Here is a 57671-nt window from a genome sequence, read left to right as displayed (position 1 = left end):
TACATCGCCCAGGAGGTGCGCGAGATCCTGGCCGAGCTGGGCTTCCGCAGCATCGAGGAGGCCGTGGGTCAGGTGGGCGTGCTCGACACCCGCGACGCGATCGACCACTGGAAGGCGGAGGGGCTCGACCTGTCCCCGATCTTCCACTCGATCACGCCGCTGCCCCAGTTCCGCGACCAGGGTCTGCACCAGACCCAGGGTCAGGACCACGGGCTGGAGAAGTCGCTGGACGTCACCACCCTGGTGCCGCTGGCCGAGCCCGCCCTCGAGCGCGGCGAGCCGGTGCGTGCCCAGTTGGAGATCCGCAACGTCAACCGCACGGTGGGCACGATCCTGGGCCACGAGGTGACCAAGCGCTACCGCGGCGCTGGCCTGCCCGACGGCACCATCGACCTCACCTTCACCGGGTCGGCCGGGCAGTCCTTCGGCGCCTTCGTGCCGGCGGGCATGACGCTGCGGCTGGAGGGCGACGCCAACGACTACGTCGGCAAGGGCCTCTCCGGTGGCCGGATCGTCGTCCGTCCCAGCCGGGAGGCGCCGTTCCGTGCCGAGGAGCACATCGTGGCCGGCAACACCATCGCCTACGGCGCGACGTCCGGGGAGATCTTCCTCCGTGGCGGCGTCGGCGAGCGCTGCTGCGTCCGCAACTCCGGTGCCACCGTGGTCACCGAGGGTGTGGGCGACCACGGCTGTGAGTACATGACCGGCGGCAAGGTCGTCGTCCTGGGCAAGACCGGCCGCAACTTCGCGGCCGGCATGTCCGGCGGCTACGCGTTCGTGCTCGACCTCAAGGAGCACCGGGTCAACCCCGAGCTCGTCGAGCTCGGCGCCGTCCCGGGCAAGTACGCCGAGGAGCTGCACGACCTCGTCCGTCGCCACCACGAGGAGACCGGTTCGGAGGTCGCGGCTGCGCTGCTGGCCGACTGGCCGGCCGCCCGGGCCCGGTTCACGATGGTGATGCCGAGCGACTACAAGCGTGTCCTGGAAGCCCGTGAGGAGGCCCTCGAGGAAGGGCTCGACGAGGAGCAGGCCGCCCAGCGGATCATGGAGGTGCTCCATGGCTGAGGCGTACGCACACCGGCCGACCCGCGGCGAGATGGGCCGCTCAGCAACGAAGGGGGCTGCACACCATGGCTGACCCGAAGGGTTTCCTGAAGAGCGGCCGCGAGGGTGCCGCACGTCGTCCCGTCGAGGAGCGCGTCCAGGACTGGAACGAGGTGTACCCGGGCAGCGTCGGCCGGGCACTCCTCCCGATCATCAACACCCAGGCCAGCCGCTGCATGGACTGCGGCATCCCGTTCTGCCACCAGGGTTGCCCGCTGGGCAACATCATCCCGGAGTGGAACGACCTGGTCTGGCGCGATGACTGGTCAGGTGCCATCGAGCGGCTGCACGCGACCAACAACTTCCCCGAGTTCACCGGTCGGCTCTGCCCGGCGCCCTGCGAGACCGCCTGCGTGCTGGGCATCAACCAGGACCCGGTCACGATCAAGAACATCGAGGTCGCGATCATCGACAAGGCCTGGGAGTCCGGTCTGGTGACCCCGCAGCCGCCGGAGTGGCTCTCCGGCCGCACGGTGGCCGTGGTCGGTTCCGGTCCGGCCGGTCTGGCCACCGCCCAGCAGCTGACCCGGGCCGGGCACACCGTGGCGGTCTACGAGCGTGCCGACCAGATCGGCGGGCTGATGCGCTACGGCATCCCCGAGTTCAAGATGGAGAAGAAGTACCTCGACCAGCGCCTCGAGCAGATGAAGCGCGAGGGCACGGTCTTCCGTCCGGGTGTCGACGTGGGTGGCCAGATCACCGGCGCCGCCCTGCGCGAGCGGTACGACGCCGTCGTGCTCGCGGTCGGGTCGACCACGCCGCGCGACCTGCCGGTGCCGGGCCGGGAGCTCCAGGGCATCCACCAGGCGATGGACTTCCTGCCGCAGGCCAACCGGGTCGCCCGGGGCGAGACGGTCGAGGACCAGATCACCGCCGAGGGCAAGCACGTGGTGATCATCGGCGGCGGCGACACCGGCGCCGACTGCCTCGGCACCTCCACCCGCCAGGGGGCCCTCTCGGTCACCCAGCTGGAGATCATGCCGCTGCCTCCGGAGGTGCGTCCGGCCGCCCAGCCGTGGCCGACGTACCCGATGACCTTCAAGGTCTCCTCCGCGCACGAGGAGGGTGGCGAGCGGCTCTACAGCGTGTCGACCACCGAGTTCCTCGGCGACGCGGAGGGCCGGGTGCGTGCGCTCAAGCTGGTCGAGGTGCGCTTCGAGGACGGCAAGCTGATCCAGGTCGAGGGCACCGAGCACGAGATCATGGCCGACCTGGTGCTCTTCGCGATGGGCTTCGTCGGACCGGAGAAGCCGGGTCTGGTCGAGCAGCTGGGTGTCGAGCTCGACGCGCGGGGCAACATCGTCCGCGACGCCTCGTTCGCCACCACGGTGCCGGGCGTCTACGTCGCCGGCGATGCCGGCCGCGGCCAGTCGCTGATCGTCTGGGCGATCGCCGAGGGACGGTCGGCGGCCTCCGCGGTCGACCGTTACCTGACCGGTGACTCGGCGCTGCCGTCGCCGATCAAGCCGACCGACCGGCCGCTCACCGTCTGAGCGGTCAGGTCACGCCGTGACGGGCCCGGGGGAATGATCCCTCGGGCCCGTTGCCGTGCCCGGGCTCAGGCGACCGTGCTGCCGCCGTTGATGTGCAGATTCGCGCCGTTGACGTAGGACGCCTCGACCGAGGCGAGATGGACCACGCCGGCGGCGATGTCCTCCGGCCGTCCCAGGCGCTTGACCGGGACCCTGGTGAGGTAGGCCTCGCGGGCCTCGGGGCTCACCTCACCGTGGCGCTCGACCGGCACCCAGCCCGGGCTCACGGTGTTGACCGTGATGCCGACCGGGCCGAGTTCCTTCGCACACATCCGCGCGAACCCCAGTTGGGCCGTCTTGGCGGTGACGTACGCCGCGCTGCCGACCGGTGTCTTGTCCACGACGTCGGACCCGACGTGGATGATCCTGCCGACCCCGCCGGCGGTCATCCCGGGCACCACCGCCGTCGTGAGCAGCACCGGACTCCGGAGGAAGAAGTCGAGCTGGGCGGAGACCACCGGCCAGGTGAGTTGCCGGACCGGATGCTGGGGCTGGGCACCGGTCGCGTTGAGGACCAGCACGCCGATCGGGCCGAGTGCGGTCTCCACGTCGGCGACCAGTCCGGTCACCGACGCCTCGTCGGTGACGTCGGCCGGGAAGGCTCGGGCGGTGCCGCCGGCGGCCGTGATGCGCGCGACCACCCTGTCGGCCGCCTCCCCGGAGGATCGGTAGTTGACCGCGACCGGCATGCCGGTCGCGGCGAGGGCCGTGGCGATGACGGCTCCCAGGCCGCGGGAGGCACCGGTGACCAGTGCACATCCGGCCACCGCCGTCACGGTGCGGCTCCGTCGATCGGTGGCGCGGCTCTCTCCATGACGTGTGACAGTAGCGAGCCGGTCCAGTCCCGGCACCCCAGACTGGATCCCATCCGTCCTGCGCCTGCTGCGCGCCGCCATCCGGGCGCGGGGCCGCGTCGTCGCACCTCGACCGGCGTCGGCCCGCCGTCGGCACATCGCATTGCCGACGCACCCGTCCGGTGGCGCTCGCGACGGCGACGACCGGTGGACCCAGGGTCTCAGCGGTTGTCGTCCAGGGCACCGGCCGCCTTGATCACCAGACGGCGCAGTTGTCCGCGCTCCTTCGTGGTGAGGGCGCCGAGGAGGGAGTCCTCGGCCTCGACCACCCGGCTGCACAGGGCATCGACCTCGGACCGCCCGCGTGCGGTGAGGACCACCAGTCGCTGGCGCCGGTCCTCGGGGTTGGCACGGCGCTCGACCAGGCCGGCCTCGACCAGGTCGTCGATGAGGTAGGTCATCACAGTGCGGTCGACGCCGAGGTGGCGGGCCAGCGACACCTGGGTCGGGTGGGCGCCGTACCCGACCTCGCGGAGGGTCTGGTAGCCGCGGGGTCCGTGCGGGAGGTCGCCGAGGGCGGGGGAGACGTGCTCCTGATAGGCCCGCACCAGCGCGAGCAGACCGCGACCCAGGTCCGGCTCGAGCCCTGGCCCTCCCGGGTCCGCGTGGGTGCCGTCGTCGATCACGGGAACAGTCTAGTCAGATGCATTGTTCAACAGATCGTCTGTGACTCAGACGGATTCTGGGCCAGCTGGATGGAGTGACACACATGAACGAACTCGGCATCGCGATCGACCTGGGGAGCATCCCGCTCGAGCGGGCCGTTTCCCTGGCGAGCCGTGCGGAGGCCGCTGGGCTGGGGCTGGTGGTCCTGGAGGTCGGCGATCGGTCCCAGGTCTCGCCCGACCCGTGGACGGTCGCGGTCTGGGTCGCAGCCCGCACAGAACGCATCGCCCTCGGCGTGGCCCGGGCTTCGGAGGAGGAGGCCGCCACGCTGCCCGCCCCCTCGGCCATGGCCAAGGCGGAGGAGTCCTTCGGCCTCCTGAACGGCACCCGGCTGCTCGGTGACGCCGGGGGAACGCCCGCCTGGATCAGTGCGGACCGGGACGCGGACGCCACCGAGCTCGAACGCCTGGCCCGGGGAGCTGCGCCCGTCGTCGTACCCGTGCAGGACGTGGCGGACGTCGACCGGGTCGCGGTTGTGGCGGCCCAGCTCACGCCGTCCGAGCCCGCCGGGAGGCCGGCGGCGGTGCGCTCCCGGCGCCGCCCCGGCATCGACTACGACGGCGTCCCCGACTCGCTGCGGGAGACGGCGGTCGAGCCGGGCGATCCCGGCTACCGGGCGGTCCGCTCGACGTACCTGCGAGGAGGCGCGCCCGGGCTGGTCCTGCGGCCGCGCACGGTGGCCGAGGTCGCGGACTCGATCGCGTTCGCCCGGCGCCACCCCGACCTGCCGCTCGGCCTGCGCAGCGGTGGGCACGGCATCAGCGGACGCTCGACCAACGACGGAGGCCTGGTCATCGACGTCGGCGCGATGACCTCGATCGAGGTGCTCGACGTCGAGCGCCGGCTGGTGCGGATCGGGCCCGGGGCGACCTGGACCAGGGTCGCGGCCGCGCTGGGGCCCTACGGCTGGGCGCTCGGGTCGGGTGACGCCGGAGGTGTCGGCGTCGGCGGGCTGGCCACCGCCGGCGGCATCGGCTACCTGTCCCGCGAGCAGGGGCTCACCATCGACCGCCTGCGTGCGGTCGACCTGGTCCTCGCCGACGGCACCCGCGTGCGGGCCTCGCGCGAGGAGAACGCCGACCTGTTCTGGGCGGTCCGCGGCGCCGGGGCGAACTTCGGCGCGGCGACCGCCTTCGAGTTCGAGGCCGCCGAGGTGGGCCGGATCGGCTGGGCCCAGCTCGCCGTCGTCACCGCCGACCTCGCGGACGGCCTCCGGCGATTCGGCGAGGCGGCCAGCGCGGCGCCCCGGGACACCACCGTCTTCCTCGTCACCGGTCAGCCACGCCCGGGACAGGCGGTGCTGCAGATGTACGGCATCGTCGACTCCGACGACCCGGACGTGATCGTCGAACGGCTCACGCCCTTCGCCGAGATCGGCATGCTGGCCCAGCAGAACGTCGTCCTGACGACCTATCCGGCGGTCCTCGGCCAGTTCCCGGAGGTGGGTGCGGAGGGACACCACGGCGTCGGCGAGCCGGTCTCCCGTTCGGGGTTCCTGCCCGCGATGACCCCGGGGTTCGCGCGGGACGTGGCCGGGTTGCTGCACAGCGGCGAGGTGTTCTACTTCCAGCTCCGCCCGATGGGCGGTGCGATCGCCGACGTACCGGCGGAGGAGACCGCGTTCGCGTACCGGACCCCGGCCTTCCAGGTCACCGCCATGGGCGCCGACCAGCACCTGACCGACGCGGCGTGGGACGAACTGGCCGATCACTTCGAGGGCACCTACCTGAGCTTCGAGACCGACCGACGGGCGGCGCGGCTCCACGACGCCTTCCCACCCACCGTCCTGGACCGGCTCCGCCGGCTGAAGCGACGCTTCGATCCGGACAACCTGTTCCGCGACAACTTCAACATCGATCCGTTCCCCGATCGTGCCCAGGACGCACTGGTCGGAGCACAGCGAGGAGACAGCGATGACTGATGACCGACCCGACCTGCTGTTCGGGACGTTCGTGACACCCACCGCTCGCGAGCCCCGGCACGCGGTCGACCTGGCGGTCACCGCCGACCGCGCCGGTCTGGACCTGGTGACCTACCAGGACCACCCCTACCAGCCGGCGTTCCTGGACACCTGGACGCTGCTCACCTATGCGGCCGCCCGGACCGAGCGGATCCGGCTCAGCGGCAACGTGCTCAATCTGCCGCTGCGTCCGCCGCTGGTGCTCGCCCGCGCGGCCGCCTCCCTCGACCTGCTCAGCGGAGGCCGGTTCGAGCTCGGTCTCGGTGCGGGCGGCTTCTGGGACGCCATCGTCGCGATGGGCGGCCGGAGGCTGACTCCCGGTCAGGCCGTGGACGCCCTGAGCGAGGCGATCACCCTCATCCGGGACGCGTGGGACACCGACGTCCGTGGAGGGCTCCGCAGCGACGGCCCGTACTACCCCGTCCAGGGGGCCAAGCGCGGCCCCCGGCCGGCGCACGACATCGGGATCTGGCTGGGCGCGCTCAAGCCGCGGATGCTCGCCCTCACCGGGGCGAAGGCCGATGGTTGGATCCCCTCGCTCGGCTACCTGCCCCGGGGCGCCGACTCGCTGCCGGAGATGAACGCTCGGATCGACGAGGGCGCAGTCGGGGCCGGCCGGGATCCGCGCGCCGTACGGCGACTGCTCAACATCCCCGACGGCGCGGCCCAGGGCGGGTCGGTGAAGGGCTGGGTCGACCAGTTGGTCGAGCTCGCCGTGACCCACCGCATCACCGGGTTCATCCTGAGCAGCGACGACCCGCTGAGCACCGAGCGGTACGCCGCCGAGGTCGCGCCCGAGGTACGCCGGATCGTCGCCGCCGAGGCGAGTTCTTAGAACGTTCCAACATCGGTAGGGTGAACCCGTGAGACGAGCGAAGATCGTGTGCACCCTCGGCCCAGCCACCGCCGGCGAGCGCCGCATCAGGGAATTGGTCTACGCCGGCATGGACGTGGCCCGGCTCAACATGAGCCACGGAGCCCACGACGACCACGCCGAGAACTACGAACTCGTCCGTGCCGCAGCCGAGGCGTCGGGGCGTGGCGTGGGGATCTTCGCGGACCTCCAGGGGCCGAAGATCCGGTTGGGACGGTTCAGCAACGGGCCGGTGCAGCTCCAGCGCGGGCAGAGCTGGGTCATCACCACCCGGGACGTCCAGGGTGACGCCACCATCTGCAGCACGACGTACAAGGGTCTGCCGGGCGATGTGAAGGTCGGAGACCCGCTGCTCATCGACGACGGCAAGGTCCGTCTCCGGGTCACCGGAGTGGCCGACACCGACGTCACCACCGAGGTGCTGGTCGCCGGCCCGGTCAGCAACAACAAGGGCATCAACCTGCCCGGCGTCGCGGTCTCGGTGCCGGCCCTGAGCGAGAAGGATGTCCTCGACCTGCGGTTCGCGCTCCGTCTCGGAGTCGACTTCATCGCGCTGAGCTTCGTCCGGGACGCCGCCGATGCCGAGGACGTCCGCGCGATCATGCGGGAGGAGGGCCGGCTGGTGCCGGTGATCGCCAAGATCGAGAAGCCCCAGGCGATCCACAACCTCGACGAGGTGATCGACGCCTTCGACGGCTTCATGGTGGCTCGCGGTGACCTCGGCGTGGAGTGTCCGCTGGAGGAGGTGCCGTTCCTGCAGAAGCAGGTGATCGAGAAGGCCCGCCTCAACGCCAAGCCGGTGATCGTCGCCACCCAGATGCTCGAGTCGATGATCGGCAACCCGCAGCCCACGCGCGCGGAGGCCTCCGACGTCGCCAACGCCGTCCTCGACGGTGCCGACGCGGTCATGCTCTCCGGTGAGACCAGCGTGGGGGAGTACCCCGTGCACACCGTCGAGACGATGGCCAAGATCGTCGCGGCGACCGAGGGACACGCACTGCGGGACCGCAACCTCGCCCCGATCGACTGGGACCCGCACACCCGCTCCGGGGTCATCGCCAAGGCGGCCGAGGAGGTGGCCCAGCGGGTCGAGGCGAAGTACGTCGTCGCCTTCACCACCAGCGGCGACTCCGCGCGCCGGATGTCTCGGCTGCGCGGCCCGGTCCCGCTGCTGGCCTTCACCCCGATCGAGAGCACCCGTAACCAGCTCTCCCTGACCTGGGGCGTCGAGACGGTCCGCACCGCGGAGGTGGAGCACACCGACGAGATGGTGCGTCAGGTCGACGAGCAGTTGCTGCTCAGCGGGCGGGTGGAGGCAGGCGATCTGGTCGTGATCATCGCCGGCAGCCCGCCGGGTATCCCCGGCTCGACCAACGCGCTGCGCATCCACAAGATGGGCGACGCGATCAATGAGGTGGCCCCGGCCTACCGCCGGATGGGGTGACCCGCAGAGCTAGCACTGGCCCGGATCCACGAAGCGTGGGTCCGGGCCAGGTTGTCTTACTGCCGCCTCATGCGGTGCCCCGGGTGGGATTCGAACCCACACTGGATGTGGTTTGAGCACATTGCCTCTGCCGTTGGGCTACCGGGGCAGGTAGCGGGCCCAACCTACCCGACCGCGATCCGGCGCCGTTCGCCGGTCCGGCCAGGGCGTGGGGCGGTGTCCGTGGCGCATCGAGGCGATGCCCTACCCTTGCGTCGTGAGCGATTCGACCCCCGATCCTGCCCCGGCCAGCACCATCCGCCGGGTGGTGATCGCCGAGGACGAGGTCCTCATCCGGATGGACCTCAAGGAGATGCTCACCGAGGAGGGGTACGCCGTCGTGGGCGAGGCGGGCGACGGGCAGCGAGCCGTCGAACTGGCCGAGGAACTGCGTCCCGACCTGGTCATCCTGGACGTCAAGATGCCGGTGCTGGACGGCATCGCGGCGGCCGAGCGGATCGCCTCGGAGCGGATCGCACCGGTGGTCATGCTGACCGCTTTCTCCCAGCGCGAGCTCGTCGAGCGTGCGCGGGACGCCGGGGCGATGGCGTACCTGGTCAAGCCGTTCAGCGCCAGTGACCTGGTGCCCGCGATCGAGGTGGCGATGAGCCGCTTCGGGGAGCTCTCCCAGCTGGAGCAGGAGGTCGCCGGACTCCAGGAACGTCTCGAGACCCGGAAGGCGGTCGAGCGGGCGAAGAGCGTCCTGCAGCAGGCGCTGGAGATCTCGGAGCCGGACGCTTTCCGTTGGATCCAGAAGACCGCGATGGACCTGCGGCTCTCCATGCGACAGGTCGCCGATGGCGTGATCGAGCACGGCCCCGGCCTCGCCCAGCGGTGACCGATTCCGGGTGATCCAGCTCGCGTAGGTCACAACTTGGCAACGCCGGAAATCGTCCGGTATAACCCCGGTTCTTTCGCGCTACTGTGCCCGTCAACGTCGGTGCACCTACCGGCGCCGGCAAGAGAATCGGAGGCTTCATGTACACCCCCAGCAAGAAGATGCGTCTCGGGGTCATCGCCGTGTCCGCCGCGTTCGTCCTCGCCGCCTGCGGTGGCGGGTCCGACGACAGCGACAGCGATGGCGACGCCGCTGCGTCCGAGGGCGGTAGCGCCGCAGGCATGCAGCTCTACTTCGTCGACGGCAACACGACCGACTACTCCAAGGACTTCGACCCGGGCACCCTGGAGGGCGTCAAGGCGACCTATCCGGGCCCCGAGCTGAGCTCGGAGTTCCAGGGCCGACTGGACGAGCAGGATCCCAACCTGGACAGCTACACCTACGGCCCGGAGTCCTACGACGCCACCGTGGTCTCGGCCCTTGCCGCCGAGACCGCCGGCAAGGATTCCGGCAAGGCCATCGCCCAGCAGATCGCGGCGGTCACCACCGAAGGCGAGAAGTGCACGACGTACGCCGACTGCCTGGAGCTGGTCCAGGCCGGCACCGACATCGACTACGACGGCGTCTCCGGGCCGATCGAGCTCGGTGCCACCGGTAGCCCGACCGCGGCCACCATCGGCATCTTCGAGTACCAGAACGACAACACCTTCGAACCCATGGACTACGTCGAGGGCGACATCCCCGACACCGGGGAGGTGGCTCCCGACCAGGAGGTCACCGGCAGCGTCCCGAACGGCGACGGCACCTTCACGGTCGGCATGCTGCTGCCCGCCTCGGGTGACCTCGCCTTCCTCGGCCCGCCGGAGTTCGCGGGTGTGGAGCTGGCCATCAAGGACATCAACCAGGCCGGCGGGGTGCTCGGCAAGCCGGCCAAGTCGACCCGCGCCGACTCCGGTGACGGTACGCCGAACATCGCTCCGCAGGAGACCGACAAGCTCATCCGGGCCAACTCCGATGTGATCATCGGTGCGGCCTCCTCCTCGGTGTCCCTCTCGGTGATCGACAAGATCACCAAGGCGGGAGTGGTGCACTTCAGCCCGGCCAACACCTCGACCGAGTTCGACACCTACGCGGACGGCGGCATGTACTTCCGTACCGCACCCTCCGACGTCCTGCAGGGCCAGGTGATGGCCTCGACCCTGATCTCCGATGGCAAGACCAACATCGCGATCATGGCCCGTCAGGACTCCTACGGTGAGGCGCTGGCCGACAACGTCGAGAAGTTCTTCACCGACCAGGGCGGCACGGTCGTGTCCAAGCAGCTCTACGACCCGAACGCCGCCAACTTCAACGCCGAGATCGACGCGATGAAGGGCGAGGACCCCGACGCGATCGTTCTCATCGCCTTCGACGAGACCAAGAAGATCATCCCCGCGATGGTCTCCGCGGGAGTCGGCCAGGGCCAGTGAGGCACTGACCGCTCCGCGGCACAGCTCGCGAACCGAGCAACGCCCCCCGGCCGATCGGCCGGGGGGCGTTTCTTCGTGTCTCGTGCGAGAGGCGCTCGAGCGGTCCTACTTGTTGTGTCGGCCGGCCAGGGTACCGAGGTAGAGCTCGATGACCTTGGGGTCGTTGGCGAGATCCTGTCCCTTGGCGGTGTAGGCGTTGCGGCCCTGGTCGAGCACATAGCCGCGGTCGCAGATCTGGAGGCAGCGGGCGGCGTTCTGCTCGACCATGATCACCGAGACCCCGGCCTTGTTGATCGCCCTGGTCTGCACGAACACCTCGTCCTGCAGCGCGGGGGAGAGACCGGCGGAGGGCTCATCGAGGAGGAGCACCGACGGCTCCATCATCAGGGCCCGGCCCATCGCGACCATCTGCCGCTCACCGCCGGAGAGTGACCCGGCGCGCTGGCTGCGCCGCTGGGCCAGGGCCGGGAAGATCGAGGCGACGAAGTCGAACCGCTCTGCGTACTTCTGTGGGGCCTGGTAGCAGCCCATCTGCAGGTTCTCGGCGATGGTGAGGCTGGGGAAGACGTTGTTGGTCTGCGGGACGAAACCGAGCCCCTTGGTGACCAGCGCGTCGGCCCGGAGATTGGTGATCTCCTCACCGCGCAGGGTGACCGTGCCGGAGTGGACCTTGACCAGCCCGAACAGCGCCTTGAGGAGGGTGGACTTGCCGGCGCCGTTGGGGCCGATGATCCCCACCAGTTCGCCCTCCCGGCAGTACAGGTCGGCCCGGTTGAGGATGTTGACCCCGGGCAGGTAGCCCGCGATCAGGTCGTCCGCCCGGAGCACGGCGCCCTCGGCCTCCGCCAGGTGGGTGTCGCGGCTGGTGCTCAGCTCGCCGTCCTGAGTGCTCATGCCTGCTCCCGTCCCTCGTCGAGCCGCTCGGCGGCGATCTCGGCCTCCGCCTCGCTGGCGATGGTCTCCTCGTCGAGCTCGGTGATATCGGTGTCGTGGTGGGCGCCCAGGTAGGCGTCGATGACCCGCCGGTCGGCCATGACCGTGTCGGGCGGCCCCTCGGCGATGATCCGACCCTGGGCCATCACGACCACCCAGTCGGAGATGTCACGCACCATGTCCATGTCGTGCTCGACGAACAGGACCGTCCGGCCCTCATCGCGCAACGACCGCACGTGATCCAGCAGCGACTGCTTCAGGGCGGGGTTGACCCCGGCCATCGGCTCGTCGAGCATGACCAGCTCGGGTTCGACCATCAGGCTGCGGGCCATCTCGAGCAGCTTGCGCTGGCCACCGGAGAGCTCGCCGGCGAAATCGGACTCCTTCGCGTCCAGCTTGAACCGGGCGAGGAGCTCGCGGGCCCGCTCGGTGTTCTCCTTCTCCTGGCCGTCCCAGAGGAAGCGGAACGGACCGACCCAGAACCGTTCGCCGGACTGCTTCGGTGCTCCGAGCCGCATGTTCTCCAACACGGTGAGCTTGGAGAGCACCTTGGTGAGCTGGAACGTGCGGACCATGCCCATCCGAGCGACCTTGGCCGCACTGATCCGCTTCAGCGAGCGGCCGTTGAACGTGCGGGTGCCGGAGTCGGCGCGATCGAAGCCGGTCAACAGGTTGAAGAAGGTCGTCTTGCCGGCTCCGTTGGGTCCGATCAGGGCCGTGATCGTTCCCCGCTGGACCTCGAAGTGGTCCACGTCGACGGCGACCAGGCCGCCGAAGGTACGGCTCACCTTGTCGGCGACCAGGATCGGGTCGGGCTTGGCCACTCCGGGCTCGGTCTCCAGGGCAGCCAGGGCCGCCACCGCAGCGGGAACGCCGGGAGAGTCGGCCGGGGACCCGGCGGGGGAATTGTGGACATCAGCGGGCATCGAGCGCCAGCTCCTTCTTGTCACCGAAGATACCTTGCGGCCGGAAGATCATCAGCAGCATCAGGGCGACGCCGACGAGGATCCACCGGATCATCGTGATCTGGTTGGAGGACATCACGTCGTCGAGCAGCACGCCCATGAAGGAGAACAGGCCCCAGAAGAGCATCGCTCCCACGACCGGGGACATCACTCGGGCGGCACCGCCCAGGATCAGCATGGTCAGCGCGACGAAGGTGACGTCGGTGTTGTAGTCGTCGGGGACGACGGAGGCGTTGCCCAGCGCGCCGATGAACCCGCCGAAGGCACCGATGACACCACCGAAGACCAGGGCCTGCATCTTGTAGGAGTAGACGTTCTTGCCGAGCGAGCGGACGGCGTTCTCGTCCTCGCGGATGCCCTTGAGCACCCGGCCCCACGGCGACCGCATCAGCAGCCAGACCAACAGACAGACCAGCGCGACCAGGGCCCAGCCGACGATCATCACCCACAGGTCGTTGCGGTTGTAGGACAGGACCCGGCCTTCGTAGTCCGGCAGCGGGTTGAGATCGCGGAAGCCGCCGACGAAGCCGCGGACACCGTCGCGGGCGTGGAAGTGGGACTTCCACTGCGTGGAGAAGATCAGCCGGCAACTCTCGGCCACCGCGATCGTGACGATGGCCAGGTAGTCGGCTCGCAGCCGCAGGGTCGGGATACCCATCAGCAGGCCCAGCAGCACGGCGGCCAGGACGCCGAGCAGGATCGCCAGGACGAAGGGGATGTCGAAGGAGGCCACCGAGACGGCGAGGGTGTACGCGCCGACTGCGGCGAAGGCCGCCTGGCCGAAGTTGAGCAGGCCGGTGTAGCCGTAGTGGATGTTCAGGCCCATCGCCAAGAAGACGTAGGAGAGCGTGACCGGGCCGAACATGTCGTGGAGGGGTGTGGTGAGAAGATCCATGACTCGATTCCTTCCGGCCTCAGCCGATCCGTTCCTTGCGACCGAGCAGACCCTGCGGACGGATCAGCAGGATCAGCACGAGCAGCAGGAGTGCTCCGGCGTTCTTGACCTCGGCGTCGACGAACAGGGTGGACACGTCGAGCAGGACGCCGATCAGCAGGCTGCCGATGAGGGCGCCCCAGACCGACCCCAGACCACCGGCGACGACGGCGGCGAAGAGCAGCAGCAGGACGAGCTGTCCGATGTCGTAGGTGACGCCCTGGACGAATCCGAGGAAGACGCCTGACAGGGCGGCCAGACCGGCGCCGATGATCCAGACCACCGAGATCACCCGGTCGACGTTGATGCCGGTGGAGGCGGCCAGTGCCGGGTTGTCGGAGACGGCGCGGGTCGCGCGGCCGAGGCGGGTGAAGGAGAGCGCCAGGATCACGCCGACCACGACGAGCACCGAGACGACGATGATCGCGATGTCGCGCGAGGTGTAGGTGAACAGCCCGAAGAAGTCGTGCGGCGGCGGGGTCAGGTAGTCCTGGTAGTTGAGCCGCTGTCCGTCGGTGAGGAACTGGTAGAGGTAGCGCAGTGCCAGCTGCATGCCGATGGTGATGATCATCATCGCGATCAGGCTGGTGCCGCGCCGTCGCAGGGGGCGCCACAGCCCTCGATCCTGCGCCCAGCCCAGCGCCATCGCGATCACCACGACCAGCGGAACCGCGAGCAGGAACGGGATGCCCATCGGCACGCTGAGGAAGTAGGCCAACAGCGCGCCCAGACCGACCAGCTCGCCGTGGGCGAAGTTGGTCAGCCCGGTGGTGCCGAAGATCATCGACAGGCCCAGCGCGGCGAGCGAGAGCACCAGGCCGAAGAGCAGGCCGGAGTAGACCAGGCCCGGAAGGCGGTCCCATTTGGTCTCGACGTCACGCGTGTCGGGGCCCATCGCGAAGAGCACCGGCATCTCCTGATTGGGCAGCAGCACCACCTTGCGGACGTTCTGGCCCTCCTCACGCAGCGTGACGCCCTCCGGCAGGGTGTCCATGTCGAGTTCGATGGTGACCGGGCCACCCTCGCCCGGCACCTCGATCAGGAACTCGCCGGCGGCGTCGGAGGTGTCGGCGTACTCCTGACCGTCCTGGGAGGTCACCGTGATGGTGACGCCCTCGACGGGGGCGTTGTTGTCGGCGGTGTTCTGCAGGACGCCGCGAACGACGTTCCCGTCCGGCGTGTCGCTCGCCTGGGCCGGAGAGGCGAGCGAGACGAGCAGCCCGACCAGCAACGCGGACAGCAGAGCGGCGATCACACCTCGTCGTCTGGGGCCTGAGGGCAGCCCTGGGCGGGGTGGATCATGGGGACCGGTGGACATGCGACTCCTGTCACCTGGGGGTCTCGGGAAACTCGACATCGAACGTCGAGGTGTGCGCCGGATCATAACTGGGTCCTGTGTTGGCTGGGTCACAGTCTTGTTACGACGAGGTCGCGTCGTCGGGCCTCGTCCTTGATCTGTACCCCGGGCCGCGGACGGCGTACTGTCGTCGGCTGGAGGGAAGCGTCCCCGGGGGGCCGGATGCTTTGCCTTCAGACCCGTCCCGGGGCACCAGGCATACCGGACAGATGACGGGGTCCACCTCGGACACACCCAGGGGAGAGACCGATGAGCCGTTCGCCCGTCACGCTGCGAGACGCCGTCGTGGCAGACGCCCCCTTCCTCGTCACGTTGTGGACCGAGCACCTGCGTCGCGCCGAACCGCAGGAGCAGGTCGCCGACATGGAACTCGTGATCAAGACGGCCGAGCGCTCCGCGGAGCAGCGGCTCGTCGTGGCCGAGTACGACGGCGTCCAGGCGGGCGCGGTGCTCCTCCAGGTCGTCACGATGAGCCCGCTCAACCTCGAGGCGGCGGTGATGACGATGGCGCCGCACGTCGAGGCCGGCTTCCGGCGGCGGGGGATCGGCGGCGCGTTGATGGATGCCGCCGTCACCTACGCCGAGGAGCGCGGCATCGGCCACGTCTCCACCGCCGCGATCTCGCACTCGCGGGATGCGAACCGGTTCCTGGCCAGGCTCGGGTTCGGGCCGCAGGCGACCCTGCGTGCCGCGACCACCCCGGCGGTGCGCGGCAAGCTCAACGCGCAACGGCCGCGGGCGGGTCGCGACGCCGGTCGTCACTCGATCGGCCAGGTGCTGGCGGCCCGCCGATCACAGCGACGCTCGGCCGGCCGCCCGAGCTAGACAAGCACGGCCCAGGCTCAGCCGCGCGGCGGAGCAGGCAGCAGGGAGCAGGTGATCCGCGAGGTGCAGATCCGCTTGCCCTCCTCGTTGCTGATGACCACGTCGTAGGTCGCGGAGCTACGTCCCAGATGGGCGGGGGTGGCCACCCCCGTGACGGTGCCGGAGGTCGCCGCGCGGTGATGGGTGGCGTTGATGTCGACCCCGACCGCGATCTTGCCCATGGTGCGCGCGTGGGCCGCCGAACCGGTGGAGCCCAGGGTCTCGGCCAGCACGACGGACGCCCCGCCGTGGAGCAGACCGTAGGGCTGGGTGTTGCCCTTGACCGGCATCGAGCCGACCACCCGGTCGACGGAGGCCTCGAGGATCTCGATCTCCATGCGTTCGAGCAGGGTGTCGGCGTGCTGCGCGGTGAGCGCCAGGTCGGCGGGGGCGGTCGGTGTGTCGTCGGTCATGGGCCCATCATGTCCCACCGCAGGCCTGCTCAGGCGGTGGCCTCGACTGGGGAGACGCGGCCTGACCGGGAGAGCTGTCAGCGGCATGTCCTAGGCTCGAACTCGTGCCTGAGTCGACCCGCCCGCGCCTGCTCCTCCTCGACGGCCACTCGCTGGCCTACCGCGCCTTCTTCGCGCTCCCGGTGGAGAATTTCTCGACGGTCACCGGCCAACACACGAATGCCGTGTACGGCTTCACCTCGATGCTCGTCAACGTGCTGCGCGACGAGCAGCCCACCCATGTGGCCGTCGCCTTCGACCTCTCCCGGCAGACCTTCCGGCTCGAGGAGTACGCCGAGTACAAGGCGAAGCGCAACAAGACCCCCGATGAGTTCCGTAGCCAGCTCCCGCTGATCCAGCGACTGCTGGATCTGTTCGCCATCCCGCACCTCACCGCCGCCGGCTACGAGGCCGACGACATCATCGCCACCCTCACCACCCGAGCGCTCGAGGATGGGATGGAGGTGCTGGTCGTGACCGGCGACCGGGATTCCTTCCAGCTGGTCACCGCCGACTCCACGATCCTCTATCCGATGCGTGGGGTCTCCAACCTCTCCCGGATGACGCCGGCTGCGGTCGAGGAGAGGTACGGCCTGCCCCCGCACCGCTACCCCGAGCTGGCCGCGCTGGTCGGGGAGGATTCGGACAACCTGCCCGGTGTGCCCGGCGTCGGCCCCAAGACGGCGGCCAAATGGATCAACACCTACGACGGCCTCGACAACGTCATCGCCCACGCCGACCAGATCAAGGGGAAGGCCGGTGACAACCTGCGGGCCCACCTCGGTGACGTGATCCGCAACCGCCGGCTCAACGCGCTGGTGCGGGACCTTCCCCTCCAGCTCGCCCCCTCCGACATGGCTCGCCGGGAGTGGGATCGCGCGGGCGCGCTGGAGCTCCTCGACGAGCTGGAGTTCCGCGGTGAGCTGCGCACCCGCATCTTCGACACCCTCGCCCCGCAGGACGAGCCGGAGGTCGACGAGAGCGGGTTCGAGCTCGACGGCCGGCGGCTCGCCGCCGGCGAGGTCGGCGGCTATCTCGCCGAGCTGGGCGCGGTAGCGGTCGGCGTCCACGTCCGCGGCACGTGGGGTTCGGGCACCGGTCGCGTCGACGGCATCGCGCTGGCCGACCCGAGCGGGGTGGCGGCGTACGTCGACGTCGAGGCACTCGACCCTGACGACGAGCGCGCCCTCGCGGCATGGCTGGCCGATGTCGACCGGCCCAAGGACATCCACGATGCCAAGGGGGCGATGCTTGCCCTCGGCGCGCACGGCTGGGAGCTGGCCGGCCTCCACACCGACACCGCGCTGTCGGCCTATCTCGTCGCGCCCGATCAGCGCTCCTACCAACTGGCCGACCTCACCCTGCGCTACCTCAAGCGGGAGCTGCGCCAGGAGGGCGTGGGCGACCAGGGGCTGCTCTTCGAGGAGGTCGACGGTGGCGGCGACGAGGTCGCCGACACCGCGATGCTGCATGCCCGGGCCGTCCTCGACCTGGCCCACGCGCTGTCCGAGCAGGTGGAGGCCTCGGGCGGGGCCCGCCTGCTCGCCGAGGTGGAGCTCCCCCTGCTGCGGCTGCTCGCCCAGTTGGAGGGCGTCGGAGTCGCCGTCGACGCCGACCACCTCGAGCAGTTGGAGCGGCACTTCGCGGGCGAGGTCAAGCAGGCCGCCGAGGAGGCGTACGCGGTCATCGGCAAGGAGATCAATCTGGGCTCGCCCAAGCAGCTCCAGGCCGTGCTCTTCGACGAGCTCGGCATGCCGAAGACCAAGCGCACCAAGACCGGCTACACCACCGACGCCGACGCGCTCCAGGGCCTGTATGTGAAGACCGAGCACCCGTTCCTGCTCCACCTGCTCCGTCACCGGGACGTGGCCAGACTCCGCTCGACCATCGAGGGGCTGCTCAAGACGGTGCAGCCCGACGGGCGGATCCACACGACGTTCAACCAGACCATCGCGGCCACGGGCCGTCTGTCCAGCACCGACCCCAACCTGCAGAACATCCCCGTTCGCACCGAGGAGGGCCGCCGGATCCGGGAGGGCTTCGTGGTGGGCAGCGGGTTCGAGTCGCTGATGACCGCCGACTACAGCCAGATCGAGATGCGGATCATGGCCCACCTCTCCGAGGACGAGTTGCTGATCGAGGCGTTCCGCTCGGGGCAGGACTTCCACTCCATGACGGCCGCCAGGGTCTTCGACGTCGCGGCCGACGCGGTCACCAGCGAGCAGCGCGCCAAGATCAAGGCGATGAACTACGGGCTCGCCTACGGGCTCTCGGCCTTCGGGCTCTCCCAGCAGCTCGGCATCGAGCCGGCCGAGGCACGCGGCCTGATGGAGGAGTACTTCCTGACCTTCGGCGGGGTCCGCGACTACCTCCAGGGCGTGGTCGAGGAGGCCCGCAAGTCCGGGTTCACCGAGACCATCATGGGTCGTCGCCGCTACCTGCCCGAGCTGACCAGCGACAACCGCCAGCGGCGGGAGATGGCCGAGCGGATGGCGCTCAACGCTCCCATCCAGGGGTCGGCGGCCGACCTGATCAAGGTCGCCATGCTGCGCACCGAGGAGGCCATGCGGGCAGAGGGGCTCAGCTCCCGGATGCTGCTGCAGGTGCACGACGAACTCGTGCTCGAGGTCGCCCCCGGCGAGGCCCCCGTCCTCGAGGCGCTGGTGCGTGAGCAGATGGGGGACGCGGCCCGACTCACCGTCCCGCTCGACGTCTCCGTCGGCACCGGGCGCAGTTGGCACGAGGCGGCCCACTGAGCACCCTCCGGCGTCGGCCTCAGCGCTGGGCGGGCACGTCGTCGCGCAGCCGGTAGAGGCTGAGTCCCAGGAGCACGACGAGCAGGGCCAGGTCGATGGCCACCACCCGGTGTACCAGTGTGTCCAGGGTGTCCGCGGTGCTGCCCCAGGCGACCATCGCCACCACCGCGGCCCAGATGAGATACGCCGAGCGTCGGCTCTGCCGGCCCAGCACGGAGTAGACCAGCAGCTGCAGCATCGCCAGCGCGGTGCCGAGGACGGCGAAGACCCACAGCCGGTCCTCGACACCGGCGTACTCGTCGCCGCCGACGAAGATCATCGCCACGGGGGAGAGGAGCCAGGCGCAGACGGTGGAGAGCAGGCCCAGCCCCAGCACCGCGCTCATGCTGGTGAGCAGGGCTCGCCGGCGCTCGCCGGCCGTGGACATCGCCGGGAAGGCCACCACGACGACGAACTGCGGCAGGAACATCACCGCCTTGGTGAGGATGAGACCGGCGGCGTACAGGCCCGCGTTGTGGGCGTCGAGGACGTTGCGGGCGATCACGATGTCGGCGTTGCTGAGCACGAAGAAGGCGAGCAGGGTGACCGAGCCGTGCGCGATCTCGACCAGCACGGAGCGGAACCCGCCTGTGGGGATCGGGCCGGTGGCGCGGTCGCGGCGCAGCGCCCACCAACCCACCAGCACCGGCGCGAACAAAGCCACGGTGACCCCGAGCATGGCGGAGCTCTCGGTGGGCGAGATGACCATGAACAGGGCGCCCAGCACGACCCGCGGCACCCCGACGGAGAGGTAGAGCACGGCCAGGGCCCCCCAGCGTCGCTCACCCTGGAGCACACCCGCCTGACCGCCCATCACGGTGAGGGGAACGGCGGCCACGGCCACCAGGAGGGCGGGCAGGATCGAGTCGAGTCGCAGGACGTGCCAGACCACGGGGGACAGCAGCAGCATCAGGGCGCCGAGCCCCACGGCGGTGCGATAGGTCGCGGCGATCACCAGCCGCTCGATCGGCCCGACCTCGTGGGGTGCGGCCGAGATCCGTCGGGCCGCCGTGGCCTGGAGACCGAGCTGGAAGACGCCGATCACGAGCAGGAGCGACATCAGGCTGGCAACGCCGCCGTACTCCTCCGGGCCGAGCAGGTGGGCCGCGACGATCTGGAACCCGTAGGTCGACACGTTCATGACCAGCACGCAGATCGCCAGCAGGCCGCTGCCCCGCAGCAGGCGCCTCACGCGGCTGGCGTCAGTGCGGTGCTCGTCGGTCGCGCTGCTCACAAGGTCGAGCCTAGGGTGTGAGCGGGCATACAGTGACCCCGCCATGAACCTCAGTCCCCGGTCCGACCTCACCTCGGTCGCCTCCGGTCGACACCTGCGCGAGGCGGTGCCGTGGGCCTGGGCGCTGCTGCTCACCGTGCTGCTGCTGGGCCCGGCCCTGGCTCCGGGCTTCGTGCTGGTGCGCGACCTGGTGTGGGTGCCCGACCTGGCCCTCACCCGGAACGTGGTGGGGCTCGGGTCCGAGTTGCCCCGCGCCGTGCCCTCGGACGCCGTCGTGGCGGTGCTGGACGAGATCCTCCCCGGCAGCGTGCTGGAGAAGGCGGTTCTGGTCGGGGCGCTGCTGCTCGCCGCCGGTGGAGCGATGCGGCTTGCCGGCCCGGGCATGGTGGCCAGGCTGGTCGCGGTCAGCGTGACGGTGTGGAGCCCCTTCGTGGTCGAGCGACTGTGGATCGGCCATTGGCCGGTGCTCCTCGGGTACGCCGCCGTGCCCTGGCTGGTCGTCCTCGGCCGGCGCGCGGTCGAGACGGGGCGGGTGCCGGCCGCCCTCTATCCGGTGCTGCTGATCGGGAGCCTCAGCGCGAACGCCGGGATCGTCTCCGCGACCACCCTGCTGGCAGTGGGGGTACGCCGAAGCGCGGGCCGGTCCGTCGCGGCGCGGCTTTTGCTGGCCTGCGCGGCCGCCAACGCGCCCTGGGTGGTCAGCGGCCTGTTGCACGCCGACAGCGCCAGGGCTGCGAGCGGGTTCGAGGCCTTCTCGATCCGTGGTGACGGGCTGCCGGCTCCGCTGGCGGTGCTGGGCCTCGGCGGCATCTGGAACGCGGACGTGGTGCCGGCCAGCCGTGAGGGGATGCTCGCCTGGGTCGCCCTGGCGATGTTGCTGGCCCTCGCCGCGGCCGGGCTGCGCCCTTGGGCGACCAGCTGTCCGCGCGACCACCGGATCGCGCTGGTCGGGCTGTGGCTGCTGGGCCTGCTCTCCGCGCTGCTCGGCTGGGGGTTCCCGACGGTGTGGGATGGCCTCGCCGGCCAGGTGCCGGGAGTCGCGCTGTTCCGTGACGGCAGTCGCGGGCTCGCCTGGTGCCTGCCGTTGCTCGTGGTCCTCCTCGCCGCCGGAGCGGACCGGTTGGTGGCGGGCTGGCGGACTGCGGCCCCGCGGCTTGCCACGGCCGTGGTGGTGGTGCTGGCGCCGATCGCGGTGCTGCCCGACGCCGCCTGGGGTGGTGGCCAGCTCGCGGCGGTGGACTACCCGGCCGAGTGGGCCCTCGCCCGGGATGCGCTGGCCGCCGACGCGGCCGAGCAGGAGGCCGCCGGCGCAGTCGCAGGCATGGTCGCGGTGCTGCCGTGGTCGGCGTACCGGGCACCGGCGTGGAACGAACACCGCGCCGTCCTCGACCCGCTCCCGAGGTACGTGCGCCAGGACTCGGTGGCCTCCGGTGACCTGGTGGTGGCGGGCCGGATCGTCCCCGGAGAGGACCCGCGGGCGGCCGCGATCGCGGCCGCGCTGGCGCGCCCGACCCCGGAAGAGCGGTCGGCGGCGATGGCGGCGCTCGGCGTGCGCTGGGTGGCGACCGAACTCGACGCCGGTCCGGCGCCCGACGTGGTCGGCACCGTCCTGCACCAGGGGGAGACCCTCCGGATCGTACGGCTGGACGGCGTCGCCGCGCAGCCGCCGCCCGGAGGGCCGGAGGTGGTGGCGATGGCACTGGCCTGGGCGGCCTTCGCCGGCGTCCTCCTGGCTCCGCTGTGGAGCCGGCGAGGCACCCGTGCGAGGCGCACCGGGTAACTGCGTGACGCAGGCCACACCAGAACCGGATTCGGTGATAGTGTCCGCGACGGACAAGGGAGGTCACACAGATGTTGAACCTGATGATCGGCGCCATCGCCAGTGTCGTTGTCGGAGGCGCGTTCGCCGTCGCCACGGTCGTGGGTGTGGTGAACAGCAGCGTCGACAACCAGAGCTCGAGTCCGGCCGACGTCTCGCAGACCACCATCGAGTACGGCCAGCGCTGAGGCCAACCCCGAGACCTGCACCGAGGCCTGTACGGCCACGTCCGACCACGTCCGGTCGCGCCCTCGGGCCCTGAGCCATGGGTCGTCGGGGTGCCGGCCGCTGATGCTCCAGTGAGCACACTCCGCGCAACTCGGATGCTGTGACGCGCCCGTCGAGGGCTGCGCAGCGAACAACGTCACCGATACCGGCCTTGCCGGGTAGCGACCGCCCGGATGCGAAGCCGGGACTGGCCGCGGTCCTCGATCGACCCGATCCTCCGTCGGCACCCTCTGGGCGCTGCCCCGACTCCCGACCCCAGCACGTCTCCCACCTGGAAGCGGTCTGGTTGTGCTCTTGTGAAACCCGTGGTGGGGGAGCACATTGGAGGCAGGGCTCAGGTCCCTGAGCCCGTTGGTTCAGGTCATCGTGAGAGGACAACTGTCATGGCTGCAACACACGCCTGGCACGGCCTGGTCCACGACATGAGGGACGAGATGCACGACCTCGCCACCATCAGCCGTGTCAGCGCCGCACGTCAGGCATACCTGGCCCTGTGGATCACCTTCATCGCCCTGCCGCTCGTCGCCGGGCTGGACAAGCTGATCGGGCTGTTCAGCACCAACTGGGAGATGTACGTCGCCGGCTGGGTCAACGACATCGTGCCGGGCGACGCCGGCATGGCGGTGATGTGGATGGGAGTCATCGAGATCGCCCTCGCCGTCGTCATGCTCGCGGCGCCGCGGGTGGGTGGCGACCTCCTGGCGCTCTGGTTCGCCCTGGTGGCGGTCAACCTGTTCAGCATCGCTGAGATGAACGAGCTCGGGCTCTTCGCCGTGGCTCTGGCCGTCTGCTCGCTGGCCTGCGCCCGCTTCTCCACGATGTTCCATCACAAGGAGGGCATGACGCCGCAGGAGTGACCCCGGCCCCCTGAGAACCGGGGAGCCGATGATCGATCCGGCGCGCTGTGCGCCGCGATGCGGGCCGCCGGTGGCGCCGCACCCGCTCGACAGGTGTTCGGTCCGCCTTCGATCCCGCGGCGTTCCGGAGCACTCGCCTCGCGCCGCTCGCGACGCCGGTATTGATCAGCGTTTCCTCGGGGATCAGTCCTCCGCGCTGACCCGCTCACCGCGGAGAGCAGCGGCGAGGACGGCCGCGAAGTTGAGCTGCGACTGCTCCCAGGAGTGACGTCGCGCGTGCCAGCGCGCGCCCTCGGAGAGTTCCTTGCGACGGACCTCGTCGGTGAGGAGCGTGCCGAGGGCGGCCACGAAGTCATCCCGCGAGTCGACCAGCAGCCCGGAGTTGTCGTGGTCGACCGACTCGGTCGTACCGCCGGCCGAGCGGAACGCGACCGTCGGAGTCCCCAGGACGCCGGCCTCGGTGACGACCAACCCCCAGCCCTCCTTGAGGGAGGGCAGCGCCAGCACCCAGGACTCGGCGTAGATCCGGCGCTTGGTCTCCTCGTCGACGAAGCCGGTGAACTCGACCGCGTCCTCGGCGCCCAGTCCCGCGACGTACGCCGCGAGTTCGTCGTGCCACCACCCGCTGCCGACGACGGTCAGGCGGGCGTCGGGCAGGTGGCGGCGCAGGGCGACGGTGGCCTCGATGGCCAGTTCGACGCGCTTGTGCGGGACCAACCGACCGACCACGCAGATCGACGGGTGCTCGGTCTTGGCGGGCAGTTCGCCGGTGGAGGTGGGCCACGGCTCCACGCCGTTGTGTACGACGGCGATCCGAGCGCGGTCGACGCCCAGGTCGGTGAGTTCGTCGCGGGTCGCCCGGGAGACCGTGACGTACTGGGCGCGGCGGTACAGGCGCGGCGAGAGGCGCGACTCGACCCACCAGCCCACCCTGCCGACCAGGCCGCGGTAGACGACCGGCCACTGCTCCCGGTGAACGTGATGGACCAGGACGATCACCGGACGCCGGGTGACGAGCGGGGTGAAGAACGGCAGTCCGTTCTGGACGTCGACCACCGCGTCGATCCGGCCGAGCCGGCCGGTGAGGAGCAGCAGGCAGCCGATCAGGTAGATCGAGAGCTTGTTGCCGCGGCGGACGAAGCGCACCCCGTCGACCTGTTCGTCGCGGGGTGCTCCGGCGTAGCCCGCGGTGAAGACCGTGACCCGGGCGCCGCGCTCCACCAGCCCGGCGGCGACGCGGCTCAGGTAGTGCTCGGCGCCGCCGGCCTCCGGGTTGCCGGTGTCGCGCCAGCTGAAGATCGCCACGTGGCGTCCTTCGAGCGAGGCGCCTTCCCTGGTTTCCATTGCGCGGATACTAGTGGGTAACTGTGACGAAGGCCACTACTGATTCAGTGGGTTCGCCTCGGCTAAGGTCTGCGCGTGCCGCCTCACCAACCCGCCCCCGGCCCGCAGTCATGGCGGCCCTCACTGCGCCGCTCGGTCCGGCTCTTCGCCGACTTCCGGCACGAGCAGGACGACCCGAGGCGGTTCTACACCGCGCTGGCGGCCGACTCGGTGGGACAGCTCGAGCACTACGCCGGCGGCTCCGGGCGAGGGCTCGACGGCGCGCGGGTGCTGGACGTCGGGGGAGGGCCGGGGTTCTTCCGGGACGCCTTCACCGCGGCGGGGGCCACCTATTTCGCCCTGGACGCCGACGTCGGGGAACTCTCCGGTCAGGGCGGCATCGCGTCCGGCAGCGTGATCGGCGACGGCATGCGGCTGCCGTTCCGCGACGGGGCGGTGGATGTCTGCTACTCCTCGAACGTGCTCGAGCACGTGCCGGACCGGGTGCGGATGGTCGAGGAGATGCTGCGGGTCACCCGCCCGGGCGGGATCGTCTTCGTGTCCTTCACGCTGTGGTGGGGTCCGTGGGGTGGTCATGAGACCTCGCCGTGGCACTACCTCGGCGGCGGCTACGCGCGGCGCCGCTACCGCCGACGGCACGGACACGAGCCGAAGAACAGGTTCGGCGAGTCGATGTACGCCGCCACCGCGACCGAGATGCTGCGCTGGGCCGCCCGGCAGCAGCGCGCCGAGGTCCTCGCAGCCGTGCCCCGCTACCACCCCTGGTGGGCGGCCTGGCTGATGCGGGTCCCGGTGCTGAGGGAGGTGCTCTCGTGGAACCTCCTGCTCGTGCTGCGCAAGCACTGAGCGCTTTCCGGGTCCGCATCGGAGCGGTGGCCCTCCTGCTGGTGGGGTTGGCCTTCATCCAGTCCCCCGGCCTGATCGTCTCGGACACGAAGTTCGACCTGGTCGAGGCGCCGGCCGACTTCCTCGCCCGGGCGCTGCACCTGTGGGACGGGCAGAGCACCTTCGGCCAACTCCAGAACCAGGCCTACGGCTACCTGTGGCCGATGGGGCCCTTCTTCGTGCTCGGGGACGCCCTGGGCCTGCCCGGCTGGGTGGTGCAGCGGCTGTGGGTCGCACTCGTGATGGTGGTCGCGTTCACCGGTGCAGCGCTGGTGGCCCGGGCGCTCGGCGTACGCTCCGACCTCGCCTGCCTGGCGGGCGGGGTGGCCTACGCGATGTCCCCGCGGATGCTCACCGTGCTGGGCCCCCTCTCGATCGAGGCCTGGCCCAGCGCCCTCGCCCCCTGGGTGCTGCTGCCGCTGATCCTGGGGTCGGTCAGGGGCTCGCCCCGCCGCGCGGCCGCACTCTCCGCGCTCGCGATCACCATGGTGGGCGGGGTGAACGCGGCCGCCACCTTCGCGGTGATCCCGATGGCCGCGCTCTGGCTCCTCACCCGTACGCCGGGGCCGCGCCGCCGCGGCATGATGCTCTGGTGGCCGCTGCTCACCCTGCTCGGCACCCTGTGGTGGCTGGTGCCGCTGCTCCTGCTGGGCGCCTACAGTCCGGCCTTCTTGGACTACATCGAGAGCAGCACGGTCACCACCCTGCCCACGACCCCGTTCGACGTGTTGCGCGGCACGTCGGACTGGGTGCCCTACATCGACACCGCCGCCCGGGCGGGGCACGACCTGATCACGACGCCCTACCTGATCCTCGACGGCGCCGTGGTGCTGCTGGTCGGCTTCGTCGGCCTGCTCGCGCCGTGGTCCCCGCACCGCCGGTTCCTGGCGCTGAGTGTGCTGGTGGGGGTGCTGATGGTCGGCGCGGGGCACGTCGGTGCCACCCAGGGCTGGTTCGCCGTGGAGACGCGTGGTGCTCTGGACGGCGTACTCGCCCCGCTCCGGAACGTGCACAAGTTCGACCCGATCCTCCGGCTGCCGCTGGTGATCGGGTTCGCCGTCGTGATCGACCGGCTGCTGCGCCGACGCCGCAGCACCCTGCGTGCGACCAGCGGGGAGGACGGCGCCGAGGCCCGCACCCGTCGTACCCTCGTCACCGCCAACACGGTGCTGCTGGTGGGGGTATCGCTGCTCGTGCTGGCCGGGACCCTCGTCCCCGCGGTGGCGGGCCGGATCACTCCCTCGGGGGCCTTCCCGGACGTGCCCGGCTACTGGCGTGAGACCGCCTCCTGGCTGGAGGACAACGCCGCCGACGGTACGACGCTGCTGGCGCCCGGATCCCCGTTCGGGTCCTATCAGTGGGGCGCCCCGGAGGACGAGCCGATGCAGCCCCTCGCCGGGTCGGCGTGGGCGGTGCGCAACGTCATCCCGCTGACCCCCGAGGGCACGATCCGGATGCTCGACGCGGTCGAGGAGCGATTCGCCCAGGGGGAGGGATCGATCGGGTTCGCCGCCCTGCTGCGGCGAGCGGGCGTCACGCACCTGGTGGTGCGCAACGACCTCGCTCGGGACGGCGACGTGCCGGACCCGGTGGTCATCCACCAGACGCTGGCGGACTCGCCCGGACTGCGGCGGGTGGCATCCTTCGGGCCCGAGGTCGGCGGCGATCCCGTGCTCGAGACCGACCAGGGACGGGTCGTGGTCAACGGCGGCTGGCAGGACCGCTACCCGGCGGTCGAGGTCTACGCCGTGTCCGGCGCCGCGGCGCCGGCGGTCGTGGCCGAGGACGCGACGACGGTCGTCGGCGGACCCGAGGACCTGCTCGACCTGCTCGACCACGGGGAGCTGGACGACGCCCCGAGCGTGCTCGCCTCCGACCTGCCCGCCGGCGACGCCCCGGCGGGGCGGCTGGTGCTCACCGACGGACTGCGTGCTCGGGAGCGTTCGTTCGGGCGGATCCACGACGGGGCCTCGGCGGTGCTCACCGAGGGCGACGTCCGGCGTACCACCAACCGGGCGCGCGACTACCGCATCGCCGCGGACCGCTGGTCCACCACGACCCGACTGGACGGCGCGGCGGCCGTGTCGGCGTCCTCGTCGACCTCCGACGCGGACGCCGCCGGGGGTGCCCGCGTCGCCGAACTTCCCTATGCCGTGATCGACGGCCGGCGGACCACCTCCTGGGTCTCCCAGACCGGCCGGTCGGGGCAGGCCTGGTGGCAGCTCGACCTCACCGGGCCGAGCGAGGTACGCCGGGTGCGGCTGGTCGGCGGATCGGCAGCCCTGGAGGGACAGCTGGTCCGGGTGCGGACCGAGGCGGGCGTCTCGGACGAGGTGCTCCTCGGCCCCGGCGAGGAGGAGCTGGTCAGCCTGCCGGCGGGAGAGACGAGTTGGCTGCGAGTGGAGGACGCGTCCGGGGCGGAGGGACGGGTGCTGAGCCTGGCCCAGGTGCGGATCCCCGGCGTCAGCGTGACCCGCCGGCTGGTCACCCCCGTGCTGCCGGAGGGTTGGGACGTGCCCGATGCGGTCGTGCTGCGGGCCGGGCCGGAGGGCCGCACCGGCTGCCTCACCGTCGACGGCCAGGTGCGCTGTGTGCCGGGCCGCGACCGGCAGGGCGAGGAGAGCGCGGGAATCGGCCGGGTGGTGACGCTGCCCGATCGGGCCGACTGGGCTCCGCGGCTCCTGGTCAGGCCCCGCTCGGGCGCGGCGATGGAGCGGCTGGCCCAGCGTCGCCAGACCCTGGCGGCCAACAGTTCCTCACAGGCGGTGCGGGATCCTCGGGCCTCGGCGCTCGCGGCGATCGACGGCGACCCGCGGACCGCGTGGCAGGCCGACCCCGACGACCTGCGGCCCGAGCTCCGGCTGCGCTGGCTGCGGCCGCGCACGATCAGCCGGGTGCAGGTCCGGCTCGCCCCGGAGGTCGCGGCGCGGGCTCCGGCGGTGCTGACCCTGAGTTGGCCCGGCGGCGAACGAACGATCCGGCTGCACGCCGACGGGAGCGCGGGGTTCCCCGCGATCCGGACCGACCAGCTCCAACTCCGCGTCGAGCGCACCCGCCCCGCTGCCGCGATCGACTTCGACAGCAAGGGGATCCCGCTCGGTGTCGGGATCAGCGAGCTCACGCTGGCCCCGGCGGAACTGCTGCCACACCCGCCGTCCCGGGCTCCGCGCCGGTTCGCGTGCGGCAGCGGCCCTCGACTGGTGGTCAACGGCACGATCTTCCGCTCCCGGATCGTGGCCTCGCCGGCGTCCCTCGCGGCCGGTGGGGCCGTGCCTGCCGCGCTGTGTGACCGGGCGGGCCACGACGTGGCGACCGTCCCTACCAGGGCGGGGGAGAACACCCTCGACGTCCGGGGATCACGCTTCGCCGTGGTCGACACCCTGACCCTGACCGGGGTCGATGGCCGTACGAGCGGCGGCACGGTGGCCGCGGCCAGCGCTACCGAGGGCGGGATGACCCGCCGGTTCGATCCTCCCCGACCAGCGGACGGCGGGTCGCCCGAGCTGATCGTGGTCCGGCACAACCACAACCCGGGTTGGGAGGCCACCCAGGACGGGCGGCGGCTCGAGCCGGTGACCGTCGACGGCTGGCAGCAGGGTTGGCTGATCAGCGGTGACGCGCCGGTGACCGCCCGATTCACCCCCGATCGGATCTACCGGCTGGGACTGTTCGCCGGCCTCGCGACCGCGCTGGGGCTGGCCGGACTGGTGGTGCTGTGGTGGCGTCGCGGTGGCGCGACGCCACCACCACCGCTCCGCACCCGTCGGCTCGGACCGGTGCCGATCGGCGCGATCACGCTGCTCGGTGCCGGGCTGGTGGCCGGCTGGGGCGGCGTCCTGGTCGCGGTGCCCGCAGTCGCCCTGGGCAGCTGGCTGGCGTGGCGCGGCCGGCCGGTGTCGGAAGGGGTGGCCTGGCTGTGGGCGTTGCCCTGCCTGATCGCTGGGACGGCCTACGCCCTGGCGCCGTGGGGTGCCTGGGAGGCATGGGCGGGGGAGTGGGCGTGGGTCGCCTACCTGATGCTGGTGCCGCTCACCGGTGCGCTGGCCTTCTCATCCTCCCGGGCCCGCAGGAAGCGCGGCGGACGGTTCTTCCAGGCCAGTGCCGGACGCTCCACGAACCGGTAGGCGAGCTCGGCAGCGACCACCGAGACGGCCACGGTCAGGAGCCAGATCGCCATCGCCCGGCCGGAGAAGAGCGGCCAGCCGGTCGCCCAGATGACGAAGTGCAGCAGGGGCAGGTGCAGGCAGAAGATGCCGTAGGAGATCCAGCCGAGCCGCCTGGCCAACGGATGCGCGAAGGCCCGCAGGTAGCGGCCCCGCGCCGGGGCGAAGACGGTGGCGAGCACGAGGAGGAACCCGATCGCGGCGTACAGCAGATGCTTGGTCAGGTCGGAGGCTCCGGTGCTGGTGCCGAGGAACGTCGGGCCCGCGATCGGTGTCGAACACACCAGGAGGAGACCGGCCACGGCCGCCCAGCAGGCGCCGGGGAAGCCGCCGAGCGTGACCAGAGCTGTCATCCAGCGCGCGGGGCGCCCCTGCGTGACGCGCACCTGCACCAGGGCGATCAGCAGACCCGCCGCGAACCAGGTGAGGTACGCCGGCAGCCACTGCCCCGACATGACCGAACTGGTCTCCCGCAGTTCGGGAGCGACCCACAGGATCCAGGTCACCGAGGTCGCGGCGAGCAGGCCGAGCCCGACCAGCACCCGGGTGGTGCGCAGCCGTCGCCGGCCGGTCAGGGCGAGCATCAGCACCGGCAGGACGAGATAGAAGCTCACCTCCACCGCCAGGCTCCACATGTGGGAGAGGCCGGCGGGCAGCGCGGGGTCCACGAAGGTGTTGAGCATCAGCAGGGTGATGACCCAGTCGCTGGGGCCGAGCCCGTCGTTGGCGTGGATCAGGCCGAGGGCGAGGACCACGGTGAGCAGGTAGAGCGGTGCGATCCGGAGCAGACGTTTCCAGTAGTAGGGGCGTGCCGAGGGTGAGGGCCGGCCGGCCGCGGCCCGGGTCAGCCAGGGACGACCCAGCAGGAACCCGGAGAGCACGAAGAAGATCGCGACGCCGACGTCCAGCCTTCCGAGCAGGACGCCGAACCAGCCGTGGGTCGTGTAGCTGCCCGCCCAGAATGCGACGTGGGTGGTCAGCACCGCGATCGCCCCGACGGCACGCAGGCTGTCGAGCCCCGGGAAGCCGGCGCCCGTCTCGGGGGGTGGATCGACGAGCGACTCGACGGCGGTCTCGACCCGGTGTGCCGTGCTCACTCACTCTCCTCCGGCTCGATGGGACCGACGTCCATGCGGTCCAGACAGATCGTCAGCCCAGGATCGAGTGCGCGCAAGACCACCTCGGAGAATCCCCCGTCCACCTGGGCGAAGGAGGCAGCCAGACCACGCCGGACCGGCATCTCGAAGGTCTCCTCGCCGGCGGTGACCTGGAGCGTCCCCGAGGCGGAGGCGAGGTAGCGCAGCTCGGCCCACCACCGGCCGGGGATCATCCCCGCGTCCATCGGTACGACGACCTGCTCGGCCCCGACCCGCCAGCCGCAGCCGGGGATCGGGCCGGGCTGCGAGGACGGACCCTCCTCCGCGATCCGCGGATCCGACACCCGACCGTCCTCGTCGAGGATGTGCATCCGGGTGCTGGTCCGGGGGAACCGGGCGTGATCGGTGACCAGCGGGATCAGTCGCGACTGCGCGTTCCGTGTGCCTCCCCAGTCGAGCACCGCGGCCTGCGGCACCGGCACGTCCGCGAGGTCGGTGTCGCCCGCGGAGGTCAGCTCCCGCTGTGCGGTCAGGAAGTAGTCCTCGGTCGGGTTGTCGCGGTGCCAGAGGTGGGCGTAGGCGACGCTGCTCGCGACCGCGGAGATGCTCACTCCGGCGGCGACGGCCCCGACCGTCCGCGGGCCGGGCGACCATCGCCGGACCGGTGAGGGCCGGGCGAGGCTGCCCTGCGAGGAACCGGCCAGCTCGAGCGTGACCAGGCCGAGTACGAGCGCCCAGACGGCGGCCACGTCGGCGAGGTAGCGGTACTCGAGTCCCGGCAGCTCGCCGAGGAGTTGTGCCCTGGTGGTGAGCACCAGCAGGTACGACGCGCCGGCGGCGCCGATCAGCAGCGCCCATGCCCGTCCGGTACGCACGCGCCGGCGGGCGACCGCGAGCGCGAACAGGGCGAGCGCGAGCCAGCTCAGCAGGACCAGGACGGTGGGCGGATCGGCGACGGCGGTCGGTACGGCGAAGGAGCTCCAGCGCCACGGCCCGCCGACGAGCGCGGTGGGCAGAGCCTCGCCGAGCATGGCGCGGGCCAGCGGCAGTGCCTGACGGGTCGCGGGTTCGCCGACCAGTGACGGGGCGACGCTGAGGTAGTAGAGCAGGTAGCCGCCGCCGAGCAGCACCGCGCCGGTCACGGCGACCCATTGCCGGCGCAGCACGACCAGCAACCGGCGACCGAGGTGTCCCTCGGCGTAGTAGGCCAGGGCCAGATAGCCCAGCAGCGGGATGAGCAGCAGGGCCTTGACGTATCCGGACAGGGCGAAGGCCACGGCCGCCACGGTGAGGAGCAGCCAGCCGATTCCTCCGCCGCGGAGGTGGCGAACCCAGGCTGCGACCGCGCAGAACAGCCCGATCTGGAGGGGGAGCGCGTTGAGGGCGACCGCCCACCACATCGTGCTGGGGATGGTCATCGCGGTGAACAGGTAGGCGGCCAATGGCGGCAACACTCCGGGCCTGAGCCCGAACAGCGTGCCCAGCATCCACAGGCAGGCCAGCCCGGCCGCGGCCTGGCCCAGGAGGGTGAGCGTCGCCGCGAGCGGCCAGTCCGCACCGCCGCCCGACTGGACGACCCATGCCAGAGCTCGACCCCACGGCATCAGTTGGCTGTCGTGCGGATCGACCAGGTAGGAGAGGCCCTCCGCCTCGGCGCCGTCGGCGAGCAGCAGCATGTCGTCGTGGAAGAACCAGCTCGGGTAGACCATCCAGGCCCGGAGTGCGAGCTGGATGAGTACCAGCAGGACTCCGGCCCCCAGCACCAGGTGGCGCGGACGGGGGGGACTGGTCGACACGGCGCCGACTATCGCACACCGTGACGCAGCACACGGGCTCCCAGCACAATCCGAATACGCTGCGGTAACAACTTGTGACGCGAGCCACACAAGGCCGGCGGAATGCGCTACCGTGCACCGACCCGACCCGCGGGTAACAGTGTGGCGTCACGAGGGAGAGACGATGCGCAAGGTGTTGTCATTCGTACTGATCGGCCTCGGCGGGTTCGCCGTGGCGGCGGCCCTGGCGGCACTCATCTGGGGAGGCGGCGCGGCCAAGCGGATCCCGCTCAACACCGACGGCGAGGCGCACCTCACCGGCAGCGCCAGCGGCGCCCTGGCCAAGTCGGACACCCCGGTGCCGGTCAAGTACCTCAACCACACCGCCGTCGACGCGGACAACTCCACGCGCGACGTGGTGGCCGTCGTCCAGCAGACCTGCGTCGTCATCGACGTCGACGACCCGCCGGACTGCCCGAACGCCCAGATCGACGAGCGGGTCATCCAGACCAGCGCCCAGGCGTTCGCGGTCGATCGCCGGAGCGGTGCGGCGGTCGAGGACCAGAGCGAGTACGTGCCTGACGTGCAGACCGCCTACGACGGACAGATGCTCAAGCTCCCCTTCGACGCCGAGAAGTCGGACTACGAACTCTGGAACGGCACGCTCGGCTTCGCCGTACCGCTGGAGTACCAGGGCACCAAGACCATCGACGGCCTGGAGACCTACGAGTACCGCGCCAGCGTTCCGGAGAGCCCCGGGGTCACCTTCGCGAAGGCGGCCGAGCCGGGCGGCCAGGACACCGTCGGGGTGTACGAGACCGAGCAGACCATGTGGGTCGACCCCACCACCGGCGCCTTCATCGACCAGCAGGGCAGCCAGCGGATGACCACCGGCGACGGCACCGTCCTGCTCGACATCCAGGTCGAGTACACCGAGGGCACCGTCGCCGACAACGTCGCCTCCGCCAAGAGCGCATCGCGGACCCTCGGCATCCTCACCGTGTGGCTGCCGATCGGTGGCCTGGTGTTCGGGCTGTTGCTGATCGCCGGCGGCATCCTGCTGCACCGCCGGTCCGGACGCCGCGCGGAGGAGACCAGCTGGGATCGCGAACCGGCCCAGGTCTGAGTCCTTGTCGAACCTGGATCCGCGCCGAGGTCCGTCGGGACCGCGGCGCGGATCCGGTTCGTGCGGGGGCCGGCTTGAGCGGTGGAGGCGGGGTTCAGAGCAGATCTGCGACGAAGATCGCGGTGCCGGGAGTGAGCAGTCCGCGGGTGCGCGACCAGCCGCCCCAGATGCGGTGGTTGTCCGGCGGCCACTCCGGCTCGACCAGGTCGGTCAGGCGGAACCCCGCGGTGGCCAGGAGGGACACCCAGTCGCCGAGGGTGCGGTGGTGCTCGACGTACGACGTGACGCCGGTGGCCTCGTCGATCTCGACGTAGGGGGTGCGGTCCCAGTAGCTCTGCGAGGCGACCAGTCCCTCCTCGCCGGGGTCATCCGGGAACATCCACCGGGTCGGATGGGTGATGGAGAAGGCGAACCGACCACCGGTGCGCAGGACGCGGACGGTCTCCTCGACGGTGACGTCGATGTCCTTGACGAACTGGAGCGCCCCGAAGGAGCAGAACACGATGTCGAAGCTGTCGGCCCGGAAGGGGAGGGCGGTCGCGGTCGCCTGCACCGCGGGCACGGCGGTGCCGGTCCGTGCGTCCAGCCGCTGGGCGTGGCGCAGTTGACGGTGCGACAGGTCGAGCCCGATCGCCCGGCCGCCCTGGTCGCAGACCCAGCGGGAGCATTGGCAGGCTCCTGACCCGAGCTCGAGCACGTCCTTGCCGGCGACCGGGCCGAGGATCCCGAGCGCGTGCTCACCGATCCCTTCGGGCCCCCAGATGAAGCCAGCGTCGCCGAGGTAATGGCCGTGGGTCGCTTGGTACTCATCGGCGTAGCGGTCCCAGTCGGGGCCGTTGGCCTGCCGCGACTCCGTCTCGCTCACCTGGCGCCTCAGGGCCCGAGCCTGGAACTGGTCGGAGGCCGAGGAGTGGGCCGGCGTCCTCACCGCCGGGGCGTCGGCCGGGGGGACCGGCCGGGGCATCGGCCGGTCGGTCGGCTGGGGTTGGACCTGGGGTTGGACCTGGGGTGAGGGCCCGGGGTCCGGGGTGCTGCGGAAGGGCGTGACGTGGACGGGAGGTGACGAGGTCTGCTCCACGCCCCGAGCCTACTCCGCGCCCCTTCCGGCGTGACCCGTGCCGGCGCGGGCGAGCACGACCATCCGCTCCTCGATGCTGGCGGGCACCGAGCTGAGCTCCGCCGGCACCCCCGCGCCGTCGAGGATCCGCCGTACCTGTGCGGGGTCGCCGTCGGCGACCCGGATCCGCTGACCGGTCAGGACGACCGGGGCCCCGGCCGCGGTGAGCGCCGTGAAGGCGGCGGCCCAGTCGGAGGCACGCACCTCCAGCGCGGTGGTGTCGCCGACGATGTCGGTCTCGCTGCCCTGGGCGGCCAGCACCCCGTCGGCCATCATCAGCAGCCGGTCGCACTGCTGGGCCTCCTGCATGTAGTGGGTGGTGACGAGGACGGCGGTGCCCCGCTCGGCCTCGTCCCGGATGGTGTCCCAGAGTCGGGCCCGGGCCAGGGCGTCCACCCCGGAGGTGGGTTCGTCCAGCAGGAGGGCGCGCGGCGAGTGTGCGGTCGCGGCCACGAACGCGGCCTGCCGCTGGGCTCCGAGCGGCAGGTCCTGGACGAGGACGTCGGCGCGGCCGGCGAGGTCGCCGGGGATCTCCGGCATGGGTGCGGCGTAGCTGGCGCTCACGAAGGCGAGGTTCTCGCGGACGGTGAGGTCGGCGTACAGGCCGAGGTTCTGCGGGACGTAGCCGATCCGGCGTCGGCGCTGGAGATCCGGGGGACCGCCGAGCAGGTCCACCGTGCCGGCACTCGGGGTGAGCAGGCCGAGCAGCATGCGCATCAGGGTGGTCTTGCCGGCGCCGTTGGCGCCGAGCAGGCCGACGACCTCGCCGGGGTGTACCTCCATGCTGACCTCGTCGACGGCGGTGAAGCTGCCGAACCGGCGGGTCACCGCCCGGGCCAGGATCAGGGGCGCGGTCACGAGGTCACCGCCTCGGCACGGTTGATCAGGGAGAGGCTGATCACGATGTCCTCCAGATCCGGGATCAGGGGCCGGGCGTCCCGTGGCGGGTGAGTGCCCTCGGGCCAGTACTCGTGCCGCCGTCGCCCGCGTCGCCAGGACCACTCCGGGCGCCGGGGGGTGGTGGTCTCCACGATCGCGCCGGTGAAGGAGGATCGGACCTCCTCGAAGGAGCCCTGGACCAGGATCCGGCCGCCGTCGAGCACGGCCAGCCGGGCGGCTCGCTCGGCCTCGTCGAGGTAGGTGGTCGACATCAGTACCGCGGTGCCCGCCGACGCGGCCTGGGAGATCATCCGCCACAGGTCGACCCGGCTGACCGGGTCGACTCCGGTGCTGGGCTCGTCGAGGACCAGCAGGTCGGGTCGGTGGATCGAGGCCATCGCGAAACCGAGCTTGCGGCGCATCCCGCCCGAGAGCCGTGCGGCCAGCCGGTGCTCTGCCCCGTCGAGCCCGGCCTGCGCCAGCAGGTCGGTACGACGGCGCGCGAGCTCGGCGCCCCTGAGCCCGTAGGCGCCACCGGCGAAGTCCAGGTTCTGGCGGGCGGTGAGCGAGCCCCATGAGCCGGCCCGAGCCGATAGGAAGCCGGTCCTCTCCTTGGCCGGGGCCGCGGTGGTGCCGGCGTCCAGGGCGACCAGGCCGACGAGGGCGCGCAGCAGGGTGGACTTGCCCGCGCCGTCACCGCCCACGACCGCGGCCACGGAGCCGGCCGGCACCTCGAGGGAGACCTCGTCCAGCGCGACGGTGTCATGGAAGCGGACGGTGGCGCCCCGCACGCCGTAGGTCATCGCTGTTCCTCCGCGTCGTGGCTGGCAGGCGCGGCCCGACGACGTCGGCGGCCGCTGGGGGCCAGGTCGCGGCGGTAGCGCAGGGTGGCCGCGGTGAAGACCACCACCGCCATCACGGCGAGGATCACGTAGGTGTACCAGAGGGAACCGATGGAGGCGCCCCGGAGCAGGATGCCCTGCGACATGATCGTGAAGTAGGTCAGCGGCAGGAGGTAGCCGATCCAACGCACACCCGCGCCCATCGCCTCGAGCGGGAAGATCATGCCGGAGAGCAGGATCTGGGGGAGTAGCACCATGAAGGCCGCCTGGATCGCCTGGCCGGTGGTCTGGGAGATCGTGGAGATCAGCACCCCGAACCCGAGCACGACGAAGAGGAAGATGGCCGCGCCCAGCCCGAAGGCGAACGGGTTGCCGCGGAACGGCACATCGAAGAGGAAGACCCCGAGCAGGGTCACCACGACCATGTCGATCGCGGCCACGAGGAAGTACGGCGTGATCTTGCCGAGGATCACCGTGCTGGGCTTGATCGGCATCACCGAGAGCTGCTCCAGCGTGCCGGCCTCGCGCTCCCTCACCAGCCCGATGCTGGTGATGATCACGCCGATGAAGGTCAGGATCAACCCGATGATCGCCGGCACCATCACCCACGACGTCTTCAGGTCGGGGTTGTAGAGCACGTCGATCTCGATGGTGGGTCCGGAGGCTCCGGCGCTCTGTGCGTTGAGGGCGTTGAGCGCCGAGACCGCCGCCTGGGCGGCGAAGAGGTTGGAGCCGTCCACCAGCGCGACCGGCGCTGCACCGGTCACGATCGCCACGTCGGCCCGGTTGTCCTGCAGGGTCTGCTCCGCGTCGCCGCGGTCCGCGTCGGGGTCCACCGAGGTCACGTCGAACAGGTCGGGCAGCTGGCCCTCGACCTGCTCGGCCTGCGGCCCGACGACGGTGGTCCGGGCGTCGTCCACGGTGAAGTTGGCGGCATAGCCGAAGATGACCAGCAGCAGCAGCGGCAACACGATCAGCATGGCCAGGGTCCGGTGATCCCGCACCAGCTCGCGGAACTCCTTGAGGATCATCGCTCGCATATCCTCGAACCTAGGCCCTGTCGTCGCCGTCGGCGCCCGGATCCTCGGGCCGCGTGGTGAGCGGTGCAGCGTCGGGTCACCCCCGCGGTTGGACGCCCGCGAGGGCGGCGGCGTACTCTAGAGGGGCGTGTGAAGTCTGCCTGCCTCCCGGACGGAGTGGAAGCAGGCTCTCCGAGTCTCTCCTCGCCCGGATCTTGTCCGTGGTCGGGGCCGAGGTCGTGATGAAACCGGCTTGTGCGCGCGCCCGTACGACTCATGCCCCTCCAAGGAACTACTTCCCTTATGACGAGCACCCTCTCGACTCTTCCGGCCATCACCGATTGGCAGAACGACGCCCCGCAGGTGGCGATCAACGACATCGGTTCGGAAGAGGAATTCCTCGCCGCGATCGACGAGACCATCAAGTACTTCAACGACGGTGACATCGTGGATGGCACCATCGTCAAGGTCGACCGGGACGAGGTCCTGCTCGACATCGGCTACAAGACCGAGGGCGTCATCCCCTCGCGCGAGCTGTCGATCAAGCACGACGTCGACCCCCACGAGGTCGTCGAGGTCGGCGACAAGGTCGAGGCCCTGGTGCTCCAGAAGGAGGACAAGGAGGGTCGCCTGATCCTGTCCAAGAAGCGCGCCCAGTACGAGCGCGCCTGGGGCACGATCGAGCAGATCAAGGAGGAGGACGGCGTCGTCGAGGGCACCGTCATCGAGGTCGTCAAGGGTGGTCTCATCCTGGACATCGGCCTGCGTGGCTTCCTCCCCGCCTCGCTGGTGGAGATGCGTCGCGTCCGCGACCTGCAGCCCTACGTCGGGCAGACCCTCGAAGCCAAGATCATCGAGCTCGACAAGAACCGCAACAACGTGGTCCTTTCGCGCCGTGCCTGGCTCGAGCAGACCCAGTCCGAGGTCCGTCACGGCTTCCTCACCCAGCTGCAGAAGGGCCAGATCCGCAAGGGCGTCGTCTCCTCGATCGTCAACTTCGGTGCGTTCGTCGACCTCGGCGGCGTCGACGGTCTGGTGCACGTCTCGGAGCTGTCCTGGAAGCACATCGACCACCCGTCCGAGGTGGTCGCAGTCGGTGACGAGGTCACCGTCGAGGTGCTCGACGTCGACATGGACCGCGAGCGCGTCTCCCTGTCGCTGAAGGCGACCCAGGAAGACCCGTGGCAGCACTTCGCCCGCACCCACCAGATCGGTCAGATCGTGCCGGGCAAGGTCACCAAGCTGGTGCCGTTCGGTTCCTTCGTCCGCGTCGAGGAGGGCATCGAGGGCCTGGTCCACATCTCCGAGCTGGCCGAGCGCCACGTCGAGATCCCGGAGCAGGTCGTCCAGGTCAACGACGACGTCATGGTCAAGATCATCGACATCGACCTCGAGCGTCGCCGGATCTCGCTGTCCCTCAAGCAGGCCAACGAGACCGTCGCTGCGGCCGACGTCGAGGAGTTCGACCCGACCCTCTACGGCATGACCGCCACCTACGACGAGCAGGGCAACTACGTCTACCCCGAGGGCTTCGACCCCGAGACCGGCGAGTGGCTCGAGGGCTTCGAGGACCAGCGCGCCAAGTGGGAGGACGACTACGCCAAGGCGCACGCCCGCTGGGAGGCTCACGTCAAGCAGCAGGCCGAGGCCAAGAAGGCCGAGGTCGAGGCCGGCGAGGCCACCTCGTACTCCTCCGCCGCTCCGGAGCAGGACGACGAGGACACCGCTGGTTCGCTGGCTTCCGACGAGGCGCTCCAGGCGCTTCGCGAGAAGCTCACCGGCGGCCAGTGAGTCCGGCTCGTTCCTGACTCAGCTGCGCTGAACTGACCGAAGGCCCGGTCACCCCTCGGGGTGACCGGGCCTTCGGCCGTCGGTGAGCGCCTGCCGACGCTCGCGAACCCTGTGTGCGGCCGGTCGTTCAGTGCGGGAAGAGTCGCATGGACGGCGGCAGCAGGTCGGGGTCGACGCCGTGCGAGGTCGGTGGCCTGGTGCGGGGCCGGTCCAGCCGGACGACGTACCAGGTCGAGGCGAGCAGGGATACGAGGACGATCAGGACGAGTGCGGTCAGCAAGAAGATCATGGCATCAATCATGCGCTCGCTGTGATCCTGCCACGAGTGGCAGAAATGTCGATGTGCATTGATTTCCTGCCATGTCTCTGTCAGGGTCGGGAGCATGCACTCGGTGGCGGTCATCGTGGAGGACGGCGTGGAGGCCTTCGGCCTCGGCGCGATGTGTGAGGTCTGGGCCGAGCCCTACCACCCCGAGGACGACAATCCGGTCTTCGACTTCGCCGTGGTGACCCCTCGCCCCGGTCGGGTGCGTGGATCGGCAGGCTTCGACCTGATGGTGGAGCACGACCTCACCCGGGCCGCGTCGGCCGACCTGATCTGCATCGCCCCCAATCGTGAGCGGCGGGCGCACTCCGGTGACGTGCTCGACGTGCTGCGCGACGCCGATCACCGCGAGGCCCGGATCTTCGCGCACTGCACCGCCGCCTTCGTGGTCGGGGAGGCCGGCCTGTTGGACGGGCGGCGCTGCACGACCCACTGGCGCTTCGTCGACGAACTGGCCGCGCAGTATCCCGAGGCGAAGGTCGACGGTGACGTGCTCTACGTCCAGGACGGCAATCTCACCACCGGCGCGGGCGCCTCGGCCGGGCTGGATGCCGCGCTCCATCTGCTGCGCGAGGAGTTCGGGGCTCGGGTCGCCGCCTCCACAGCTCGTCGGATGGTGGTGCCACCGCACCGTGACGGTGGGCAGGCGCAGTTCATCGCCCGGGCGGTGCCCGAATGCGAGTCGGAGGTGCTCCGTCCGCTGGTCGACTGGGTGGTCGCCCACCTCGAGGTGGAGCACAGTGTCGACTCGCTCGCCCAGCGGGCCCACATGTCGCCGCGCACCTTCGCCCGCCGGTTCCGCGACGAGATGGGCGCCTCGCCCCATCAGTGGGTCATCGCACAGCGGGTCGCCGCGGCCGAGGAGCTGCTCGAGCGCACCGATCAGCCGGTCGAGCGGATCGCCGCTGATCTCGGGTTCGGCAACGCCGCGACCCTGCGACACCACTTCGGCCGGGTGCGAGGCGTGAGCCCCCAGGCCTATCGCCGTCGGTTCTCCCGGGTGGAGGTCCCGGCTTCCCGTCCCGGCGACTGACCCGAGTGCGTCCTCACCTGTCGCGGTGTCGAGCCAGGAGCCCGGCGGCGGTCCCGGTGTCGTGTCGATCTATGGAGGGTCCCGGACAGTGCCGCGCGCACTCGTGGGTGCCCGCATCCCGCCCGAGCGGGGAGCGGATCAGACCCCGACGACCTCGGCAGGGGTGATCGACTCCCCTCCGGAGGTACGTCGGCGCAGCAGGTCGGCGTACGCGCCCCCGCGGGCGGCGAGCTGCTCGTGGGTGCCGAGTTCGACGATCCGGCCGTGGTCGAGGACGGCGATCTGGTCGGCGTCGCGGATCGTGGAGAGTCGGTGGGCCACGGTGATCGTGGTGCGCCCCCGGGCCAGGGTGTCCAACGCAGCCTGGACCTCGCGTTCGGTGGTGTTGTCCAGCGCGCTGGTGGCCTCGTCCAGGATCAGGATCCGCGGATCTCGCAGGAGGGTGCGGGCGATCGCGAGCCGCTGCTGCTCGCCACCGGAGAATCGGTGGCCCCTGGCTCCGACGACGGTGTCGTATCCCTCGGGCAGTGCGACCAGCACCTCGTGGATGCGGGCCGCACGGGCGGCTGCCTCCAGTTCCGCATCGCTGGCGTCCGGGCGGGCGTGGCGGAGGTTGTCGCGGACGCTGGCGTGCAGCAGGTAGGTCTCCTGGGTGACCATGCCGACCGCGTCCGCGAGCTGGGCGAGGGACAGGTCGCGCAGGTCGACGCCGTCCAGTCGGATGCTCCCGGCCGTGGGGTCGTGCAGACGTGCGACCAACGCGGCCAGGGTGCTCTTTCCCGATCCGGTCGCACCGACCAGGGCCAGGCTGGTGCCCGCCGGGACGGTGAGGTCGATGTCGCTCAGCACCGGTCGACCGTCGGCCTCGTAGGCGAAGCCGACGTGATCGAACTCGACAGTCCCGTCCACCCGTGCGAGGTGCACCGGCTCGGCCGGGTCGTCGATCTCCACGATCAGGTCGAGGTACTCGAAGATCCGGCTGAACAGCGCGAGGCTGGCGGTGATCTCGATGCCGACGTTGAGCAGGCCCATCAGCGGCCGGAACAGCGAGCCCTGGAGCGAGATGAAGGCGACCAGCGTGCCGATGGAGAGCCCGTCCCGGGTCACAGGCAGGCCGGCGGCGAGGTAGAGGGCCGCGGGGACGGCGGCGAAGACCACCTGCATGGTGGCCATCCGCCAGCGCCCCGCCAGTTGGGATCGCACCTCCAGGTCGACCAGTTCCGCGCTGGTGTGCTCGAATCTGCCCGCCAGTGCGGGAGCGGCCCCCAGGGTCTTGGTGAGCCGGATGCCCGAGACGCTGAGCCCCTCCTCCACCTGGACGTGCAGATCGGCGAGTTTGCGCTGCCGCTCGGCCGTCACCTGGTGCCGCATCCGGGCGACCTTCCGGGTGGTCAGCACCGCCGGCGGCAGGACCAGAAGCGAGATCAGGGCGAGTCGCCAGTCGAGCGCGAACATCGCCACCACGGTGCCTACGACGACCGTGACGTTCGCGGCGGTGCTGGTCGCGGTGGAGGTGACCACGCTCTGCATCGAGCCGATGTCGTTGATCAGGCGGGACTGCACCTCGCCGCCCCTGGTGCGGGTGAAGAAGGCCATCGACTGGCGCTGGAGATGTGCGAAGAGGTCCGACCGGAGTCGGTGCATCACCTGCTGGCCGATCCGGGTCGACAGGAGTGTCTGCAGGACGCCGAGTGCGGCGCTGGCCACGGCCACGCCCACCATCACCCCCACGCACCACAGCAGGAGGGAGAGGTCCTGATCGGGCAGGGCGACGTCGATCACCTCGCGCACCAGGAACGGCTGGGCCAGACCGATCAGCGAACTGATCACGATCAGGACGATCACGACCACCAGCCCGCCTCGGTGCGGCCGGAAGAGCGCGGAGATCCGCCGCAGGGACACCGGGTTGCGTTCCAGTTGCCTACGTGCGGTGCGTGCGGCGTCGGGCGAGATCGGCGGTCGCCCGCCCGGTCCGCCTCCCATGCCCAGGTCGGCCATCTGACTCCTCGGGTTGTTCGGTCTTCAGCATCGATGGTGAGGTAACCTCACGATGAGGTCAACTCACCGACTTGCGGAGGTATTCCACATGCCCGTCCCGACGGCGCCCGGTTCCGACTCGACCGCCGACCTGCTGATGTCCGTGGCGCGCGCTCTCCGCCGCCGCTACGCCTCGGTCCTCAGCGAGATGGAGCCGGTGATCACCCCCTCCCAGGCGCGGGCCCTGGGCGTCGTACGTCGCAGTGGTTCGCCCCGGCTGTCCCATCTGGCCGAGGTGCTGCGGATCGCATCGCGCTCGGCCACCGAGGTCGTCGATGCCCTCGAACACCACGGTCTGGTCCGCCGTTGTCCGGACGCCTCGGACCGCCGGGCGACCTGCGTCGAGCTCACGCCCGAGGGGGAGCGGGTCCACGACCTGGTGGCCAGGGCTCGGGACCGCGCCGCCGAGGACCTGCTCGGCGGGCTCGGTCAGGACGAACGGGCCCAGTTGGACCGGCTTCTCGCGACAGTCCTGGACCACGCCTGACCGGTTCGGGCCGGGCGGCTACGGTGGCGCCATGCGAGTGGGACTGACCGGTGGGATCGGCGCGGGCAAGAGCGCGGTGGCGAGCATGTTGGCCGAGTTGGGGGCGGTGATCGTGGACGCCGACCGGCTGGCCCGCGAGGTGGTCGCGGCCGGGACGCCGGGACTGGACCAGGTGGTCGAGGCGTTCGGGCCGGAGGTGCTCACCACGGAGGGCGAGATGGATCGGGCCGCGGTGGGCGCCCTGGTCTTCGCCGACGAGACGAAGCGGGCGCAGCTGGAGGGGATCATCCATCCACTCGTCCGGGCCCGCGGCGCGCAACTGGAGGGCTCGGCGGGGGAGGAAGACATCGTCGTCCACGACATCCCACTGCTCGTCGAGACCGGGCAGGCGGATCGCTTCGACGCGGTCCTCGTGGTCGACGCCGACGACCGTACCCGGGTGACCCGCCTGGTTGAGCACCGCGGCATGACCGAGGACGAGGCGCGTGCCCGGTTCGCGGCCCAGGCGAGTCGTGCGGAGCGGCTGGCCGCGGCGACGTACGTGCTCGACAACTCCGGAACGCTCGAAGACCTCCGCCAGCAGGTGGCGGAGGTCTTCGATCAGTTGCGGGTCGGGTCGAGCACCCGCTCCCGCGGTTGAGCTGACCGGGGCCTGGGTGGGTGTGTGGCAACCACGAGGGCCCCAGCCGGCCGGCTGACCTGTGTAGAGATCAGCCGGCCGATCCCCAAGGAGGGACGATCAGGCGGCCATGTCGGGGTCGCCGAGACGGCGCAGCTTCTGCAGAGCCTCCCGCTCCAACTGGCGCACCCGCTCGGCCGAGATGCCGTGCTTGACGCCGATGTCGGCCAGCTTGTGCTGCCGGCCGTCGACCAGGCCGTAGCGGCTGCGGATGATGTCGGCGGCCCGGGTGTCGAGCTGGCCGACCAGGGTGTTGAGCCGGTCGCGGCTCTCTGAATCGAGCACCGTCAGATCCGGGCTCGGCACCGTCTCCTGGGCCATCAGGTCGCCCAGTGAGGTGTCGCCGTCCTCGTCGACGGGCGTGTCGAGGCTGACGTGCTCACGCCCCCAGGAGAGCAGGTCCAGCACGCGGTCGACCGCCATGCCGAGCTCGTCGGCGATCTCCTGCGGCTCGGGCGTGCGGCCCAGCTGGCGCTCGAGGGTACGGCGGGCGCCGCCGACCTGGTTGAGCTCCTCGACCACGTGCACGGGCAGCCGGACCACGCGGGCCTGCTGAGCGATGCCGCGGGTGATCGCCTGCCGCACCCACCAGGTGGCGTAGGTGGAGAACTTGTAGCCCTTGGTGTAGTCGAACTTCTCCACCGCGCGTATCAGGCCGGTGTTGCCCTCCTGGATCAGGTCGAGCATGGGCATCTGGGCCCGGCCGTACTTGCGCGCGATGGAGACCACCAGGCGCAGGTTGGCCGTGATGAAGGTGTCGACCGCCTTGCGGCCCTCCTCGGCCAGCCACTCCAGCTCCTCCTGGGTGGCCCGGCCCGGAGCCCCGCCCTTGCGGCGGCCGACACGGCCCTGGTCGAGGAGGTACTGCGCGTAGAGCCCCGCCTCGATGGTCTTGGACAACTCCACCTCTGCGGCGGCGTCGAGCAGTTGGTTGCGGGCGATCTCGTCCAGGTAGAGGCCGACGCTGTCGCGTCCCTCGATCTCACGGGTAGCGGTGTTCGCCATGGGACCCTCCTCGCACATGTTGGACACGTCTCGTGTCCTTGTGGTGTCAACGCACCCGGTGGCCGGCGGATTCCCCCGACCGCGGTGCGCTCTCACTGGTTACGACGTACGAGGTGGCGGCGAAGTTGCCGAGGAGGGCAACTCTCAGGGAGATCTCAGGGACCACCCCGAGGAGGCCCGCGTGCGTGTCTCCTCGACCCGGTCGGACCGGGCGCGCACCCGGCTCGGGGTGGTGGGCCGCGTCAGTCCCGCGCGTTCGCCCCGGCAGCGGTCAGGCCCAGCCGATCCAGGATCCAGGACAGCGAGAAGGCCCGGTCGTGCCACGCCTGGTAGCGCCCGGAGACGCCGCCGTGACCCGCGGACATCTCGGTGCGCAGCAGGACGTCGGCGCCCGCGACCGCCCGCAGCCGGGCGACCCACTTGGCCGGCTCGACGTAGAGCACCCGGGTGTCGTGCAGGCTGGTCTCGGCCAGGATCGGCGGGTAGTCCTGGGCGGTGATGTTGTCGTAGGGGGCGTAGGCCGAGATCCACTCGTAGGCCTCCTGGTCGCCCTCCGGGTTGCCCCACTCGTCGTACTCGGTCACCGTGAGCGGGAGAGTGCTGTCCAGCATCGTGGTGAGGTTGTCGACGAAGGGCACCGCCGCGGCCACGCCGTCGAACAGGTCGGGTGCCTGGTTGAGGACCGCGCCCATCAGGAGCCCACCTGCGCTGCCGCCCTCGGCCACCACCGAGGAGGCCCAGCCCTGCTCGCGCAGATGCCGAGCACTGGCGATGAAGTCGTCGAAGCTGTGTTGCTTGTGCGCCATCTTGCCCTCGTCGTACCAGCGTCGTCCCATCTCACCGCCGCCGCGCACATGGGCGATGGCGAAAGCGCCGCCCCGGTCCAGCAGGGAGAGCCGGGCGATGGAGAAGTACGGGTCCATCGAGGCCTCGTAGGCGCCGTATCCGTAGAGCAGCACCGGCACCGGTCCGAAGGCCCGGGCATCCTTGCGCACCACCAGCGAGATCGGCACCTGCTCACCGTCCGGCGCCGTGGCCCAGAGCCGGTGCTCCTCGTAGTCGTCGCGGCTGTAGCCGCCCAGAACCGGTGCCTGCTTGCGCAGAGCGAGGCGGCGGGTGCGGACGTCGTAGTCGTAGACGGAGCTGGGAGTGCGCATCGTGGTGTAGCCCAGGCGCACGGTGGGCTGCTCGAAGGCCGGCGAGCCGCCCGCCCCGATGGTGTACACCTCGTCGTCGAACTCGACCAGGTAGTCCTCGCCCACACCCTCCGCGTCGAGCTGGAGGATGCGCAGCTGGGTGAGTCCCTCGCTGCGCTGGTGGACCACCAGGTGGGTGGCGAAGGCGTCGACGTCCTCGAGACGTACGGCGGAGTCGTGCGGGATCAGCGGGGTCCACCCGTCCGGCGGGGTGGGAGACACCGGGGCGGTGGCCAGTTCGAAATCGGGACCGGTGCCGTTGTGCATCACCAGGAAGGTGTCCCGGCCGCCGATCACCGCGTGGTCGAGGCTGTACTCCAGCCCCTCCTGACGGGCGGAGAAGACCTGCCACCCCGCCTCGGGGTCCTCCGCGTCGAGGTAGCGGTACTCGGAGGTGAGCTTGGAGCCGATCACCATGACGAGGAACCGGTCGCTGCGGGTGCGGCCGACCCCGGTCCAGTACTTCGGGTCGGTCTCGTGATGTACCAGTTCGTCGTCCTCCTGCGAGGTGCCGAGCCGGTGTCGCCAGATCTTGTCCGGGCGCCAGGTGTCGTCCACGGTGGCGTAGTAGAGGTTGTCGCCCTCCCGGTCCCAGGTGGCGCCGCCGAGCACCCCCTCGATCACGTCCGCGCGCAGTTCCCCGGTGGTGAGGTCCTTGATCCTGAGCGTGTAGCGCTCATCGCCCACGGTGTCGGTCGAGTAGGCCAGCAGGGTGGTGTCGGGGGAGATCGAGGAGCCGCCGAGGGAGAAGAAGTCGTGGCCCTCGGCCAGTTCGTCGAGGTCGAGCAGCAGTTCCTCACCGGGAAGTGCCGGTTGGCCGGGCTCGACGTCGGAGGGAGCGGGCGGGGTCCAGTCGTGCGGGTCGGTGACGCGCACGCGGCAGGTGGCGCCGTACTCGCGTCCCTCGAAGGAGCGACCGTAGTACCAGTAGCCGCGGTGGCGGGTCGGGACCGACAGATCGGTCTCCAGGGTGCGCCCCTTGATCTCCTCGAAGATCGTCTCGCGCAGTCCGGCCAGGTGGGCGGTGCGTGCCTCGGTCCAGGCGTTCTCGGCCTCGAGATGCCCCAGCACCTCGGGCGAGTCCTTCTCGCGCAGCCAGTCGTACTCGTCGACCCGGGCGTGGCCGTGGTGCTCGCGGGTCACGGGCCGTGCGGGCGCCTGCGGAGGACCCTCCGGTGCGCCCGTGGAGGGGCTGGCCGTGGGGGAGTCGGGGCTGCTGGCGGGGACGTCGGTGCGTGACGGCATGCCGGAGACCTTATCCCTCCGTGGACTCGGCGGTGTCCTCGTCCGGATCGGGCCAGGGGCGCAGTGCCGGGTCGTCCAGGGCGAAGGAATGCACCGGCCCCGGCGGTGTCTCGGCCGTCTCGAAGCGGACGGTCACCACACTCCGGCCCGATCCCCACACCCAGCCGCGGCCGTGCTCGTCGTGGGCGACGTCCATGCCCGGGGTCCAGCGGGCACGGCGGCGTACCGAGAGGGGGAGTGGCCCGGCCCCCGGCGACCCGGTGTCCTCCGACCCGGGGCCGGTGCCCGGGGAGGGGGTGGCGCCATGGGAGTCCACACCGAGGGCGGCGTCGCCGAACAGATCCTCCTGGATCCAGTCGGCCAGCCCGGAGACCCCGACGCCCAGCAGCCGCACGCCCCCGGTCGTGTCGAGATCGGTGAGCAGGGTGCGGGCGAGTCGGCTGATGACCGCGGCGCTGTCCGTCGGGGAGGGCATGGTGGAGGAGCGCGACAGGGTGGTGAAGTCGTGCAGTCGCACCTTGATCGACACCGTGCGGCCGGAGAGGCCGTGCCGGTGCAGTCGCTCGGCGACCAGGGTCGCCTGACGGTTCAGCAGGTGTTCCATCAGCGGGCGTTCGGTGAGGTCCTGGTCGTAGGTGTCCTCGACGCTGACCGACTTGGCCTCACGCTCGGCCACCACGGGGCGGTCGTCCTCGGCCCGAGCCAGCTGGAACAGCGTGCTGCCGTGCGCCTTGCCGACCAGGCGCACCAACTCCTCCTGCGAGACCGTCTCCAGGTCGGCGATCAGGTGGAGGCCGGCCCGGTGCAGCCGCTCGGCGGTGGCGGGGCCGACTCCCGGGATCACGCTCACCTTCATCGGGCGGAGCAGTTCCCGCTCACCGCCGGGCGGCACGACCACCAGGCCGTCGGGCTTGTCCAGGTCGCTGGCCACCTTGGCCAGGAACTTCGAGCTGGCCAGCCCCACCGACGCGGTGAGACCGCCGGTCGCCGTGCTCACCGAGGCCCGCAGTGCCTCGGCCAGGTCGGTGACCGTGTCGACCTCGAGATCCGGGAGCCCAGCGGCGGCCAGGTCCACGAACGCCTCGTCGAGCGAGAGCGGCTCGACCAGCGGGGAGACGCCGCGCAGCAGCGTCATCACCTGCTCGCTGGCCTTCCGGTAGGCGCCGAAGCGCCCGCCCAGGTACGCCGCGTGCGGGCAACGAGACCGGGCCTCCCTGATCGACATGGCGGAGTACACGCCGTACTGCCGGGCCTCGTAGGAGGCCGTGGAGACGACCCCTCGCTGGCCGGTGCCGCCCACCACGACCGGTTTGCCCCGCAGCGACGGCTTGTCGCGCTGCTCGACGGAGGCGAAGAACGCGTCCAGGTCGAGATGGAGCACCGAGGCATGCGCGCGCACGCGGGAAACCTATCCCGATCCGGGCGGCAGGACGGTGTCAGGAGGGCGCCGGGGCCGTGCTGGCCGAACGCGTGTGAGCGCTGGGCGGAGGTGCCGGAGGGGCCGCTCGTCGTCCACCCCAGGGCTGGAGAACGGCCTCGTCCACAGCCGCCGGCGCCGCGGTCGCGAGCAGCCCCACGCGAGGCGACTCTCGATGGCATGACCACCTCATCAGGCCCTCGTGCCGACCATCCCACCCGGACCATCACCGCGCGCACCCCGGAGGACCTGTTGGCCCTCGTCCCGGTCGTGCTCGGCTTCGAGCCCGAGGATTCGATCGTCATGCTCGCCGTGCGGGCTCGCACCCCCTTCCACGCCCGCCTCGACCTACCTCACGGCGACGATCTCCCCGACGCGGTCGCGGCTCTGCTCGGGCCGGCGCGGCAGCACGGGGTCGGCCGCGTGGTCCTCATCCTCTACACCGGCCGCGAGACCACGGCGAGACGATTCCGGCGACTGGTCCGGCCCGCCTTCCGTGGGGAGGGGATCGAGATCGTCGATCTGATGCGGGTGCACGATGGCCGGTGGTTCAGCCTCTCCGGCCACCCTGGGGTCCCGGAGCACGGTGTGCCCTTCGACGTCGCCACCCACCCGTTCCGGGTGGAGGCGGTGGCCGCGGGGGAGGTTCTGGCCTCCTCCCGGGGTGAGATCGCGGCGCGGCTGCGGCCGGATCCGCCCGGTGTCGAGGCCGTCTCGGCAGCCCTCGAGGACCTGTTCGGGGCGTCGGCGCGAGCGTGCGGGCAGGTGGGCGGTCCCCTTGCCGGGGATCCACCCGACATGTCGGGCACCGAATTGCGGGAGACCCTCCGGCGACATGCAGAGGCCGGCGACCGGATCGACGACCTCACCGCCGCCCGCATCCTGGTGGCCGTGTCCCGGGCCGACCCGGGTGGGCGTGCCTGGGTCGGACTCACTGCGCAGCAGGCGAGCAGGCACGTCCGACTGTGGGGCGATCTCCTACGTCGGGCGCCCACGCCCTTGGATGGACCTGCCGCCGCGGTGCTGGCGGCGCTCGCCTGGGTCGCCGGGCGGGGCGCGCTCGCGTGGTGCGCCGTCGATCGTTCCCGGGAGCGGTGTGTCGATCACCCGCTGACGGATCTGGTCGCCCTGCTGCTCGAGCACGCGGTGCCACCGCCCGGCCGCTGGTCCCCACAAGCCCTCGCGGCGGCACACGAGGTCGGCTCGGTGGCAAGCCGGGCCGAGTTGGTGGAGCTGTTCCACGAGCTCAGCCGGTGATGCGCCCGGCCGCGATCGTGGCCCCCCCGCTCGATCACGGCTCCGCGGCGGGACATGGCAGCGGCGACGCAGGCGCGCCGGTGCCGGAGCGGGAGCCGCCGACCGTGATGGGTCCGCCGGGTCCGCAGGCGGTTTGGTCCGCCAGCCGACCGGCTCTCGCCGCTCAGCGTTCCCGCTGAGGGGTCCCTGCCTCCGCCTGTGTGGGCTCCTCATCAGCCGCGTGCCGGGTCAGTGACCGGCCGAGCGGCGGCGCATCCGCACCCAGGTACGGCTCAGGCCGCTGCGCGGATCCCACCAGCCGTGCCGGTTGGCCACCACGAAGACCAGCGGCAGCCCCGCCTCGCCGTACGCCTGACGCGCGGCGGCCAGCCAGGCCGCGTCGACGTCCTGGAGCACCAGCCCGCCGGGACGGGTCAGCCACAGCAGCCCGGGGTCGTGCGTCCCGGCGCGACTCCGACGGGTCAGCGCCGCGATCACATCGGCACGCAGGGCATGGTCGAGGTGGTCCTCCGGGCGGACCGGGAAGAGCAGTTCCCGCGCGCCGGGTGTGCCCACGTGCAGGATCGGCAGGTGCGCCCGGCGGCGCTCCGTCGTCGCGTGGTCGTAGACGAGCCGACGCAGCCGACGGGTGAGCAGCGCGGGCAGCGGGGGACGGAGACCCTCGGCCGCGGCGAGCACTTCTTCTTCGCCCGAGCCTCCGGAGGCTGCGTTGGCGCCAGAGACATGGGTGAGACCGGCAGCGGGGTCGGGTCGTGGATCCATGTGGACCTCGTTCCCCTCGCCGGCGGATTCAGTGCGCAGTCCACAGGGCGTTTCGCGCACCCTGCGAGTCTGGGGCTGATGGGGTGCCCGAAATGGCGTAGCGTGCTGACCGGTCGAGTGATCCAGATCACCTGACCGGGATGGATACGCGCAGGTGACGAGGAGTTGGTCATGGGGTCCGTGGTGGTCGGTTACGTTCCCAAGCCGGAGGGCGAGGCGGCCCTCGACAAGGCGATCGAGGAGGCCCGTCTGCGCGACGCGCGGATCGTGGTGGTGAGTTCACACCGCGGTGGCTCGGATTTCGATGACACTGCGGCACGTCGGGCCGAGGACGACTTGGAGAAGGTTCGCACCAGGCTCGATGAGTCGGGCGTCCCCTACGTCGTGCGCCAATTGGTCCGCGGCTTCGAACCCGCCGAAGACCTGGTCAGCATCGCCGAGGCCAACGAGGCCGAGTTGATCGTCATCGGTCTCCGCAAGCGATCGCCGGTCGGCAAGTTGATCCTGGGCAGCAACGCCCAGCGGATCCTGCTCGACGCCCACTGCCCGGTCCTCGCGGTCAAGGCCAAGTACTGACTCGCTCGCCAGCGCACCGACTGAACGCTCGGTGCTCGGACCGCGTCCACCTCGAGCAGCGCAGGGCGCTCGCCTGCGGGGGTTCGCGCCGCTCGTGGGTGCGATGATGGGAGACATGGTCACCTTGCAGATCACCGGCGACCCGGCCGCTGACCAGATCCTCTCCGAGGACCCGTTCGCCCTGCTGGTCGGCATGATGCTCGATCAGCAATACCCCATGGAGCACGCCTTCCGCGGGCCGGCCAAGGTGGCCGAACGGTTCGGGTCCTTCGATCCCGCCGAGATCGCCGCGGCCAACCCGGAGGAGTTCGCCGCCCTCTGTGCCCAGACGCCTGCGATCCATCGCTTCCCCGGTTCGATGGCTGCGCGCCTCCAGGAGCTCGCAGCCCTCGTGCTGCGGGAGTACGGCGGGGACGCATCGCGGCTGTGGACCGAGGCGAGCACCGGCCGGGATTTGCTGCGGCGGGTCCAGGCTCTCCCCGGGTTCGGTCAACAGAAGGCCCGGATCTTCGTCGCCCTGCTGGCCAAGCAGCTCGGCGTCCGGCCGCCGGGGTGGGAGCAGGTCGTGGGTGATTACGCGCTGGAGGGTTATCGCTCGGTCGCCGACGTGGTCGACGGGGCTTCGCTGCAGAAGGTGCGTGACCACAAGAAGGAGATGAAGGCCGCAGCCAAGGCGGCCAAGACGGCCAAGACGGCCAAGACGGAGCAGCCATGACGTGGAGGCTGCCGTGTGAGCGGATCGGCCCTCCGTGGCGGGCAGGTCGATGCCGCGACTGTTTGAGGGCCGTGGCAGAATGACGGAGCGGCTCTTGACGACACCGGGCATGGCCGCGCCCCGAAGCCAGTTCACGAGAGGTGTTCGTGTCCTCGAACGCACGCAAGATCCCAGCTGAGGTGCTCGCGCACCCCGCCGTCGTGACCCTCATCCAGACTGGTCAGCCGGCTGGCCGGGTCACTCCCGAAGAGGTCCGACAGGCGACCGAGGATGCCGCGGTTGAGCCGCGCCACCTCAAGTCGCTGATGATGCATCTGAGCGCGTTGGGGATCTCGGTCGACATCGGCGCAGGGGCCTCCCGCGCGGTGGCCGCGACCACCCGCAAGGGCACTGCCACCGCGAAGGCCTCCGCCAAGAAGGCCGCGCCGAAGAAGGCGGCCGCTCCCGCCTCGCCGGCCGCGAAGAAGCCGGCGAAGACGTCCGCCAGCGCGCAGGCGCAGGCTGCCGAGGTCGAGGCGGTCGAGGTCGAGCTTCCGGCCGAAGAGGTCAAGATCGGGCCGGACGGCAAGAAGATCCTTCCCGACATCTCCGATGAGCAGTTCGAGAAGGATCTCAAGGCCGACCCGACGATCAAGGAGGACGAGAAGGAGGCCTCCTTCGTCGTCTCCACCTCCGATGACACCGACGAGCCCGAGCAGCAGGTCATGGTCGCGGGCGCGACCGCCGACCCGGTGAAGGACTACCTCAAGCAGATCGGCAAGGTTCCGCTGCTCAACGCCGAGATGGAGGTCGAGCTCGCCAAGCGGATCGAGGCCGGCCTCTTCGCGGAGGAGAAGCTCGCCAAGGGCGGCAAGATCAGCCCCAAGCTGCTCGAGGAGCTCGAGTGGATCGCCGAGGACGGCAAGCGGGCCAAGAACCACCTGCTGGAGGCCAACCTCCGGCTGGTCGTCTCCCTCGCCAAGCGCTACACCGGCCGCGGCATGCTCTTCCTGGATCTCATCCAGGAGGGCAACCTCGGTCTGATCCGTGCGGTCGAGAAGTTCGACTACACCAAGGGCTACAAGTTCTCCACCTACGCCACCTGGTGGATCCGGCAGGCGATCACGCGGGCGATGGCCGATCAGGCGCGCACGATCCGTATCCCCGTGCACATGGTCGAGGTCATCAACAAGCTGGCCCGGGTCCAGCGTCAGATGCTCCAGGATCTGGGCCGCGAGCCCACCCCGGAGGAGCTGGCCAAGGAGCTCGATATGACCCCGGAGAAGGTCATCGAGGTGCAGAAGTACGGCCGTGAGCCGATCTCGCTGCACACCCCGCTGGGCGAGGACGGCGACTCCGAGTTCGGTGACCTGATCGAGGACTCCGAGGCCATCGTGCCCGCCGACGCGGTCAGCTTCACCCTGCTCCAGGAGCAGCTCCACGCCGTCCTGGACACCCTGTCCGAGCGTGAGGCCGGTGTGGTCTCGATGCGCTTCGGCCTGACCGACGGCCAGCCGAAGACGCTCGACGAGATCGGCAAGGTGTACGGCGTGACCCGCGAGCGGATCCGCCAGATCGAGTCCAAGACCATGTCCAAGCTGCGCCACCCCTCGCGCTCCCAGGTCCTGCGCGACTACCTGGACTGATCCAGCCGAGATCATGCGACGGCCCTCCCGGATTCCGGGATGGCCGTTGCTGGTTTCGGTCGAGGTGTCGGATCAGGTGAGTGCCAGCGCGACCAATCCGCAGACCCAGACCAGCACCGCGATCAGCGCGGAGATCAGCTCGATCACGATGCTGAGCCCGAGGGCCTTCAGGGCGTGCACGGTCGAGTTCCAGGCCCGGTCGTGGCCGACCCGGTGCCACTCGGCGAGGTAGACGCCGATCGGGAACCCGATGAACAGCCCGACGACCGGGATGACGAAGAAGCCGACGACGCCGAGCAGCACGCCCAACCACTGGGTGCTCGCCGGAATGTCGTTGCTACTGAGTCGCTTCCCGGGGATGAGGTACTTCACCACCTGGCCCACCAGCAGGATCGCGAGGGCCAGGCCGAAGACGACCCAGGCGGTGGTGCCGCCGGTGAACAGTGCCCAGCAGAACAGCGCGACGGCGATCAGCAGGACGCCGGGGAGGATCGGTACGACGATCCCGGCCAGGCCGACCGCGATCGCCAGCGAGACCAGGACGGTGACCAGCACGGTGCTCACGCTCGGCGCTCCTCATCGGCTCTGAAGATGCCTACGGGCCCCGGAACTCTCCGGGGCCCGTAGGTGTTGCTCGGTGGTGAGTCGGTTCAGGACTCAGTGGTGGCGGCCTCGCTGGGACCGCCGGCAAGCTTGTGGGTCTCGTCGACGACGTTGACGGCGATCTCCTTGAGCTTTTCTCCGTGTTCACGTGCGTGGTGTGCGCAGAAGAGCAGCTCACCGCCCGACTGGAGCTCGACCCGCAGGTAGGCCTGGGCGCCGCAACGGTCGCAGCGGTCCAGGGCGGACAGCGGGGTGCTGGGGGCAACGGCAGTGGTCACATCGGCCTCATTTCTGATCTGTCGGTGACACAGAGAGAACGTAACCCGGGGACACAAGATTCCCGCCCCCACGTGGTTCACCTCACCTGAATCCCATCACGGATGCTTCGCATTCGGTACTTGGATCCCAGTCGTCGGACCCGAGGTCGGATCGGACCGCGACGCTCGTGCCTCCTCCCTGTGGCGCCCACGGGACGCAGCCGGTAGATGTGCATCACGCTAGTTGCGCCCGAACGGGTGTGGGAACAGGGCCGGGCGGCGTGTCGCGGGTACATTCAGCGGTGCGTCACAACTGCTAGGAGCCCCACGATCGACAACACGTACAACGCCGCGCACCTTCTCGTCCTGGAAGGCCTCGAGGCGGTTCGCAAGCGCCCGGGCATGTACATCGGGTCCACGGACACCCGCGGCCTCATGCACTGCGTCTGGGAGATCATCGACAACGGTGTCGACGAGGCGCTGGCCGGTCACGCCGGTCGGGTGGAGGTCACCCTGCACCCCGACGGTTCGGTCGAGGTGTACGACGACGGCCGGGGCATCCCGACCGACAAGGAGCCCAAGACCGGCCTGCCCGGCGTCGAGGTGGTCGCCACCAAGCTGCACGCCGGCGGCAAGTTCGGCGGGTCCTCCTACGCCGCGACCGGCGGCCTGCACGGCGTGGGTCTTTCGGTGGTGAACGCCCTGAGTTCGCGGATGGACATCGACGTGGACCGGTCCCCCTCGCGGAAGGGGCTCTCCTTCCAGCGCGGGCTGCCCGGCGTCTTCGAGGGGGAGGGGCCGAAGGCATCCTTCGCCCCCCAGAGCGGGTTGACCCGGACCGGCAAGCGGGTCGCCAAGGGCAGGAGCGGGACCCTGGTCCGGTTCTGGCCGGATCGGCAGATCTTCACCAAGGACGCCGGGTTCCTGCTCGACGAGCTCATCGCCCGAGCACGGCAGACCTCCTTCATCGTGCCCGGTCTGGAGCTGGTGATCCGGGACCAGCGTGGCCCCGAGCCGGTGGAGGAGAAGTTCCGCCACGACGGCGGGATCGCGGAGTTCGCGGAGTTCCTCGCCAAGGACGAGCCGGTCACCGACGTACTCCGGCTGCAGGGCGCCGACACGTTCACCGAGACCGTGCCGATGCTCGACGACCAGGGCCACATGAGCCCGCAGGACGTCGAGCGGGAGTTGAAGGTCGATGTCGCCGTCCGCTGGGGCAGCGGCTACGACAACGAGGTCCGGTCCTTCGTCAACGTGATCGCCACGCCGAAGGGCGGCACCCACGTGAGCGGATTCGAGCAGGCCCTGACCAAGACCTTCAACGACGCGATGCGCTCGACCAAGGTGCTCAAGGTCAACGACACCGACGTGGTCAAGGACGACGTCCTCGAAGGGCTGACCAGCGTGGTCACGGTCCGCCTGGCCGAGCCCCAGTTCGAGGGGCAGACCAAGGAGATCCTCGGTACGCCGTCGGCTCGCACCGTCGTGCGCAAGGTGGTCGCCCAGGAACTCAAGACGTTCCTCACCGAGTCCAAGGGCGCGCGCAAGCAGCAGGCGAAGCTGGTCATGGAGAAGGTGCTCGGTGCCTCCAAGACCCGGATCGCCGCGCGCCAGCACAAGGAGACCCAGCGTCGGAAGAACGCCCTCGAGTCCTCCTCCCTCCCCTCGAAGCTGCGCGACTGCCGCTCGGGTGACAACGATCGCACCGAGTTGTTCATCGTGGAGGGTGACTCGGCGCTGGGCACCGCGCAGTACGCCCGCAACGCCGAGTTCCAGGCGCTGCTGCCGATCCGGGGCAAGATCCTCAACGTGCAGAAGGCCTCGGTGGCCGACATGCTGAAGAACGCCGAGTGTGCCTCGATCATCCAGGTGGTCGGTGCCGGGTCGGGACGCTCCTTCGACCTGGACGCGCGCCGCTACGGCCGGATCATCTTCATGGCCGATGCCGACTCCGACGGGTCGCACATCCGCACCCTGTTGGCGACGTTGTTCTTCAAGTACATGCCGGAGATGATCGCGGCGGGACGGGTCTACTCCGCGGTGCCGCCGTTGCACCGCATCGAGCTGACCAATCCCAAGAAGGGCATGGATAAGTACGTCTACACCTATTCCGACGACGAACTGCAGCGGAAGCTCGCGGAGCTGTCGAAGAAGAAGATGAACTGGAAGGACCCTGTGCAGCGGTACAAGGGTCTGGGTGAGATGGACGCCGATCAGTTGGCCGAGACCACGATGGACCCGCGTCGCCGTACCCTCCGCCGCCTGACCGTCGATGACGCCGACGTCGCGGCCGAGGTCTTCGAGCTCCTGATGGGCTCGGAGGTGGCGCCGCGCAAGGACTTCATCGTGCAGGGCGCCTACGAGGTCGACGTCGACGCGATCGACGCCTGAGCGGTCGAGATGATGCAGCAGAAGGCGGTCCGGACGGCTGCCGCGAAGGCGTTCAAGGCGCGCAAGGTGCCGTTGCGCAAGGGTGCGTGGCGGCTTCGGCACGATGAGCTGACCTGGTTCGTCTCGTTGCGGTCCAGTGGGCCGCAACCCGAGGCCGATCTCGTCTTCGAGGTCGGCTGCTGGGTGCACGATCTGGTGCCGGAGCCCGAGGGCGGCGCCGTGGACTGTCCGCTCCTCCTCGACGTCCCGCTGGCAGTCGAGGACCGTACCTCGGCGGGCGAGGTCGGCGCGGCCGTGGACCGCCTGCTCGACCGGCTGGACGCCGTCCCCGATCCCGCCGCGCTCGCCGCCGCCTGGCGGGACGGCGACTGGGGCGACGCGTACGTGGACGTCGTGCTCGCCGAGCATCTCCGGGGTCTTGCACCGTGAGGCAGCGGCGGCGCTGATCGACGCCGCCTGACCTTCCGCCCAGACGCCGGAGTCGCAGTCGCCCTCAGCCGGCCGGTTCGAGCCGGATGATGACCGACTTGGAGGTCGGTGTGTTGGACTCGGCCGCGGTGGAGTCGAGGGGCACCAGCACGTTCGCCTCCGGGAAGTACGCCGCCGCGCAGTGCCGCGGGGTGCCGTACGCGACCACCCGGAACCCCGGGGCGCGTCGCTCCTGCGGCGGGGCGCCTTCGCGGTCGTGCCAGATGCTCACCAGGTCGACGACGTCGCCGTCGCTGTGCCCGAGCGCCCGAAGGTCATCGGGATTGACCAGCACCACCCGGCGTCCGCCGCGGATGCCCCGGTAGCGGTCGTCGAG

General features: G+C 70.6%; 49 protein-coding genes and 1 tRNA gene (2 of these 50 only partly in view). 25 read left to right on the top strand and 25 right to left on the bottom strand.

Annotated elements, in window-relative coordinates:
- Both gltB and G515_RS0101980 read left to right on the top strand, forming a co-directional pair.
- On the top strand, positions 1-1065 hold the final stretch of the coding sequence (gene gltB / locus G515_RS0101985; protein WP_028658773.1) for a glutamate synthase large subunit. Its footprint begins 3498 nt before the window's first position; the window shows 1065 of its 4563 coding nt (coding positions 3499-4563); its start codon lies off the left edge, out of view; its stop codon occupies positions 1063-1065.
- Positions 1066-1130: 65 nt separating this feature from the next.
- Positions 1131-2597 (top strand): glutamate synthase subunit beta, encoded by a 1467-nt coding sequence (locus G515_RS0101980; RefSeq protein WP_028658772.1) that lies wholly within the window; start codon positions 1131-1133, stop codon positions 2595-2597.
- Positions 2598-2662: 65 nt separating this feature from the next.
- Here the strand turns inward: G515_RS0101980 and G515_RS0101975 are convergent, their stop codons facing one another.
- Both G515_RS0101975 and G515_RS19085 read right to left on the bottom strand, forming a co-directional pair.
- A complete protein-coding gene (locus tag G515_RS0101975) occupies positions 2663-3412 on the bottom strand; it encodes an SDR family NAD(P)-dependent oxidoreductase (RefSeq protein WP_028658771.1) in 750 nt (249 codons plus the stop codon).
- A gap of 239 nt (positions 3413-3651) precedes the next feature.
- On the bottom strand, positions 3652-4116 hold the full coding sequence (locus tag G515_RS19085) for a MarR family winged helix-turn-helix transcriptional regulator (RefSeq protein WP_051217745.1): 465 nt from the start codon (positions 4114-4116) through the stop codon (positions 3652-3654).
- A gap of 83 nt (positions 4117-4199) precedes the next feature.
- Between G515_RS19085 and G515_RS19080 the strand changes: the two genes are divergently transcribed.
- From G515_RS19080 to pyk, 3 genes are read left to right on the top strand one after another with little or no spacing between them, the layout of a single operon-like run.
- Complete coding sequence (locus G515_RS19080; protein WP_051217744.1) at positions 4200-6077, top strand: FAD-binding oxidoreductase; 1878 nt, start codon at positions 4200-4202, stop codon at positions 6075-6077.
- Complete coding sequence (locus tag G515_RS0101960) at positions 6070-6951, top strand: LLM class flavin-dependent oxidoreductase (RefSeq protein ID WP_028658770.1); 882 nt, start codon at positions 6070-6072, stop codon at positions 6949-6951. The genes G515_RS19080 and G515_RS0101960 overlap by 8 nt, the downstream gene beginning before the upstream one ends.
- Positions 6952-6979: 28 nt before the next feature.
- A complete protein-coding gene (gene pyk, locus G515_RS0101955; RefSeq protein WP_028658769.1) occupies positions 6980-8434 on the top strand; it encodes a pyruvate kinase in 1455 nt (484 codons plus the stop codon).
- Between the two features lie 75 nt (positions 8435-8509).
- Here the strand turns inward: pyk and G515_RS0101950 are convergent.
- Positions 8510-8582, bottom strand: a tRNA-Leu gene (locus tag G515_RS0101950).
- A gap of 90 nt (positions 8583-8672) precedes the next feature.
- Here G515_RS0101950 and G515_RS0101945 point away from each other — a divergent pair.
- Both G515_RS0101945 and G515_RS23575 read left to right on the top strand, forming a co-directional pair.
- A complete protein-coding gene (locus G515_RS0101945) occupies positions 8673-9311 on the top strand; it encodes an ANTAR domain-containing response regulator (protein WP_051217743.1) in 639 nt (212 codons plus the stop codon).
- Between the two features lie 140 nt (positions 9312-9451).
- The gene (locus tag G515_RS23575; protein WP_051217742.1) at positions 9452-10780 is read left to right on the top strand and encodes an ABC transporter substrate-binding protein; all 1329 of its coding nucleotides are present in this window, start codon (positions 9452-9454) and stop codon (positions 10778-10780) included.
- Between the two features lie 105 nt (positions 10781-10885).
- On the opposite strand, the gene G515_RS0101935 is transcribed toward G515_RS23575, so the two are convergent.
- Genes G515_RS0101935 through G515_RS0101920 form a run of 4 tightly spaced genes read right to left on the bottom strand, consistent with a single transcriptional unit; the run spans position 10886 to position 14867 of the window.
- Entirely contained in the window at positions 10886-11674 is a 789-nt protein-coding gene (locus tag G515_RS0101935) for an ABC transporter ATP-binding protein (RefSeq protein ID WP_028658766.1), read from the bottom strand.
- Positions 11671-12639: an ABC transporter ATP-binding protein gene (locus tag G515_RS0101930; RefSeq protein ID WP_028658765.1), complete on the bottom strand. Its 969-nt coding sequence runs from the start codon at positions 12637-12639 to the stop codon at positions 11671-11673. The genes G515_RS0101935 and G515_RS0101930 overlap by 4 nt, the downstream gene beginning before the upstream one ends.
- A complete protein-coding gene (locus G515_RS0101925; protein ID WP_028658764.1) occupies positions 12629-13573 on the bottom strand; it encodes a branched-chain amino acid ABC transporter permease in 945 nt (314 codons plus the stop codon). Before G515_RS0101925 ends, G515_RS0101930 begins: the two co-directional genes overlap by 11 nt.
- A gap of 19 nt (positions 13574-13592) precedes the next feature.
- Positions 13593-14867, bottom strand: a complete 1275-nt coding sequence (locus G515_RS0101920; protein ID WP_051217741.1) for a branched-chain amino acid ABC transporter permease — start codon at positions 14865-14867, stop codon at positions 13593-13595.
- 351 nt (positions 14868-15218) lie between these two features.
- On the opposite strand from G515_RS0101920, the gene G515_RS0101915 reads away from it, so the two are divergent.
- On the top strand, positions 15219-15794 hold the full coding sequence (locus tag G515_RS0101915; protein ID WP_028658762.1) for a GNAT family N-acetyltransferase: 576 nt from the start codon (positions 15219-15221) through the stop codon (positions 15792-15794).
- A 17-nt stretch (positions 15795-15811) separates the two neighbouring features.
- Here the strand turns inward: G515_RS0101915 and G515_RS0101910 are convergent, their stop codons facing one another.
- Complete coding sequence (locus tag G515_RS0101910) at positions 15812-16246, bottom strand: hotdog fold thioesterase (protein ID WP_028658761.1); 435 nt, start codon at positions 16244-16246, stop codon at positions 15812-15814.
- A 104-nt stretch (positions 16247-16350) separates the two neighbouring features.
- Here G515_RS0101910 and polA point away from each other — a divergent pair, with 104 nt between their 5' ends.
- A complete protein-coding gene (gene polA / locus G515_RS0101905) occupies positions 16351-19041 on the top strand; it encodes a DNA polymerase I (RefSeq protein WP_028658760.1) in 2691 nt (896 codons plus the stop codon).
- Between the two features lie 19 nt (positions 19042-19060).
- Here the strand turns inward: polA and G515_RS0101900 are convergent, their stop codons facing one another.
- Entirely contained in the window at positions 19061-20314 is a 1254-nt protein-coding gene (locus G515_RS0101900; RefSeq protein ID WP_028658759.1) for a lipopolysaccharide biosynthesis protein, read from the bottom strand.
- A 43-nt stretch (positions 20315-20357) separates the two neighbouring features.
- Here G515_RS0101900 and G515_RS19075 point away from each other — a divergent pair, with 43 nt between their 5' ends.
- From G515_RS19075 to G515_RS19070, 3 genes are all read left to right on the top strand, one after another.
- Positions 20358-22094 (top strand): MmpA family trehalose lipid delivery protein, encoded by a 1737-nt coding sequence (locus G515_RS19075; protein ID WP_036553770.1) that lies wholly within the window; start codon positions 20358-20360, stop codon positions 22092-22094.
- A gap of 71 nt (positions 22095-22165) precedes the next feature.
- Entirely contained in the window at positions 22166-22321 is a 156-nt protein-coding gene (locus G515_RS23235; protein WP_157570962.1) for a hypothetical protein, read from the top strand.
- A 423-nt stretch (positions 22322-22744) separates the two neighbouring features.
- The gene (locus G515_RS19070) at positions 22745-23218 is read left to right on the top strand and encodes a hypothetical protein (protein WP_051217739.1); all 474 of its coding nucleotides are present in this window, start codon (positions 22745-22747) and stop codon (positions 23216-23218) included.
- A 183-nt stretch (positions 23219-23401) separates the two neighbouring features.
- Here G515_RS19070 and G515_RS0101880 read toward each other — a convergent pair whose 3' ends face one another.
- Positions 23402-24562 (bottom strand): glycosyltransferase family 4 protein, encoded by a 1161-nt coding sequence (locus G515_RS0101880; RefSeq protein ID WP_028658758.1) that lies wholly within the window; start codon positions 24560-24562, stop codon positions 23402-23404.
- A gap of 75 nt (positions 24563-24637) precedes the next feature.
- Between G515_RS0101880 and G515_RS0101875 the strand changes: the two genes are divergently transcribed.
- Positions 24638-25408, top strand: coding sequence for a class I SAM-dependent methyltransferase (locus G515_RS0101875; protein WP_051217738.1), 771 nt, complete (start codon positions 24638-24640; stop codon positions 25406-25408).
- Complete coding sequence (locus tag G515_RS19065) at positions 25375-29571, top strand: alpha-(1->3)-arabinofuranosyltransferase domain-containing protein (RefSeq protein ID WP_169570408.1); 4197 nt, start codon at positions 25375-25377, stop codon at positions 29569-29571. The genes G515_RS0101875 and G515_RS19065 overlap by 34 nt, the downstream gene beginning before the upstream one ends.
- Here the strand turns inward: G515_RS19065 and G515_RS22950 are convergent.
- Positions 29457-30707, bottom strand: a complete 1251-nt coding sequence (locus G515_RS22950; RefSeq protein WP_028658756.1) for an acyltransferase family protein — start codon at positions 30705-30707, stop codon at positions 29457-29459. The genes G515_RS19065 and G515_RS22950 overlap by 115 nt on opposite strands.
- Positions 30704-32503, bottom strand: coding sequence for a hypothetical protein (locus tag G515_RS0101860; RefSeq protein WP_028658755.1), 1800 nt, complete (start codon positions 32501-32503; stop codon positions 30704-30706). The genes G515_RS22950 and G515_RS0101860 overlap by 4 nt, the downstream gene beginning before the upstream one ends.
- Positions 32504-32666: 163 nt before the next feature.
- On the opposite strand from G515_RS0101860, the gene pgfA reads away from it, so the two are divergent.
- Positions 32667-33608, top strand: a complete 942-nt coding sequence (gene pgfA / locus G515_RS0101855) for a cell envelope lipid trafficking protein PgfA (protein ID WP_028658754.1) — start codon at positions 32667-32669, stop codon at positions 33606-33608.
- A 94-nt stretch (positions 33609-33702) separates the two neighbouring features.
- Here pgfA and G515_RS0101850 read toward each other — a convergent pair whose 3' ends face one another.
- From G515_RS0101850 to G515_RS0101830, 4 genes are read right to left on the bottom strand one after another with little or no spacing between them, the layout of a single operon-like run.
- Complete coding sequence (locus G515_RS0101850) at positions 33703-34686, bottom strand: class I SAM-dependent methyltransferase (protein ID WP_245565142.1); 984 nt, start codon at positions 34684-34686, stop codon at positions 33703-33705.
- Positions 34687-34695: 9 nt separating this feature from the next.
- A complete protein-coding gene (locus tag G515_RS19060; RefSeq protein ID WP_036553769.1) occupies positions 34696-35583 on the bottom strand; it encodes an ABC transporter ATP-binding protein in 888 nt (295 codons plus the stop codon).
- Positions 35580-36407: an ABC transporter ATP-binding protein gene (locus G515_RS0101835; RefSeq protein ID WP_028658753.1), complete on the bottom strand. Its 828-nt coding sequence runs from the start codon at positions 36405-36407 to the stop codon at positions 35580-35582. Before G515_RS0101835 ends, G515_RS19060 begins: the two co-directional genes overlap by 4 nt.
- Positions 36404-37486 carry an ABC transporter permease gene (locus G515_RS0101830; protein ID WP_028658752.1) on the bottom strand — a complete coding sequence of 361 codons (1083 nt, stop codon included), beginning with the start codon at positions 37484-37486 and terminating at the stop codon, positions 36404-36406. The genes G515_RS0101835 and G515_RS0101830 overlap by 4 nt, the downstream gene beginning before the upstream one ends.
- A 282-nt stretch (positions 37487-37768) precedes the next feature.
- On the opposite strand from G515_RS0101830, the gene rpsA reads away from it, so the two are divergent.
- On the top strand, positions 37769-39256 hold the full coding sequence (gene rpsA, locus G515_RS0101825; RefSeq protein WP_028658751.1) for a 30S ribosomal protein S1: 1488 nt from the start codon (positions 37769-37771) through the stop codon (positions 39254-39256).
- A gap of 127 nt (positions 39257-39383) precedes the next feature.
- On the opposite strand, the gene G515_RS23230 is transcribed toward rpsA, so the two are convergent.
- Positions 39384-39557, bottom strand: coding sequence for a hypothetical protein (locus tag G515_RS23230; RefSeq protein WP_157570961.1), 174 nt, complete (start codon positions 39555-39557; stop codon positions 39384-39386).
- An 82-nt stretch (positions 39558-39639) separates the two neighbouring features.
- On the opposite strand from G515_RS23230, the gene G515_RS0101815 reads away from it, so the two are divergent.
- Positions 39640-40614 carry a GlxA family transcriptional regulator gene (locus tag G515_RS0101815; RefSeq protein WP_028658750.1) on the top strand — a complete coding sequence of 325 codons (975 nt, stop codon included), beginning with the start codon at positions 39640-39642 and terminating at the stop codon, positions 40612-40614.
- 138 nt (positions 40615-40752) lie between these two features.
- Here the strand turns inward: G515_RS0101815 and G515_RS19055 are convergent, their stop codons facing one another.
- A complete protein-coding gene (locus tag G515_RS19055) occupies positions 40753-42612 on the bottom strand; it encodes an ABC transporter ATP-binding protein (RefSeq protein WP_036553768.1) in 1860 nt (619 codons plus the stop codon).
- An 88-nt stretch (positions 42613-42700) separates the two neighbouring features.
- On the opposite strand from G515_RS19055, the gene G515_RS0101805 reads away from it, so the two are divergent.
- Positions 42701-43138, top strand: coding sequence for a MarR family winged helix-turn-helix transcriptional regulator (locus G515_RS0101805; protein WP_028658749.1), 438 nt, complete (start codon positions 42701-42703; stop codon positions 43136-43138).
- A 31-nt stretch (positions 43139-43169) separates the two neighbouring features.
- Complete coding sequence (gene coaE / locus G515_RS0101800; RefSeq protein WP_028658748.1) at positions 43170-43778, top strand: dephospho-CoA kinase; 609 nt, start codon at positions 43170-43172, stop codon at positions 43776-43778.
- A 99-nt stretch (positions 43779-43877) separates the two neighbouring features.
- On the opposite strand, the gene G515_RS0101795 is transcribed toward coaE, so the two are convergent.
- The 3 genes from G515_RS0101795 to G515_RS19045 form a co-directional block, all read right to left on the bottom strand.
- Complete coding sequence (locus G515_RS0101795) at positions 43878-44822, bottom strand: sigma-70 family RNA polymerase sigma factor (protein WP_028658747.1); 945 nt, start codon at positions 44820-44822, stop codon at positions 43878-43880.
- A gap of 242 nt (positions 44823-45064) precedes the next feature.
- Entirely contained in the window at positions 45065-47263 is a 2199-nt protein-coding gene (locus G515_RS19050) for a S9 family peptidase (RefSeq protein ID WP_084652949.1), read from the bottom strand.
- 10 nt (positions 47264-47273) lie between these two features.
- On the bottom strand, positions 47274-48662 hold the full coding sequence (locus tag G515_RS19045) for a DNA polymerase IV (RefSeq protein WP_036553767.1): 1389 nt from the start codon (positions 48660-48662) through the stop codon (positions 47274-47276).
- Positions 48663-48860: 198 nt separating this feature from the next.
- Between G515_RS19045 and G515_RS0101780 the strand changes: the two genes are divergently transcribed.
- Positions 48861-49937, top strand: a complete 1077-nt coding sequence (locus G515_RS0101780) for a DUF4192 domain-containing protein (RefSeq protein WP_028658746.1) — start codon at positions 48861-48863, stop codon at positions 49935-49937.
- Between the two features lie 228 nt (positions 49938-50165).
- On the opposite strand, the gene G515_RS0101775 is transcribed toward G515_RS0101780, so the two are convergent.
- Complete coding sequence (locus G515_RS0101775; RefSeq protein ID WP_245565140.1) at positions 50166-50699, bottom strand: hypothetical protein; 534 nt, start codon at positions 50697-50699, stop codon at positions 50166-50168.
- A gap of 171 nt (positions 50700-50870) precedes the next feature.
- Between G515_RS0101775 and G515_RS0101770 the strand changes: the two genes are divergently transcribed.
- The 3 genes from G515_RS0101770 to G515_RS0101760 all read left to right on the top strand — a co-directional run bounded on the left by G515_RS0101770 (position 50871) and on the right by G515_RS0101760 (position 53615).
- Positions 50871-51275, top strand: a complete 405-nt coding sequence (locus G515_RS0101770; protein WP_028658744.1) for a universal stress protein — start codon at positions 50871-50873, stop codon at positions 51273-51275.
- Positions 51276-51381: 106 nt separating this feature from the next.
- The gene (locus tag G515_RS0101765) at positions 51382-51990 is read left to right on the top strand and encodes an HhH-GPD-type base excision DNA repair protein (RefSeq protein ID WP_211220918.1); all 609 of its coding nucleotides are present in this window, start codon (positions 51382-51384) and stop codon (positions 51988-51990) included.
- A gap of 140 nt (positions 51991-52130) precedes the next feature.
- Positions 52131-53615, top strand: coding sequence for an RNA polymerase sigma factor (locus G515_RS0101760; protein ID WP_028658742.1), 1485 nt, complete (start codon positions 52131-52133; stop codon positions 53613-53615).
- A 72-nt stretch (positions 53616-53687) separates the two neighbouring features.
- Here G515_RS0101760 and G515_RS0101755 read toward each other — a convergent pair whose 3' ends face one another.
- Together G515_RS0101755 and G515_RS0101750 are read right to left on the bottom strand one after the other, a co-directional pair.
- Positions 53688-54179, bottom strand: coding sequence for a DUF456 domain-containing protein (locus G515_RS0101755; RefSeq protein ID WP_028658741.1), 492 nt, complete (start codon positions 54177-54179; stop codon positions 53688-53690).
- A gap of 86 nt (positions 54180-54265) precedes the next feature.
- The gene (locus tag G515_RS0101750) at positions 54266-54496 is read right to left on the bottom strand and encodes a DUF7455 domain-containing protein (RefSeq protein ID WP_028658740.1); all 231 of its coding nucleotides are present in this window, start codon (positions 54494-54496) and stop codon (positions 54266-54268) included.
- 273 nt (positions 54497-54769) lie between these two features.
- Here G515_RS0101750 and G515_RS0101745 point away from each other — a divergent pair, with 273 nt between their 5' ends.
- Together G515_RS0101745 and G515_RS0101740 are read left to right on the top strand one after the other, a co-directional pair.
- Positions 54770-56866: a DNA gyrase/topoisomerase IV subunit B gene (locus tag G515_RS0101745; RefSeq protein ID WP_051217855.1), complete on the top strand. Its 2097-nt coding sequence runs from the start codon at positions 54770-54772 to the stop codon at positions 56864-56866.
- Positions 56867-56875: 9 nt separating this feature from the next.
- Positions 56876-57295, top strand: coding sequence for a hypothetical protein (locus G515_RS0101740; RefSeq protein ID WP_028658738.1), 420 nt, complete (start codon positions 56876-56878; stop codon positions 57293-57295).
- Between the two features lie 64 nt (positions 57296-57359).
- Here G515_RS0101740 and G515_RS0101735 read toward each other — a convergent pair whose 3' ends face one another.
- Positions 57360-57671: the 3' portion of an FdhF/YdeP family oxidoreductase gene (locus tag G515_RS0101735; protein WP_028658737.1), read on the bottom strand. 2010 nt of this gene lie beyond the right edge of the window; 312 of the gene's 2322 nt are visible here — the last part of the coding sequence; its start codon lies off the right edge, out of view; its stop codon occupies positions 57360-57362.

The sequence above is a fragment of the Nocardioides insulae DSM 17944 genome, assembly GCF_000422825.1.
Lineage (GTDB): Bacteria > Actinomycetota > Actinomycetes > Propionibacteriales > Nocardioidaceae > Nocardioides > Nocardioides insulae.
The sequence above is the reverse complement of the archived record's forward strand: the minus strand, read 5'-3'. Positions and strand labels throughout refer to the sequence as shown.

What these genes read in the sequence shown, in the direction of transcription:
- G515_RS0101980 (WP_028658772.1), top strand. Translation starts at nt 1,131, where the DNA reads ATGGCTGACCCGAAGGGTTTCCTGAAGAGCGGCCGCGAGGGTGCCGCA.
- G515_RS19080 (WP_051217744.1), top strand. Translation starts at nt 4,200, where the DNA reads ATGAACGAACTCGGCATCGCGATCGACCTGGGGAGCATCCCGCTCGAG.
- G515_RS0101960 (WP_028658770.1), top strand. Translation starts at nt 6,070, where the DNA reads ATGACTGATGACCGACCCGACCTGCTGTTCGGGACGTTCGTGACACCC.
- G515_RS0101945 (WP_051217743.1), top strand. Translation starts at nt 8,673, where the DNA reads ATGCCCTACCCTTGCGTCGTGAGCGATTCGACCCCCGATCCTGCCCCG.
- G515_RS23575 (WP_051217742.1), top strand. Translation starts at nt 9,452, where the DNA reads ATGTACACCCCCAGCAAGAAGATGCGTCTCGGGGTCATCGCCGTGTCC.
- G515_RS0101935 (WP_028658766.1), bottom strand. Translation starts at nt 11,674, where the DNA reads ATGAGCACTCAGGACGGCGAGCTGAGCACCAGCCGCGACACCCACCTG.
- G515_RS0101930 (WP_028658765.1), bottom strand. Translation starts at nt 12,639, where the DNA reads ATGCCCGCTGATGTCCACAATTCCCCCGCCGGGTCCCCGGCCGACTCT.
- G515_RS0101925 (WP_028658764.1), bottom strand. Translation starts at nt 13,573, where the DNA reads ATGGATCTTCTCACCACACCCCTCCACGACATGTTCGGCCCGGTCACG.
- G515_RS0101915 (WP_028658762.1), top strand. Translation starts at nt 15,219, where the DNA reads ATGAGCCGTTCGCCCGTCACGCTGCGAGACGCCGTCGTGGCAGACGCC.
- G515_RS0101910 (WP_028658761.1), bottom strand. Translation starts at nt 16,246, where the DNA reads ATGACCGACGACACACCGACCGCCCCCGCCGACCTGGCGCTCACCGCG.
- G515_RS19075 (WP_036553770.1), top strand. Translation starts at nt 20,358, where the DNA reads ATGAACCTCAGTCCCCGGTCCGACCTCACCTCGGTCGCCTCCGGTCGA.
- G515_RS23235 (WP_157570962.1), top strand. Translation starts at nt 22,166, where the DNA reads ATGTTGAACCTGATGATCGGCGCCATCGCCAGTGTCGTTGTCGGAGGC.
- G515_RS19070 (WP_051217739.1), top strand. Translation starts at nt 22,745, where the DNA reads ATGGCTGCAACACACGCCTGGCACGGCCTGGTCCACGACATGAGGGAC.
- G515_RS0101880 (WP_028658758.1), bottom strand. Translation starts at nt 24,562, where the DNA reads ATGGAAACCAGGGAAGGCGCCTCGCTCGAAGGACGCCACGTGGCGATC.
- pgfA (WP_028658754.1), top strand. Translation starts at nt 32,667, where the DNA reads ATGCGCAAGGTGTTGTCATTCGTACTGATCGGCCTCGGCGGGTTCGCC.
- G515_RS0101835 (WP_028658753.1), bottom strand. Translation starts at nt 36,407, where the DNA reads ATGACCTACGGCGTGCGGGGCGCCACCGTCCGCTTCCATGACACCGTC.
- G515_RS0101830 (WP_028658752.1), bottom strand. Translation starts at nt 37,486, where the DNA reads ATGCGAGCGATGATCCTCAAGGAGTTCCGCGAGCTGGTGCGGGATCAC.
- rpsA (WP_028658751.1), top strand. Translation starts at nt 37,769, where the DNA reads ATGACGAGCACCCTCTCGACTCTTCCGGCCATCACCGATTGGCAGAAC.
- G515_RS23230 (WP_157570961.1), bottom strand. Translation starts at nt 39,557, where the DNA reads ATGATTGATGCCATGATCTTCTTGCTGACCGCACTCGTCCTGATCGTC.
- G515_RS0101815 (WP_028658750.1), top strand. Translation starts at nt 39,640, where the DNA reads ATGCACTCGGTGGCGGTCATCGTGGAGGACGGCGTGGAGGCCTTCGGC.
- G515_RS19055 (WP_036553768.1), bottom strand. Translation starts at nt 42,612, where the DNA reads ATGGCCGACCTGGGCATGGGAGGCGGACCGGGCGGGCGACCGCCGATC.
- G515_RS0101805 (WP_028658749.1), top strand. Translation starts at nt 42,701, where the DNA reads ATGCCCGTCCCGACGGCGCCCGGTTCCGACTCGACCGCCGACCTGCTG.
- coaE (WP_028658748.1), top strand. Translation starts at nt 43,170, where the DNA reads ATGCGAGTGGGACTGACCGGTGGGATCGGCGCGGGCAAGAGCGCGGTG.
- G515_RS0101795 (WP_028658747.1), bottom strand. Translation starts at nt 44,822, where the DNA reads ATGGCGAACACCGCTACCCGTGAGATCGAGGGACGCGACAGCGTCGGC.
- G515_RS19050 (WP_084652949.1), bottom strand. Translation starts at nt 47,263, where the DNA reads ATGCCGTCACGCACCGACGTCCCCGCCAGCAGCCCCGACTCCCCCACG.
- G515_RS0101780 (WP_028658746.1), top strand. Translation starts at nt 48,861, where the DNA reads ATGACCACCTCATCAGGCCCTCGTGCCGACCATCCCACCCGGACCATC.
- G515_RS0101775 (WP_245565140.1), bottom strand. Translation starts at nt 50,699, where the DNA reads ATGGATCCACGACCCGACCCCGCTGCCGGTCTCACCCATGTCTCTGGC.
- G515_RS0101770 (WP_028658744.1), top strand. Translation starts at nt 50,871, where the DNA reads ATGGGGTCCGTGGTGGTCGGTTACGTTCCCAAGCCGGAGGGCGAGGCG.
- G515_RS0101765 (WP_211220918.1), top strand. Translation starts at nt 51,382, where the DNA reads ATGGGAGACATGGTCACCTTGCAGATCACCGGCGACCCGGCCGCTGAC.
- G515_RS0101740 (WP_028658738.1), top strand. Translation starts at nt 56,876, where the DNA reads ATGATGCAGCAGAAGGCGGTCCGGACGGCTGCCGCGAAGGCGTTCAAG.